The 57,671-nt window shown below is 35.7% G+C and carries 44 protein-coding genes (1 of these 44 running past the window's edge); 22 read left to right on the top strand and 22 right to left on the bottom strand.

Annotated elements, in window-relative coordinates:
• Both K8089_RS10120 and K8089_RS10115 read right to left on the bottom strand, forming a co-directional pair.
• Window positions 1–136, bottom strand: partial view of a hypothetical protein gene (locus K8089_RS10120; protein ID WP_237603169.1) — the beginning only. The gene continues 338 nt to the left of window position 1, outside the view; 136 of the gene's 474 nt are visible here — the first part of the coding sequence; it begins with the start codon at window positions 134–136; its stop codon lies beyond the left edge, outside the window.
• A 258-nt stretch (window positions 137–394) separates the two neighbouring features.
• Entirely contained in the window at window positions 395–733 is a 339-nt protein-coding gene (locus tag K8089_RS10115) for a hypothetical protein (RefSeq protein ID WP_237603168.1), read from the bottom strand.
• Window positions 734–1,074: 341 nt separating this feature from the next.
• On the opposite strand from K8089_RS10115, the gene K8089_RS10110 reads away from it, so the two are divergent.
• From K8089_RS10110 to K8089_RS10065, 10 genes are all read left to right on the top strand, one after another.
• Complete coding sequence (locus K8089_RS10110) at window positions 1,075–2,319, top strand: Shedu immune nuclease family protein (protein WP_237603167.1); 1,245 nt, start codon at window positions 1,075–1,077, stop codon at window positions 2,317–2,319.
• A gap of 253 nt (window positions 2,320–2,572) precedes the next feature.
• Entirely contained in the window at window positions 2,573–3,457 is an 885-nt protein-coding gene (locus K8089_RS10105; RefSeq protein ID WP_237603166.1) for a DUF488 domain-containing protein, read from the top strand.
• Between the two features lie 3 nt (window positions 3,458–3,460).
• The gene (locus K8089_RS10100; protein ID WP_237603165.1) at window positions 3,461–4,282 is read left to right on the top strand and encodes a hypothetical protein; all 822 of its coding nucleotides are present in this window, start codon (window positions 3,461–3,463) and stop codon (window positions 4,280–4,282) included.
• Between the two features lie 565 nt (window positions 4,283–4,847).
• Window positions 4,848–5,762, top strand: coding sequence for a DUF6263 family protein (locus tag K8089_RS10095; protein ID WP_237603164.1), 915 nt, complete (start codon window positions 4,848–4,850; stop codon window positions 5,760–5,762).
• A gap of 189 nt (window positions 5,763–5,951) precedes the next feature.
• A complete protein-coding gene (locus K8089_RS10090) occupies window positions 5,952–6,452 on the top strand; it encodes a hypothetical protein (RefSeq protein ID WP_237603163.1) in 501 nt (166 codons plus the stop codon).
• A 182-nt stretch (window positions 6,453–6,634) separates the two neighbouring features.
• Window positions 6,635–7,690 (top strand): hypothetical protein, encoded by a 1,056-nt coding sequence (locus K8089_RS10085; RefSeq protein WP_237603162.1) that lies wholly within the window; start codon window positions 6,635–6,637, stop codon window positions 7,688–7,690.
• Between the two features lie 166 nt (window positions 7,691–7,856).
• On the top strand, window positions 7,857–8,324 hold the full coding sequence (locus tag K8089_RS10080; RefSeq protein ID WP_237603161.1) for a DinB family protein: 468 nt from the start codon (window positions 7,857–7,859) through the stop codon (window positions 8,322–8,324).
• A gap of 518 nt (window positions 8,325–8,842) precedes the next feature.
• On the top strand, window positions 8,843–9,355 hold the full coding sequence (locus K8089_RS10075; protein WP_237603160.1) for a hypothetical protein: 513 nt from the start codon (window positions 8,843–8,845) through the stop codon (window positions 9,353–9,355).
• A gap of 78 nt (window positions 9,356–9,433) precedes the next feature.
• Window positions 9,434–10,012 (top strand): hypothetical protein, encoded by a 579-nt coding sequence (locus K8089_RS10070; RefSeq protein WP_237603159.1) that lies wholly within the window; start codon window positions 9,434–9,436, stop codon window positions 10,010–10,012.
• Between the two features lie 263 nt (window positions 10,013–10,275).
• The gene (locus K8089_RS10065) at window positions 10,276–11,256 is read left to right on the top strand and encodes a hypothetical protein (protein ID WP_237603158.1); all 981 of its coding nucleotides are present in this window, start codon (window positions 10,276–10,278) and stop codon (window positions 11,254–11,256) included.
• 493 nt (window positions 11,257–11,749) lie between these two features.
• Here the strand turns inward: K8089_RS10065 and K8089_RS10060 are convergent, their stop codons facing one another.
• Both K8089_RS10060 and K8089_RS10055 read right to left on the bottom strand, forming a co-directional pair.
• Window positions 11,750–12,760, bottom strand: a complete 1,011-nt coding sequence (locus K8089_RS10060) for a type II toxin-antitoxin system antitoxin SocA domain-containing protein (protein ID WP_237603157.1) — start codon at window positions 12,758–12,760, stop codon at window positions 11,750–11,752.
• Between the two features lie 166 nt (window positions 12,761–12,926).
• Window positions 12,927–13,130: a hypothetical protein gene (locus K8089_RS10055; RefSeq protein ID WP_237603156.1), complete on the bottom strand. Its 204-nt coding sequence runs from the start codon at window positions 13,128–13,130 to the stop codon at window positions 12,927–12,929.
• 593 nt (window positions 13,131–13,723) lie between these two features.
• Between K8089_RS10055 and K8089_RS10050 the strand changes: the two genes are divergently transcribed.
• Window positions 13,724–14,116 (top strand): hypothetical protein, encoded by a 393-nt coding sequence (locus tag K8089_RS10050; protein WP_237603155.1) that lies wholly within the window; start codon window positions 13,724–13,726, stop codon window positions 14,114–14,116.
• 124 nt (window positions 14,117–14,240) lie between these two features.
• On the opposite strand, the gene K8089_RS10045 is transcribed toward K8089_RS10050, so the two are convergent.
• The 12 genes from K8089_RS10045 to K8089_RS09990 all read right to left on the bottom strand — a co-directional run bounded on the left by K8089_RS10045 (window position 14,241) and on the right by K8089_RS09990 (window position 31,951).
• Window positions 14,241–15,533 carry a DNA-processing protein DprA gene (locus K8089_RS10045; RefSeq protein WP_237603154.1) on the bottom strand — a complete coding sequence of 431 codons (1,293 nt, stop codon included), beginning with the start codon at window positions 15,531–15,533 and terminating at the stop codon, window positions 14,241–14,243.
• 1 nt (window position 15,534) lies between these two features.
• The gene (locus tag K8089_RS10040; protein ID WP_237603153.1) at window positions 15,535–17,631 is read right to left on the bottom strand and encodes a RecQ family ATP-dependent DNA helicase; all 2,097 of its coding nucleotides are present in this window, start codon (window positions 17,629–17,631) and stop codon (window positions 15,535–15,537) included.
• Between the two features lie 107 nt (window positions 17,632–17,738).
• Entirely contained in the window at window positions 17,739–18,227 is a 489-nt protein-coding gene (locus K8089_RS10035; RefSeq protein ID WP_237603152.1) for a hypothetical protein, read from the bottom strand.
• Window positions 18,228–18,237: 10 nt separating this feature from the next.
• On the bottom strand, window positions 18,238–21,450 hold the full coding sequence (locus tag K8089_RS10030; RefSeq protein ID WP_237603151.1) for a type I restriction endonuclease subunit R: 3,213 nt from the start codon (window positions 21,448–21,450) through the stop codon (window positions 18,238–18,240).
• A gap of 4 nt (window positions 21,451–21,454) precedes the next feature.
• Window positions 21,455–22,204 carry an abortive infection family protein gene (locus K8089_RS10025; RefSeq protein ID WP_237603150.1) on the bottom strand — a complete coding sequence of 250 codons (750 nt, stop codon included), beginning with the start codon at window positions 22,202–22,204 and terminating at the stop codon, window positions 21,455–21,457.
• Window positions 22,205–22,269: 65 nt separating this feature from the next.
• The gene (locus K8089_RS10020) at window positions 22,270–22,785 is read right to left on the bottom strand and encodes a hypothetical protein (RefSeq protein WP_237603149.1); all 516 of its coding nucleotides are present in this window, start codon (window positions 22,783–22,785) and stop codon (window positions 22,270–22,272) included.
• An 81-nt stretch (window positions 22,786–22,866) separates the two neighbouring features.
• A complete protein-coding gene (locus K8089_RS10015) occupies window positions 22,867–24,897 on the bottom strand; it encodes an ATP-binding protein (protein ID WP_237603148.1) in 2,031 nt (676 codons plus the stop codon).
• Complete coding sequence (locus K8089_RS10010; RefSeq protein ID WP_237603147.1) at window positions 24,890–26,164, bottom strand: SIR2 family protein; 1,275 nt, start codon at window positions 26,162–26,164, stop codon at window positions 24,890–24,892. Before K8089_RS10010 ends, K8089_RS10015 begins: the two co-directional genes overlap by 8 nt.
• 1 nt (window position 26,165) lies before the next feature.
• The gene (locus tag K8089_RS10005) at window positions 26,166–27,458 is read right to left on the bottom strand and encodes a restriction endonuclease subunit S (protein ID WP_237603146.1); all 1,293 of its coding nucleotides are present in this window, start codon (window positions 27,456–27,458) and stop codon (window positions 26,166–26,168) included.
• Window positions 27,442–29,010: a type I restriction-modification system subunit M gene (locus K8089_RS10000; protein ID WP_237603145.1), complete on the bottom strand. Its 1,569-nt coding sequence runs from the start codon at window positions 29,008–29,010 to the stop codon at window positions 27,442–27,444. The genes K8089_RS10005 and K8089_RS10000 overlap by 17 nt, the downstream gene beginning before the upstream one ends.
• Window positions 29,011–29,274: 264 nt before the next feature.
• The gene (locus tag K8089_RS09995; protein WP_237603144.1) at window positions 29,275–30,618 is read right to left on the bottom strand and encodes a sensor histidine kinase; all 1,344 of its coding nucleotides are present in this window, start codon (window positions 30,616–30,618) and stop codon (window positions 29,275–29,277) included.
• Window positions 30,608–31,951: a sigma-54-dependent transcriptional regulator gene (locus tag K8089_RS09990; RefSeq protein ID WP_237603143.1), complete on the bottom strand. Its 1,344-nt coding sequence runs from the start codon at window positions 31,949–31,951 to the stop codon at window positions 30,608–30,610. The genes K8089_RS09995 and K8089_RS09990 overlap by 11 nt, the downstream gene beginning before the upstream one ends.
• Window positions 31,952–32,157: 206 nt before the next feature.
• Between K8089_RS09990 and K8089_RS09985 the strand changes: the two genes are divergently transcribed.
• The 7 genes from K8089_RS09985 (at window position 32,158) to K8089_RS09955 (ending at window position 43,750) form a co-directional block, all read left to right on the top strand.
• Window positions 32,158–33,408, top strand: a complete 1,251-nt coding sequence (locus K8089_RS09985; RefSeq protein WP_237603142.1) for an efflux RND transporter periplasmic adaptor subunit — start codon at window positions 32,158–32,160, stop codon at window positions 33,406–33,408.
• 123 nt (window positions 33,409–33,531) lie between these two features.
• Window positions 33,532–34,224: an ABC transporter ATP-binding protein gene (locus tag K8089_RS09980; protein WP_237603141.1), complete on the top strand. Its 693-nt coding sequence runs from the start codon at window positions 33,532–33,534 to the stop codon at window positions 34,222–34,224.
• 16 nt (window positions 34,225–34,240) lie between these two features.
• Window positions 34,241–36,688 (top strand): ABC transporter permease, encoded by a 2,448-nt coding sequence (locus K8089_RS09975; protein WP_237603140.1) that lies wholly within the window; start codon window positions 34,241–34,243, stop codon window positions 36,686–36,688.
• Window positions 36,689–36,742: 54 nt separating this feature from the next.
• Complete coding sequence (locus K8089_RS09970; protein WP_237603139.1) at window positions 36,743–39,142, top strand: ABC transporter permease; 2,400 nt, start codon at window positions 36,743–36,745, stop codon at window positions 39,140–39,142.
• A gap of 38 nt (window positions 39,143–39,180) precedes the next feature.
• On the top strand, window positions 39,181–41,601 hold the full coding sequence (locus tag K8089_RS09965) for an ABC transporter permease (protein ID WP_237603138.1): 2,421 nt from the start codon (window positions 39,181–39,183) through the stop codon (window positions 41,599–41,601).
• A 43-nt stretch (window positions 41,602–41,644) separates the two neighbouring features.
• Window positions 41,645–42,313, top strand: coding sequence for an ABC transporter ATP-binding protein (locus K8089_RS09960; RefSeq protein WP_237603137.1), 669 nt, complete (start codon window positions 41,645–41,647; stop codon window positions 42,311–42,313).
• Between the two features lie 21 nt (window positions 42,314–42,334).
• Window positions 42,335–43,750, top strand: a complete 1,416-nt coding sequence (locus K8089_RS09955; RefSeq protein ID WP_237603136.1) for a TolC family protein — start codon at window positions 42,335–42,337, stop codon at window positions 43,748–43,750.
• A gap of 841 nt (window positions 43,751–44,591) precedes the next feature.
• Here K8089_RS09955 and K8089_RS09950 read toward each other — a convergent pair.
• The 5 genes from K8089_RS09950 to K8089_RS09930 form a co-directional block, all read right to left on the bottom strand.
• Window positions 44,592–45,155 carry a PIN domain-containing protein gene (locus tag K8089_RS09950; protein ID WP_237603135.1) on the bottom strand — a complete coding sequence of 188 codons (564 nt, stop codon included), beginning with the start codon at window positions 45,153–45,155 and terminating at the stop codon, window positions 44,592–44,594.
• Window positions 45,145–45,600 carry an excisionase family DNA-binding protein gene (locus K8089_RS09945; RefSeq protein WP_237603134.1) on the bottom strand — a complete coding sequence of 152 codons (456 nt, stop codon included), beginning with the start codon at window positions 45,598–45,600 and terminating at the stop codon, window positions 45,145–45,147. The genes K8089_RS09950 and K8089_RS09945 overlap by 11 nt, the downstream gene beginning before the upstream one ends.
• 600 nt (window positions 45,601–46,200) lie before the next feature.
• Window positions 46,201–48,201, bottom strand: coding sequence for a T9SS type A sorting domain-containing protein (locus K8089_RS09940; RefSeq protein WP_237603133.1), 2,001 nt, complete (start codon window positions 48,199–48,201; stop codon window positions 46,201–46,203).
• A gap of 85 nt (window positions 48,202–48,286) precedes the next feature.
• On the bottom strand, window positions 48,287–49,048 hold the full coding sequence (locus K8089_RS09935) for a LytR/AlgR family response regulator transcription factor (RefSeq protein ID WP_237603132.1): 762 nt from the start codon (window positions 49,046–49,048) through the stop codon (window positions 48,287–48,289).
• Window positions 49,049–49,071: 23 nt separating this feature from the next.
• Window positions 49,072–51,033: a tetratricopeptide repeat-containing sensor histidine kinase gene (locus K8089_RS09930; RefSeq protein WP_237603131.1), complete on the bottom strand. Its 1,962-nt coding sequence runs from the start codon at window positions 51,031–51,033 to the stop codon at window positions 49,072–49,074.
• A 278-nt stretch (window positions 51,034–51,311) separates the two neighbouring features.
• On the opposite strand from K8089_RS09930, the gene K8089_RS09925 reads away from it, so the two are divergent.
• Both K8089_RS09925 and K8089_RS09920 read left to right on the top strand, forming a co-directional pair.
• Complete coding sequence (locus K8089_RS09925; RefSeq protein WP_237603130.1) at window positions 51,312–52,292, top strand: hypothetical protein; 981 nt, start codon at window positions 51,312–51,314, stop codon at window positions 52,290–52,292.
• 97 nt (window positions 52,293–52,389) lie between these two features.
• Window positions 52,390–52,905 carry a hypothetical protein gene (locus K8089_RS09920; RefSeq protein WP_237603129.1) on the top strand — a complete coding sequence of 172 codons (516 nt, stop codon included), beginning with the start codon at window positions 52,390–52,392 and terminating at the stop codon, window positions 52,903–52,905.
• A gap of 51 nt (window positions 52,906–52,956) precedes the next feature.
• On the opposite strand, the gene K8089_RS09915 is transcribed toward K8089_RS09920, so the two are convergent.
• Complete coding sequence (locus tag K8089_RS09915) at window positions 52,957–53,271, bottom strand: DUF6804 family protein (RefSeq protein WP_237603128.1); 315 nt, start codon at window positions 53,269–53,271, stop codon at window positions 52,957–52,959.
• A gap of 500 nt (window positions 53,272–53,771) precedes the next feature.
• Here K8089_RS09915 and K8089_RS09910 point away from each other — a divergent pair, with 500 nt between their 5' ends.
• Window positions 53,772–54,545, top strand: a complete 774-nt coding sequence (locus K8089_RS09910; protein ID WP_237603127.1) for a DUF805 domain-containing protein — start codon at window positions 53,772–53,774, stop codon at window positions 54,543–54,545.
• Window positions 54,535–57,186 carry a hypothetical protein gene (locus K8089_RS09905; protein ID WP_237603126.1) on the top strand — a complete coding sequence of 884 codons (2,652 nt, stop codon included), beginning with the start codon at window positions 54,535–54,537 and terminating at the stop codon, window positions 57,184–57,186. Before K8089_RS09910 ends, K8089_RS09905 begins: the two co-directional genes overlap by 11 nt.
• The last annotated feature ends 485 nt before the right edge of the window (window positions 57,187–57,671 follow it).

The following is a 57,671-nucleotide window of genomic DNA, read 5'->3' as shown; positions in this document are numbered from 1 at the left end:
AAATTGGTTGGCGACGCAGTATTTCGAGTTTTTCAATTTCTTTTTTATGCTGATTATCGGAAACAACTTTTAACTCTTGATTTCGCATTAAGAGAAATACTAAAAATAGTGCAACAGCACATAATAATATAGCCATAGAAAGTATTTTAATATCACAGAGATATATTAAAAACCAAACATATCAAAATAAATATTAACTCAATTACGGGAAACCGTATAACACTAAAATATAATGATGGTTAAACAATAAAAAAACTATTAAAAAGACCTTGGAGAGGAATTTAACGAGGTACTATTAATAATATTAGGGAGGGACAACAAAGGTGAAATTGCTTGGGCTACATTTATGAATAAAGACAAAAGGTTCGTTGGTCTTCAAGACGAAAATACTTTTTTAATGGTTAGTTGATTTTATAGACTCAATAATCATTTTAGCTTCGTCTGTATCAAGAACTGATTTAAAATACATTTTCTCAATACCAATCCATTCTTTTTTATCAGATTTATAAAAATCTTGAATATCTTTAAAATAACCAATATTGGTAAATCTATTATAGAAATTACCCGCTAAATTCTTATTTCCATAAGAAGCCATACAAATCAAATTTGAACCTTTTAGAAATTGTATTGCACTAATTGGGTTAACTGAGTAAAAAGTGTAATCTGCTTTTTTAGTAGGAACAGTAAAATCATAATCGTTTTCAGTTATCTCTTTATCTTTGAATTTTAGCATTGCGGAATTTTTAGCCAAAATAGGGAAATAAAACCAAAACGCTAACAGGGTGCAGAAAAGCCAATAGCATAACAAGGTATAAATCCTCTGGCACTCTTTTGGAAAGCGTATCTGTTTAAGGGTGAATGGGTAATGTTCTTCACAGCTTTATGAATTCGATAAAATTATTATATTTGGTATTCTCCCCGGTTAAATAGTACCTCTTTACGGTTTTCCGTAATTGAGTTGTCTGGCATGGACTTATATTTGAAATAATAAATAAATAAAACTGTACAAGTGGGAGATATACGGAATATGAGATTGTTATATACAAACTTGTTGAGTGCAATTAACCAAACTGAATGAAAGGAATCAAATTAATAGAAGAAACGTTAAGTACAAAAAAAAAGTACTATGTGGAATTTGAGGAGAGGCAGACCAAATTTTTGGCCAAAGAAATCTTCAATAACGGAACTAAAAAATACTATCCGTTCAAAGAAAAAGATGGATTAATAGAACAGAAATATAATGGAATAACTAAAATTACAATTGAACCTGAAATTGTTGTTAATTCAGGCATTTCTTTTACAGAAAGTAGAGGCTTTGGATTTACAAGTCCTAAAGGAGTCCAAAATCTATTTTATTTTTTCCAAAACAAATTCCCTAAAATTCAAGAAGTCATTATCTCAATAAATAAAGAAACAAAGTTAACACGAACAAAGTTGACTTTAAACATTAATGACTTTGAAAAACTAGAAGAATCTACAGGCACATTTGTCGAAAACAAAAAGAATGAGGGAAATACTCTATATCAGTTAATTCTAAATAAATTATTGCCAGCTCACATTGATGAACCTGAAAAACCAGAATATGTATCTGGTTCGTTGAATCTATATTTAGACAAGCATTCTAAGGTTAGTTTTTCGGATGATGAGACTGAAAGACTAATGGAAATCTTAATTAATTCAGGACTACCTCAAGAAATATTGATTTCCACGAAAGCAAATGTTGACATAGTATACATTGAAGATATTTTGACAGAATACAAAAAAAATCTTGAACAAGTTACAGACACAAGTACATTGGAGGAAAAATGGCATCAGTTTTTTAAAAAACACGCTTGGATTTTTTCTCAAATATTTTCCTTTCCAGCTATATTTCTTGATGACAAAGTCAATGTCGGTGGCCATAATATTGGAGGAAGTAAAGATAAAATTGTAGATTTTTTATACAGAAATAAAATCAACAGCAACATTGCGTTTATTGAAATAAAAACTCATTTAACGCAATTGGTACTCAATTCAGAATATCGTAATGACCTTTATCCAATAAGTAATCAATTAACAGGAGCAATTGTACAAGTTTTAGATCAAAAGAATAATCTTCTAAAAAATTATCACTCAATTGTTGGAAAATCAGCGGAATCATTAAATTCAGTTTGTGTTGTAATTGCCGGAAATACCGAAAAGTTTTCTAAAAAAGGACAAGGCGTATCTTTTGAATTGTTCAGGTGGAGCAACAAAGATGTAGTAATTATTCCTTATAATGAACTGCTTGATAAAATTGAAAACATATTAAAATTATTTAAAAAGAAATCAATAGAATAACTGCACACAATGGTAACCGTTGCCCAACCCTCCAAATGCATAAAAGTTGAACCCATTTAAGCCATTTTAAGCGGCTTTGTTTTTTATATTGCAAAACTCCTAGGACTTGTTGGTATTTAGCATAACTTCGTTTCGAGCCACGAAATGTACTGAAGCCTCGCGAGCGTGGAGGCTGTGTTTATCTCTGAGAGGGTATAGAAAAGATAATAGGACAAAAGTTCATATGTGGGCGTTTAATTTATAGTTTTGCAATATGTTTTATAGAAGAAAATTGGTGTTTGCGTTATTAGAGAATTTGGAGAAGAGTCTTGAAAAGACACGTCTTCAGAAACTGGTTTTTTTATTAACGACGAAACAGAAACATCCTGTTTATGAATTTGTACCTTATCATTTTGGTTGTTACTCTTATTCTTTAAAGGCAGATTTGCAAGCCATGATAAAAAGGGATTGGGTTTCAATTTCTGATGCGGGTTACCAATTAAAGACCGAAAAAAAGTATTATAACGAGTTACGTTTAGAGGATAAGAAAATAGTTGACGAAACTATTTCTTTATATGGAAAAATGAATACTGAACAGATAACTAAACACACTTATTTGAACTTTCCATACCACGCTATTAATAGTACTATCGCGAAAAGTATTTTGCCTATTAAATACTACGAACGTGTTCAAGAAGCTAAGCCTAAGATTGATGATACTATATTATTCACAATTGGATATGAGGGGATTACTCTGGAGGAATATCTCAATAGATTAATAAGACATGATGTAAAGGTTTTGGTTGATGTAAGGAGAAATCCATTAAGTCAAAAATTTGGTTTTAGTAAGAAACTATTGAGTGGATTTTGCAACAATTTAGGTATCGATTATCTACATATTCCGGAAGTAGGAATTGACTCCAGTAAAAGGCAAGAGTTAAATAACCAGGAGGACTACGATGCCTTATTTAATGATTATAATAAAACGATACTGGAAGAAACCATAGAGAATCAAGAGTTTATATTGTACCTCTTGAAATCTCGTAAGCGCATCGCACTCACTTGTTTTGAGGCTGATACCTGTCAATGCCATAGAACGCATCTTGCGGAAAGAATAAAAAAAATGCCTACATTTAAATATAAATTACAGCATATTTAATGAATGGCCATTACCAAGGTACTTATAACGGTGAAAACTTATCCTTCTCTTTCTGCTAAATATGGAGAGCTGGTTTGTACTGCAGGATTTCTTGAAAATGGATCCTGGATACGACTTTACCCAATTCCATTTAGAAAACTGAAATATGAAGAAAAGTATAAGAAGTACCAATGGATCGAATTAGATATTGTAAAAAACAATAAGGATTTTAGGCCAGAAAGTTTTAGGCCAGCCACAATAGATACCCCTATAACTCTTTTAAACACTCTTGACACTAAAGGAAACTGGTATAAGCGTAAGCAAATAGCCCTTAGGAATGTCCATACGGATATAAAGGCGCTTATTTCTGATGCACATAACAAAGATATTTGCACTTCTTTAGCAGTCTTTAGACCAGCAAAAGTATTGGATTTCAAAATTGAAAAAGTATCCTCCGAGTGGGATAAAAAGAAGATTGACCAATTGAAAGCGCTTAATGACCAAGGTAATCTGTTTGAAATGGAAGAATTACCTTTTGAAGTTGTAGAAAAACTTCCTTACAAGTTTTCATACGTAATTGAAGATGAAAATGGAGTTTCAAGTACAATGATGATAGAAGACTGGGAAATAGGTCAGTTGTATAGGAACACTTTGGCTGCTGCTGAAGGCAATGAAGCTATTGCTGTTCAGAAGGTTAAAGAGAAATATTTTGATTTCTTTGCACTAAAGAGGGATTTACATTTGTATTTAGGTACTACAAAGGCGTTTCATTATCGGTCTAAAAACCCTTTTATGATTATAGGTACGTTTACGCCAGATAAAGAAATACAAACTTCTTTGTTTTAAATATGATTTGTGTTTTCTGTAAGGAAGACTCTAGAAATTTCAAAAGGGTTGAACATATTATTCCGGAACCATAGCCCAAGGTTTCCAGACTTTGAGTCTTAAGGCCAAATTCTATTTCAATTAAAACGATTTTGACATCTCGCAAGGCCAGAATGAATCAAGGAATATCCGTTAGATTCCTCCCACCTATGACAAAAATGGATATAAACCCTATGCCAGAAGCGGAATAAATCTTTCTACAGCACGTTTTGATGTCTTTAATGCTCGATTTTTGGTTTTATTTGGATAATTCAGTACGATTCTTGCCAGGCATTTCGGTTCAAACTGTGCCATTTTACTTGAGGACAGAAAGCCATTTCTCAATACTAGGTCTTGAAACCGAGGAAATTATTATATTTGGTATTCTCCCAGTTTAAAATGCACGTTGTTACGGTTTTCCGTAATAGTGGTATTTAAGCTTTATTTATATTTGAAATTATAAAAAAACCCTTGTGTACCTGTTCGATATATACGCAATAGGTTATGTTGTATATATACATGTTATGGCCAATTAAAGAATATACATTTGAAGAAACTTATACTTTTATTAGCTTTTTTACTATTTACAATAAGCTTTTCCTTCTCACAGGTTTTAGAGTTAAATTTAACCGTAGGAGAATCATATTATCACGATACTGAATCCCAGGTTACTATGTCTCAGGAACTCCACGGTGAATCATTTATTTCGGATATATCTTATGGGGGTAAAATAAGTTTCTTGGTTAAAGAAAAAATAGATTCCGTTTATCATTTAGAAGTAAGATTTCAGACAATGTATTTGAAAGTGAATACTAACGGAAATGAAATCTCAGCAAACTCTCAAAAAGTTGATTCTACAGATATTCTTAGTATGCTTCTAAACGAATTGACGAAATCACCCTTTTATATTTCTATTATGAAATATGGAATCGTTAAAGAAGTCAAAATGGAGAAAATCTTTGATAACCTATTTAGTTTCAATCCTGATATACCTAAGCTTGAAAAAGCAAGAATGATATATATGTTAAAACAATCTTTCGGAGAAAAAGCAATGAAAGGATCAATGGAAATGCTAACAGCAATCTATCCAAAAGCACCTGTTAAAGAAGGAGATAGGTGGAAAAATAAAATAAGACTTGAAACTGTGTCTGGCGTAACAATGGAAAATGAATTTGTTTTAAAGGAACTAAACAAAGACTTTGCTATCATTAATAGCCAATCCAAAACAATCTCAGATGACAATAACTCATTTATAAAAATAAAAGGTGAATTATTAAGATTTAACTCAATCGGAAATATGACTTCGACTTTCAAGATTGACAAAAATACTGGTTGGATTAAAGAATCCGAGATTAAACAAAGTATCTCAGGAATGAACGAAAAAAAATGGCGAGAAGAATCTGAAATTATTTTAAAAATTCCATTTGAATATGTCGGTTCAATAATAGTGAAGAATGAATAACTGGTCACAACACGAGTATAAACACAATAGCGGATTAGTGCTTAATCCAATAGTAATTTTATAAATTTAAAGTCAGTTATAAACCGAAGTTTAATACGTAAAACCCGCTACTGCGTTTATACCAAACGTTAGTCAGAATATAAAAATCATAACCAAAATTAATAAATTGCAAATCAAATTATTTGATTAATGAAAACTATTGCCATCATTTTAGGATTGATTATCCTTTACGTTCCACTTAAATTCATTGGAACTATCATAATGAATATAACAGGACTTCCTGGAGCTATAATTGCTTATAAAACAACTAATGAAAAACAAACGAAACACATAATTGGAGTAATTATTTGTCTAATATTTCATTTATATACTTATTTTTCAATTATGATATACGTTATGAACTGGACAAGACATTTAACTGATTCAAATAGTATTTCAAGATATTTCATTTGGTTTTTTTGTTTAGTTCTACTGACTGGTACAATCGAAGGAATTTACAGGAACGCCAAAAATGAATTCCTTGAAAATAAATCTGAAGGTTTTGATAAAACGAACTATCTAAATCCTCAAATAAAGTCATTAGATATTTTAAGAGTTTTTGTGTTTATTGGATTTTGGATTGCTTTATTTCTTCCTGAATACACAAATCCACTTTGGAGCTGGGTAAACAACATTGGATTTCTTATATAATGATGAACTTTTATAAATAAAATACTACTGGCAAGCGGTATATAAGCTATGGTTTGGTCTGTCCTTACTTGGAAAATCCTCCGGATTTTCCAAAGCCAGTTTTAATATAGGGAGGTTCCTGCCGAAACACGCCACAACTCAAGATATACATAAACTTTGTAAAACATTAAAAAATCGTCACATTGAACAAAATTAAGAAATCAAAAATCAAAACTTCTTTTCGACTTTATTCTAAAAATAAGTCTGATTTACAATCTAGTGTCTTTGATTTAATAAGTGGAGACAGAGAAACAAAACAAACAAAAGGATTAGCTTATGTTTTTTCATTATATCCAGATTTTCTACTTAAATTTTTAGAAATTAAGAGTGTTCAAAGTCAAATAGAAAAAACAATAGAAAGAGAATACGATAGCAAAGAAATATACAAAATTGAGGTTAGTGCTGAAAAAATGACTAAGTCTAAAAAACGTGCAGATATAGTATTAAAAATACACTTTAAAAAGAAACACTCTTTAGCTATAATAATTGAAGCTAAAAGCATTAAATCTGGAAATATTAATAACATTGGAGAGCAGATTTCTTTCTACATGAAAAATGGAGAAATAGAGGACTTAAAAAATATACCAATAATCGGATTAATCCTAACAAAATACAAGCATAATATTAGCCAAGTGATAAATCTTGAATGGAGTTTTATTATTAATTTCATTCTCTCCTTTTGCAAGAAAAAACCTGAACACAAAATACTAAAAGATTATTTTAATTTTATAACCAATATTGATAATGATATGATATTTTTCGAAAAAGAAGTGTTGTCAATTCCTGCGGGTAGAAGTTTTTCAAAAGTTGAAAAACATGACATCTATGATTGTCCAAACAACAAAAATTACAGCTATAAAAAGCCATTATATGTTACTTTCCGAAAAACCAAAAGCGTAATGGAATTTTTGTATAAAATTGAAGAAATAATAGTTTTAAATCCAACTGATGAAAATGAAATAATCGCTTTAAATAATTCAACGTTATCAACAGGTATCAAGAATCGTATTTTAAACTACATTAACGAACCTAGTTATAACAAACAAGAAGGAATTGAAAAGAGATTCTATGTACTATCAAAAGAAAAAATAGAGTTGTCTCAAAAACCTAAACCTGCTGGACACATTCAGAAACATACATATTTTTCTTTGACTGATATTTTGACAAAAAAAGTGTTAATCCCTGAATCCCAAAAATAATTTTTTACAAGCTGTGTATAATTAATTGCTTGGTTATATTTTACTTACAAAAACCCTCGTGAATTTTCTATACAGTTTATATTTACCAACTTTCGTGCTCAACCACACAACTTATACACAACAACGATGGCTGTAATGTAAAACGACATTCTCGAAAACAAACAAAATGACTCAATCTGAACTCATATTTTTAAATTTCACAGAAATTAGGAGAAGAAGTATAAAACTGTGGAATGGACTACCTGAGAAGTATTACAATTGGAAACCTGATGAAAAAGCAATGAGTGCGTCAGAAATGATAAGACACGTTTTAGAGGCTGATTATGGCTGGAATATCATTATTAATCAAGGAGATATGACAAATTACCAGACACCTTGGAAAAACCGTCCATTCATAAACCTAAAAGATGAACTTGAATTTGCAAAACCTTATAGAAATACCTTTTTAGAAGGCATTCGCCAATTTTCGGATAAGGAATTAAACGAAACCGAAATCGTTCACCCTGGAAATGGAGACAAGAAAATCCTTGCAAAATATTTGTTGCGGATAGGATATCACGAATCAGTTCACGCAGGACAATTCCTGTCGTATTTAAGAGCAATGAAAATTGATAGACCAAACATCTGGGATTGAGAAAACACTTCAGCCAACAATGGTAGCCGTTGCACAACCTCTTAATTTTAAAAATCGAACTTATATAAGCCACCGGAAGCTTCGGGATAAGCGGCTTTGTTTTTTTAGTATCTTCTAAAAATGAAATAGATTGCGGTTCTATTTAGCAAAAAATTTTATTTTTGGTATTCTCCCTGATTGAATAAAGATAGAGCTTATACAATGTTGGGAATGGAAACAACATCAATGCCTGAAGATGATAAATATGTAATGAACGAGTGGAAAACATCATCTAAATGTCATACGAGGAATTAAAAGATAAGCCAATTTTAAATCACAATAAACGGAAATAAACCGTGAAAAAACGTGTGGAAACGGATATCAACTATGGCTTGGTCAGTATACACCTGGAAAACCCGAGGGATTCTCCAAAGCCGGCTTTTATCAGTATAGGTTTGTGCCGAGACACGCCACAGCTCAAGATATAAATAAACGTTAGCTGTAATGCTTTGGACACAAACTAATTCGATTCACAGTATATGATTTGGAAAGAAATTTTACTTGTACTTGGCACAATAGGAACTATTGTGGGCGCCTACTTTGCCTATAAACAGTTTGATTTTCAAAAGAATTCAAAAAAAGACGCTAATAACCAGAATGAACTAAATATTGTAAAAAACAACCCTAAAAGAACTATTAAAACCGCAGGTCATTATCAAGAGAATCTAAATCACACATCACCTCCCATAAATCCAATAGTATCAATAATTATTGCATCAATAAAGACTACAACAAGTAGCATCACAAAAGTTGAAATTCTTAAATCACTAATAGACAATCAAAAATATAATAGCATAAAAGCCGAAGATGTTTCATTAATTTTAGATTGCATTCAATCAAATAGAAGTAAAACTAGTGCAGTAAATGTTCTATCAAAATTCATTCATCGTCCAATTTCAGAGATTGGAATGGCTAAAATTTTATCAAGTATCAATTCTAACATCGCAAAAAGAAAGGTAATTTCAATTCTTGCCAAAAACGAACCTCAGTAACCCAATTCGCACTCCAGCTAACAAAGATCTCAGTAAGGATAGAGTTTAAACAATTTATGCGCAACTTAACCTAACATTATGGAAATATATAATTCAGAAAATATTGAATTAACAGAAATCGAATTGTATTTTAAATATGACTATTTAGATACTTATGACTTAAAAGAAATTCTTAACAGGATAGATAGACTATATAAAAATTTTCTACCCTTAACTTATCCTATTTATTTTTCAGAAAAATATGATTTAGCTTTTAGGAATTTTCTCGAAATAGAAAGTATAAATACTGGACAGTCAATTAAAATCAAATTCAAAGAAGGTTGGAAACCTGAATTCCGAATTAAAAAGAAAAATTTAATAGTTGGTATCCCTATAAAATTGGGAATTCCTGCATTAGCTGTATATTTTCTGTTCATTGGTGCACAAAATGTAATGACGATCAGAAATGAATATTTAGATGCTGAATTAAAAAAAATGGAAATACAACTTAAGCAAATGGAAATCTACGATAAGTTAAAAGAGCGAAAAGCTCTCGAAGGCAATAGAGTCGAAAGACATTTTCAAAGACAAGCTAATGATGTAATTAACTTCATCATTCAGAATAAGAATATTAATTATGTAGAAATTAACGGAACAACAATTAAGAACGATGAGTAGAATCCCTCTGGCGCGCTTTTAGAAAGTGTGTCTCTTTTTAAATATTGCAATTTTAAAGCCAAGCACATCTTATTTAAAATGAGAGAATTCGTTATATTTGGTTTTCTCCCTGATTAGGATAAATGCTGTTACGGATTTAAGTAATGGAGAAATTTATTGATTACTTTTATTTGAAAATATAAAAAACTAGTTGCGCACGTGCGATATGTAAGCAATATGGCATGGCGTATATTCTCAGGTAATGTAAAATTTGAACCCATATTGTGGATAACAAACCAATCGAAGAACTTGGAGAAAGTTTTATAAAGTCAAGATTATTAAAATTTGATTTTGATACTCATTCTGAACTATCATATGATAAAGACGGAACTGATTTAATCATCACACAAAAAGTTGATAACACAACTTTAAGCTATATCAAAATACAGTCAAAGGCTAGAAAACTTAATAAATCAACGAGCGTCAGAATTCCAAAATCTTATGTGAATGAAAATTTCGTTCTATTTATTTACATAATTGATCATGAAAAAAAAGAGTATTTATATTGCTTTTTCGAGGATGATTATACGATATTCAAAGAAAAAGAAAATGAGTATGTTCTAAATATTTCATATTCTACTTTTGCTAAAAAATTATCAAATCACACTTTTGATAAAAGTAAAGCAGACAGATTAAAAGCACTTTTCGAAAAATTCAAAAAGAAAAGTTTTACGACCTTAATTATAGATGGGGTTTTTTTGAAAGAATCCATACTCGAAACAAATAAATTTTACTCGGAATATTGGAAACGGAAATTAAAAAAACCAAAGTTACATGAGATAGTAAAAAGTATAATTATCAAGTACAATAGATTTGAACAGAATCAAAATGATATTGCTTGTTACCTTTATATTAGTAATCATAATGACTTAGTGAATGTATTGGATATTGACAATAAACAGAATAGCTTTTTAGTTAATAACAAAATTTCAGTGAAAATATTTGTAAGCTATTCGAACGAATTAGTATGTTTTCAAATTATGGATGATATAAATCGTTTTAAAAAATCTAATAATTTAATTTTAGTTGCCAATGATATTGCTTACGAGAGATTTTTAAAAGATTTAGAGAATGAAGATAAAGAAATTTTAATTATGCGATTGAAAATAAACGAGCGACCAAACGAAATGTTTGTAAATTACAAATGGGGAGATATTAGCTATCCAATAGGATTGAGTATGGGATTAGAGCCATTTGAACTGTGAAAAACTTTTTATAATCGAGTAGATGAATCCGCCCCTAAATAGGAGTAGAGTGCGCCTCTCACACCACCGTACATAAGGGTCTCGTATACGACGGTTCAATTATGAAACTTATCGTTTGTAAAATATGGATAATTCGGTTCGATTTGTGCCATACATTTCGGTTTCACAGCGCCATACATTTCGGTTCAAACTGTGCCACATTATGTCCCCACCCAGAACGGCCCCCACCCAGAACTGCCGGAAAAGGCAGTTCTGACCTCCCGGAGGGGAGGTAGTTGGGAAGTTTAAGGCAGGGTGTTTCTGGAGGTTCTATTTAGGAGTTTGGGAGATGGATAGGCTGGGGTGGTCGTTTAATTGAAGGCTGTAAATTGTGATTATGATGTTGATAAATACCATTTCAACCGAAAGCGAATTAACGAATTCCATAAATATTCAAGCTCAATATCTGTCACAATTATTTACCATATTTGTGACAGATATGATAAACAAGAAGTTAGATATGGATTAAATTAAAGGAATAATTATAATCTATTAATCGTTTTTCCTTTTCATTATCAATCCACGCTTTTTCTTGGTGACTAAATTCTCTAATTTCGGAGGCAGAAAGTTTTTTAAATTTGGAGGCCACTTCTTCTAGGGCTTTTATTTCAGATTCATCAAACAGGTTAGTATTAAAGCTTTTCAACGGAGATTTTTCAAACTTTTCTCCTAGCAGTCCATTGGGATATTGTACGGATATTAGATCTACCAATTTTTCGTCTGCTAAATAATCAAATAGCGTTCTAAATTTCTTTGGAACAGGACCGTGATTGTGCGCAAAATACCTTGTGCCACTAATAGAGTAGCCTGTTGATTTATAGTATAGGAAGTCGGCATAAAATAACAGCTTATTCATTTTTGTGGATGTTGGCGTCATTTTCTCTGTAAAAAATACAGCCATCTCAACAAGTTTATCAAAGTTAGGTTTTTTGTACCCAGAGAAATTATCGGGTAAAAAATTGAAGTCAAACACATAGTCGATTAATGACTGCTTTCTTTCATTATCCTCTTGTTGTTTCTCCACTTTAGTAATATTTCTCAGAAACTTTTCACGTTGGGTTTCTGAAATATCATTATTGCTTTTAATGAGACTCTTTAATGTTCCTGAGCTATTTATTACTGCTTTTAATAAGGCTGAATTAGCTAAGCTTGGCACTTCTCCTTTTTCATAGTTGCTATAGCTATTTGCTCCTAGCCCTAAAACTTTGGTTAAATCTGCATAACTAAAAGAATATCTTTCTCTAAAATCTTTAATTTCATCAGGAAAAGGTATGTTGTGTTTATCCCTATATTGATTGTAAACCTGATTTAAATTAAACTCATCTAATGCTGTCGTGGTGAATGACTCACCACTATCTTCACAATAATAACTTTTGTGGTAATACTCGAATTCTTCTTTTCGAAAAACCAAAATACTTTTTTCAATTCGCAATGTCATTTCCTTACCGGTGATTGGACTTTTCATAATTATTAGTTTTAAGCGTTTAGTTCTGAAGCGGAAATTTCATAGGAAATTCAGCTTTATGAAAAGAAATGCAAATTGGTCGATCTGTATTCTTTGAAATGGTCAGTTTAATATAGATTTGCTGCCCCTTAATAGCTTTACCAAAAACCCACATTTCGGCACCCCCTTATTGCGTTTCTTCTAATGGACCTTCACTGTAATCTTCTATGACTAAGTTGAGAATAATTTCTTCCCGCATTTTTGCGGTTATACTTAAGTCGGCAAGATATTGAATACTGTTTTTGGGACGATTGGAGAAGAAAATGCCCCATACTTTTATAAGTTGTTTCAACTCTTGTAAAAAAAATTTTACAGTAGATTTATCTGCCATCCTTGAGTTTCAAGTTCTGTGCAAAGATAATAATCTCACATCTATTTACACTATAACGTGTGTTAATTTAATATATTATACTGATTATAACACTTTAAAGTTAATCCTGACCCCACTCCTACTTCGACATGCTGCGATTTCTTGCATTGGCTAAAGATTAGTCATTAAGCTAGTTTATTTTATTACATAAATTTTGAAATATGCCTTCATTATTGGCTTTAGCTTGGACATATTGTCCGAGTAGATGGGAATAATGATGATACTTGGATGGAGTTTGGACACTTTCTTTTTGTAGATGGAGGAATATATTATACCTAGAAATTAATTTTTCTAAGTGCTTCTACAGTTCTTTTTATAACTAAGGCCTTCGACTGCCCTTCGGCGGAGCTCAGGACAGGCTGCTTAGGCTGCCAATGGGCATGTCATTTTCAGGCAATCATTTAATTACACTTTTAGCATTTTACCTACCCATTAAATACCCGTTATTGGGTATTGAAAATAGGCTTTAAAATATCAAAATTTGATTAAAAGTGTGAATAAGCCGAAGAACCACTTTAAATAGGAGTAAGTACTAAACATCTAAAAATGACATTATGAAAAAATTAAAACTAGAAGATTTACTAGAGCACATTGAAACCTCTAAATTGGCAATCGATTTTGGTGCTGATTTAGATGAAACTTCTTTAAACTTTAAATCGCTTAATCTATCCAATTCAGACATCGTAAGGATTGAGGAGGATGTTCGCTTTAGCTGGAGCGGCGTTACAGGTTGTAATAGTAATGACAGAGCCCAGTCAGAATACCAACAAACTTTAAAGGCTTGGGTTAAAAATAAACTGTATGAACACCGGAATTGGAGTTGGGTAAGATATGGAGCCACTGAAGCAAATGGAAGGTGTAATAGCTCTAAGGATCCTTGGACAGGTGTTAGGAGATGCGGATGTAGCGGTAAATTAAAATGCTACATTGAGTTCAGGAAATCATAGATTATATTAAAAATCAATACCCATTGAAAAGAAGGTGACTCTACTTATAAAACCCCCATCCATTCAGGGAAAATGGGTGGGGGTTTTTTGTTGGTATCAAGACGGGAGACTCGAGACGAATTTCCTATACTGATGGAACCAATTTTAATTGGATGTCCGGATTTAAAATATAATGTACTGGTTTAGATATTTTAATTATATAACCCTCCTCTACCCCTTTTTTTAACCAAACATCAACTTGTTTTGGTGTTAAATTGAAGGCTTCTATTATTTCCTTTCTGTCAATATTTTTACCACTAAAATTTTGCCAGAGTCTAATGACAAAGAAATCAAATAATGATGCTTCATTATAATTTAATTCAACAACTCTATTTTTAGATTGTTTCGAAGTCTTTAAAATTTCTAATTTTATTTTATTTTCTTTCACAAGATTTGAGTCACTTTCATTTTCAATATATGCGAATAAAGATTCTTGCTTAGGACTAGGCATTGTCTTGCTATCAACTAATTTTTTTATATCAAAACGGAAGTCTTTTGACAACCACTTTCCGCCCAATTTGACAATTTGAGCATTGCCTTTGTTCTTGCCGTCATTAGAAACGGCAACCCAAGTTGGAACCCAACTATTTTTTAGATTTTCATTGGCACCTTCCCAAGTACCCCCCTTAGTATCGGACTTTACGATGACGGTAGCTTGGGAAATTACATAGATTAACTTATTGCGTCCCATGGCATTCCCAACATTAAACCCAGCTTCTGGATTATAAGGAGATATTAAAGTGAGTTTGTTATCAATGATGAATTTGCGGTAAATGTTTGACGACGATTTCTTGATAAGACTATCAGCCAAAACCCCCAATGCATATCCGTTTAATTGAAGTATATGATCCATGGAATGTTCATCGATACCTTTAGCACCTCCTGAAACCACACCATATTTTTGATCCTTTATTTGCTGAACTATTTTCTTTGTAGAATTAATATCCTCTTCATCAATATGTCTTGACCCTACTATCCCTATAAAATCCCTGTTTAAAATACTCCTATCTCCAATGCCATATAAAATTGGCGGTACTTTATCTCTTAATTTATTCTTTATACTCTCTGGATAATCAGAGTCACCCCTATTAATTATCCAAATCCCTGCCTTAGACCATTTCTCAAGTTTTATTGCCAAGGCCATTTTTCGCTCTAGCAGACCAATAATTCTATCTTTAAAAATTGTTTTGTCTGCCCAAAATTTTAAGAGCTTATTCAGGTCGATGGTCAAAAGATCTTCTGGTTTTAAGTCTTTTGATTGCAGCCAACGCACCACCCTATTCCACTCTGAAATAGACAAAGGTTTATTCACTTTATCCAAATCTTTTGAAAAATAGGATGTTAAGAGTAGTATAGCTTTTGTTCGTTCTGAAATCATTTTATTCACTTACTGAGGTTGAGGTTAGCGCCACTGGATAAACCAAGCCCGAACCATTTTTTCTTAATAATGTTGTCGCTATAGTAAATGTCCATCTTGAATCTACAGCATCATCCAATAAAAATACGGGTTTATTTTTAACCTCACCATTAATTTGAAAAACACCATCTAAATTATGACATTGATGAAAACTATTTTCTTGTTCTTTTTGTGGCTCTGTATCTTTTACTTTTACAATAATAGGCAAAAAAGGTATCCCTAATTTTTCAGCCAATCGTTTCGCGAAATTTGGAACCAATTCTGGATGCCTTTTAGATGGAATGCAAGTTATCCATTCTGGAAACGGAACTGGTTCCCACCTATCAACAATCATTTCATACATGGCATCTACCAGCTCATCTCTAAAATGCCCAATGTGTTTATCGTCTGCTACCATTTTTCCCCAACCAGCATCTCCCCATCTCGATAGGGCTTTTCCTGTTTCAGCCTGCAAATCTGCCCTTAAATTACCGTGCCAGTCATATTCTGGTAACGCATTTCTAGCTAATTGTTTTCTTGGAAGAATATCAAATTCAGAATGTTTCAGATAAATAGATGCCTCTATTATATTATCAAGAGAAACAATATTAGGAACAATTACACTCCCGATACAATTTGCACATTTACCACAAGGTGCCATATTAGGATCATCTAACTCTCTCTGCAAGAACGTCATTAAACAGGCTTCAGTATTAATATAATCTTGTACCGTGTTCCATTCTACTATACGCTGATTTGTTAAACGTTCAATTTTTTCAGTGTCCATCGTATAGTCTACAGCAGAGCGTTTCCATTGTGGTCGTTCATAAATAATCGGTGAAGGATCATCTACACTTAAATATTTTAATGTTTGCGTAATCTGTCCATATTTTATATTCAGTACTTCTTGTAATTTAGGTATTGACAATCCATCATGATCCTCTAGAGCTTGTAATATACTTTCGACTGTTTCTTCAGGAGGAAAAGCAGAATCTCTAAAATACTGATGTACCTCGGCATCTTCTTGACCTGATAATAAAATACCATAAGCCGTATTTATGGCACGTCCTGCACGACCTACTTGTTGGTAATAACTAATGATAGAATCTGGAGCTTGAAAATGGATTACAAAGTTAAGGTCTGGTTTGTCATACCCCATTGCTAGGGCTGTGGTTGCAACTAATACTTTAATCTCATTATTGTACAAGGTATCTTCTAAAAACTCCCGATAGGCCGTAGTATCTTCAAAATTTTCATCTGTTACTCCTGAATAATATGCTGCTGCTTCAATATCACAATCATTTAGCCATTGGGTTACTGTTCTCGCATCACGTTTGGTTAGTACGTATATGATACCGCTACCTTTTAAGTTTGGAATATTTTCCTTTAACCACGCTAAACGTGAAGCTTGGTCTTTTAATACTATATTTTGAAGTTTTAGGCTTTCTCTGGTTAATGCACCTCTTAAAACATTAATACCGCCTAATTGCTCCTCGATATCTTCAACCACTCTATCATTAGCTGTAGCAGTTGTACCTAAAACAGGCATCCCTTTTGGCATTACTTTTAAAATACCAACAATGCGTCTATAATCTGGTCTAAAATCATGTCCCCAATCTGAAATACAATGAGCCTCATCTACCACAAACAGACCTATTTTATCTGCAATAGGGAATAAAATTTTATCTATAAAACCTTCATTTGCTAATCTTTCCGGTGATATTAAAAGCGCATCAACATTGTTTTTTAAAACCTCGTTCTGAATAGCTTTCCAATCTTCAAAATTTGTAGAGTTTATTGAAACTGCATTTATACCCAAACGCTCCGCTGCCTCAATTTGATTACGCATTAAAGCTAATAAAGGTGAAATGATAATGGTTGGGCCTTTGCCTTGATCTCTTAAAATTCTAGTGCTAATAAAATAAACAGAGCTTTTTCCCCAACCGGTACGTTGAATGACTAATAGCTTTTCTTTATTAACCGTTAGTTTTTCAATAGCTTCCCATTGTCCTACTCTAAAGGTTGCATCTGGTAAGTTAAGTGCTTTTCTTAAAAGTGCGACTGCTCCTTGCTTATCCATATTTTAAATATTTAATCAGTACTGCCCTTCTAAATTACAAAATAGATCATTTGTAATTAGCGCAGACAAAGGGCTCACCTTAACGTTATCCATTTTTATTACTGTTATTACAAACTTGGTAAATCAATGTTGTTTTCGTTCAAATTATTAACGGCATCTTCAAAATAATGACTGCCGTAGGATCCATTTAGCGGTGGTAATTCACCAAATTGAGAAGCATACTCTTCTAGTAAATAGCTCTCTAAATAACTAGATTGAATATTTTTAGGTAATTGAAATATGCGTATAGAAAGATTTTCTACAGTAATATGTTTACGCATTCGATAGAATTTCTGACTCAAAGCATTATGACCTTTGATAACACATTCTGTTTGATCGTGTGATGCATTACAAATTACCGAATCGCGTAAAGATTTCACTCGTCGTAAAATACTGTCACCTTTACCAATGTATAATATTCCCTTCGGGTCTAAACCTCCAATTCTGGGAACTGGTCCGTTTTCTCGATACAAAATATAACAGCCAGGTGCGGTGCTCCAATTTTCATTATTAAAATGATTGAGAGATTTGTTGAGTTTAACTGTAATTTCTATCATAAAAATATAATTATATCATTCTATTCTTCTTATAATTTTCCGCCTGCTCAAATATATCTTCATAAACCTCATCACGCTCCACAGGTGGGTAGCCGTGTTCATCGAGCAATAAGATTAAGCCCACTTTTAGTGCGGCCTTAATATCATCACGTTTGTTCCAATCTGGATATCGGGCTTTTTCATCAACTAAATCCTTAACTGCCTTTGCTAAATCAATTAATTTCTCTTCAGGATAATTAAAATCATACTTTACACAAAGCTCTTTCAAAATGTCATAAAAGGCTTTTTCTTCAAAATCAATTCCCAATTCATCTCCGGATGAAAATTCTTTGTGTACTTCCCATATCATATTGGTAAGCTGATTCGCCATTTCTTCATAAACTTCGCTGCGCAACACATCATCTTCTTTCCTCTCATTGTATTTATGAACCAAAGATTCCATTTTCTTTGTGAAATCTATACCTTTTGTTTTATTGACCTTTCTCATTTCGCCAATAACCTTGGCGAGTAGCTGTTGCAATAATTTGATCTTTGTATTGGGGAGTTTTATCTTATCTATCTTAGCCAAATAGTCCTCATCAAAAATATCCTGCTCTTTTTGGTTCTCATCTCCCATTTTAAAGATTTCTTCAACTCCATCGCTTTCTAGCGCATCTTTTATCATCTCCCGAACCTTCGCATTCATTTGGGCTGTGTCGGGTGCGTTTCCTCGCGTTAGCTTAAACACAATGGACCGTATTGCGAGGTAGAAATGTGTATAGTCTCTTTCTTTTTGTGTGAGTTCTTCACTACCCACACAAATATCATAAGCGGCTTTTAAACGTTTTACGATATCCATAAACCGGGTTTCCTGCTCCTTTGTAGTTTGTACAAATTCAGCCCCAGTGTTTAGGGTATTAAGTTGTTGCAAAGCTGTCCCACCAAAATATCTCGAACTGTCGAACTTGTGGAACATTCGCGCCAACAAATCCAAGTGATTTTTAACTACGATAAGTGATTCAGCTATATCTTCAAAATTCTCCCGTTCGCCGTCATTATAATGCGCCAAGGCGAGGTTCATTTGTTTTTTTATACCGATATAATCTACGACAAGTCCTTTGTTCTTTCCTGCAAACCTTCGGTTTACTCTAGATATAGTTTGAATTAAATTATGCTGCCTGATAGGTTTATCAATGTAAATAGAATCTAAAAAGGGAACATCAAAACCTGTAAGCCACATATCTACTACTATGGCAATCTTAAAGTTGGATTTTTCGTTTTTAAACTGCCTGTCCAATTCTTTTCGGTAATCTTTTGTGCCCAATAGGTCATACATTTCCTTTGGATCATCTTTCCCGCGGGTCATTATCATTTTTATGCGCTCCATCGGCATAATCTCCTTCCGGTCTTTATCGCTGAGCTCTTCCCCTTCTGCCGCAACCTTTACTTCAGCCCATTCGGGGCGTAACGCAATTACATTTTTATAAAACTCATAAGCTATTTCTCTACTGCTACTTACAAACATTGCCTTACCCTTAACCGTAGCCCCTTCTTCTACCCTTTTTTCATAATGGATTACAAAATCCTTGGCTATAGCCTCAAGGCGGTCAGGGTCGCCTAAAATGGCATTCATACTGGCAGATTGTTTCTTGCTTTCTTCTATTTGGTATTCGTTAGTGCCAGCCTCTGCCGCTTCTTCGTAATATTGTTCTATTTTCTCAAGCTCTTTATTATGCAAGGCTACTTTTGCAGCCCTTCCTTCATAGACTATTCTCACTGTAATTTCATCTCTTACAGATTCGGTCATAGTATAGGCATCTACCACCTTTCCAAATACATCTAAAGTAGCATCAATTGGTGTTCCAGTAAAGCCAACGTAAGTGGCATTGGGCAAGGAGTCGTGTAGATATTTTGCAAAGCCAAAAGTTTTTTGCACTCCTTTTTCTGTAACCTTTATTTTTTGATCCAAATTGGTTTGACTTCTATGAGCCTCATCGGATATACAAACTACATTATTTCGTTTCGTTAGCAGCTCGGTGTCTTCGGTAAATTTATGTATCGTTGTCAAGAAAACACCTCCACTTTGCCTACCCTGGAGTAATTCTCGTAGTTCTGCACGACTTTCCACGCTCATTACGGTATTATCACCTATAAAGGTTTTGGCATTGGTAAACTGCCCTGACAATTGATCGTCTAAATCGGTTCTATCTGTTATCAATACTATGGTTGGACTTTCAAAATAAAGGCTCTTCATTAACAAGCGCGTTAAATAAAGCATGGTATAGCTTTTTCCAGACCCTGTAGCGCCGAAATACGTGCCACCCTTGCCATCTCCCTCAGGTTTTTGTGCTAGTTTTATATTGTCAAATAATGCGCGCGCCGCATAGTATTGGGGATAGCGACACACTATTTTTTCATCTTTTTTAGAGCTATCTGGAATGAAAATAAAATTCCGAATAATATCACGTAATCGAGTTGGGTGAAGCATTCCCTGTATCATTGTAAACATACTGTCTATGCCATCTACCTCCTTTGCAAGACCTGCAATTCTACGCCAAGCATAGTAAAATTCATAAGGTGCAAAGAATGAACCCGCTTTGGTGTTTACCCCATCGCTGAGAACGCAGAATGCATTGTACTTAAACAATTCTGGAATATCTCGTTTATAGCGCGTAGTAAGTTGCTTATACGCATCGTGAACAGTGCAGTTTTCTTTAATAGCCGTTTTAAACTCGAAAACAACAACAGGCAAACCGTTTATATAAAATATGCCATCTGGTATTCGCTTTTCTGTGCCTGTAATTTCAAGTTGATTTACAAAGCGATATATGTTATGGGTTTCTGTATAAACCTCATCTTCTGGTTCGGCAGCAATTACATCTAAGTTGTCTGCAATTTTATGAGCTGAAAGACCACTATAATCAATAAGCTCGATATGGATATCCTTTTGACTTCTATCCTCACGTTTTAAAATAAACCCATCTGCCAGCCACCGCATAATGGTTTTATTGGTTTCGTATAGATCAGAAGCAGGCAGTGTTTTTAATTGTAATAGTATTGTTTTAATTTCAGCATCTGTAATACCTTCCTTGCTGTAACGCTCCTTTAAATAAGTATAAAAGTCTGCTTCAATGAGTACCTCATCCACCGTTCTTTGAATGGTATTGCCAAAGGCATGAGGATAGCCCTCTATCTCTAAGAGTTCAATAAACGTTTTCTCTAATTTGGCTTCGGTGAATTTCATTGTTTTAACCCTTGGTTTCTTTAAATGTTTTGAATAAAAAAATTGTCATTGCACCAGCAAGATTTACGGCTAACTCACTATGCCTTTCTAATGGCTTCACACTATTTTTACTTTTCCCATGCGCGTCGCCAAGTTTATTTCTCAATGCACCGAGTCCACTTACAATGCCGCTCGCTCCCCCAAGTATCTGTTTGAATATTTGTTCCTGGTGTTGTTCTGGCGCCATATTCAAAGACTTTGCAACTTCCTTATATAGGTCAGGTAACTCAGCACCATCATTATATGGTATTTTTTGTTCGTCCAAAATGTGTTTTAACACACTTTCTATTAAGGTTCGTGCTGCTGTAATAGCACCTTCTGGCTCAGATTGCTGTCGCTCAATAGCTTTTTTCCATTGGGAATGAATATGTGATTCATCAAAAACGATACTTTCTTCTAAGGGAGAAGTAAATTTATTTTCTAAATAATTTAAAGAAGGGGCAAATTCATTCCACAAAAACTCTCTACGCTCTTGATAAGTGCTAAATCTACCTTTAATGAAAGTCCAAAACTGGTCAATAGTCCTTTTAGTTTTAACCCAATCTGGTAATAAGTTTTCAATTGGGTTAATACTAAGCAACTTAATTCTTACTATCGTATAAAATTGATTGTCAAAACGATTACCAGTAGCATGAGCCACTACACCATCCTGAAAATATTCAACAAGTTGAAAGTCGTTTAGTTTATCTATATTTTCTAACTCCTCTTGCAGCATTTGTAAAAATATTATCTACTTTATTTATAAAATTATTCTTCTATCACTCCACTTGGCCTGCCCAATCAGATTCTTTTAAAATTAGCCAACTCCCAACGCGCTAATGTTTCTCCTTCCTTTAATTGCTCTTTTGCGCAATCAATAATAGTTTGATATTCATCTAAACTTGTAATCTTCGTCCAGCTCATTCTGTTCTTTACAGGAAGACAAGACTGAATGCGGCTATCTATTGGAAAATGCGGCGGTTCAGGCAACAAGCCTAAACACCAATAATATTTTAATACTAGATTTAATAACTTCTGTGCTGTACCCACACTCAAATTGCCTTCCTCCAATATAGATTCATACTTTGATGAGTCTGTAACAATTTTTTCTATCATCGCACAATGCGCATCGTGCTCCACTCTTTTATCATAAGCAGGAAGGATCTCCTTCTCGAAATAACTTCGTAATTCTTTTCTGAATACTTCTCTTTGTTTTTCACTTACCTTTACTGCATAAACTTTATTGCGCTGAAAGGCGCCTCCAAAAGTCAGCATCCATATTTCATTTTTTAAGAAGTCTTGTTGTGGTTGGGTCATAATATTTGAAATTTAGCTTTACTTAGTTGCCTTATCAAATTTGATGGAACGTTTATGATAAAAGGAACGCCATAATTTTATTCATTTCTTTTCTTGCCAATCATCTGCAATTTCTTTCCAATTCACATTTCTTGACACCTCTTCTCCCAAAATATTCTTTCTAGTCCAAACATCCCAAAAATCAGGATCGTCCGATTGTGGTCTTTGGTGACTAGGCAAATCACGAATCTTAACAAGTATTGGTAGTTCTGAAGCCCATCCTAGCAATATTGCATTTTGTGAAGGTAATGAAGGTAATTCTTTTAACAACCCTCTAAAAGTATCAGGAAGAAGTCTTCCAACTAGCTCTTGATCACGATCATTACTGATTCGATGTAAAATAAAACTGTTACACTGCGAAAGAACTGTTTGAGATAATTCTGATGGTCTTTGTGATGATAGTACTAATCCAAGACCAAATTTCCGTCCTTCTCTCGCTATTTTTTCAAAAACTTTGGTGCAAATTGCGGAAGGATTTCCTTCACCATTATCATTGTATCGGGTTATAAACGAATGTGCTTCTTCCATAACCATAACGGTCGGTAAGCTTTTAGCATTTAGTTTTCGATAACGCTGTAATGCCTCAAAAATAATTCTTGAAATCACCGAAGTAGTAATATGGGTGATTTCCGAAGGAACCAAAGAAAGATCTATTATAGTAATCGAGGCGCTTTGCCCATTTCCAAGATACCTATCTAACCATTTATCAAGCTCTATATTTATTTTATCACCAATTACGGCATCCATACGCGAATCCGAGAGAAGAGTTCGTGTTCTAGCAATAAGAAATTCTAAGTATTGTTCATTATTCGTTTCTTGTGCCAATGCTTCCAAATAACTTAAGAAAACATCCCCTTTAAAAGGAATCGGAATGTCTTCATTCTTAGGATAAAGTTCAATATCGTCTCCACCTAAATTTTTGAAAGTTAATCTAATTAAATTTATGAGGTTTTCAATTTCTTTATTTGTAAACTCAGTATAGTTAACCCAACCATTGTCCTGAACCTTTTTATGATCGGTAATTAGTTTGTTAATCAATACTACAAGTTCTTTAAGTACATCTTGCAAAGTGTCAAAACCTTCTAAAGAAATACCCCAAACAACCAATCTTTCAATAAAGTTTTTATTATGGGGAAAACCATTATAGGGTTCGCCTTTGTTTTCACTTGAAATCGTAGATTGAAGGATAATGCCAACAAATTTCTTCGCTTTCAGCTTTGGGTCACTTTGAAATTCAAGCTCCTCATTTCTCATCGCTCTTAGAGCTCGTTTTAAAAGTGGTAACTGGGCTCCAGGTTTAGCCTGTGTAAAACCTCTCCACTCTTCACTATTCCACATCCATAAGGGCACCTCCAAACTGTTTTCATCCTCCCCATTTACCTTTAAGACCTTTGCCTTATCTCCAAAAACTTTCCCATATTCACCATTAGGATCGAGAATCACAAATCTTGAATTTGTGTTATCTCCCAATTCAGTTGCCTCAAGTGACCATTGAATAAGTCCCGCAACAGTGCAAGACTTTCCGCTTCCTGTATTACCTAATACTGCCAGATGCCTTCCAAATAGTCTATCCGGATCAATCTTAACCTCTGCATTGGCAGCTAAAGGACTATGGCCAATTAAAACCCTTCTGTTTAATCCCGATTCCACTATGGATTTTAGTTGCAAGTCCGTTGGAACTAAAACTGGAGAACCGATACTAGGAAAAGAATGCACTCCTCTGTGAAATATAAAGTCCTCCTTTCTCCCTCTTTTTAATATCCCTAAAGGAGCTAATTTCATTTTCCTAAGAGGAAATGGCAAATCGATTAGTCCATAATCTTGGTAACCCTTTCTTTTGGGAAAGGGAGATCGTTCCACTGCAATCCATTCCACTTGACAAACGATTTGTCCTCCTTCGTTTGGTACTAAAACATAACTATTGATTCTTGGAAATTCTCTTGGCACTCCTGCATTTGCAGCAATCCCATCAGGGGCATCTATGTCTAGTTGTACCCTTATCTCACTGGGTGAGACGAATTCAACTACGCCAATTCTGAGAGAAGCTTGGTTTTCTATGGGCGTTCTACTCATTTTGTTCTTCTTTATGTGAATTAGAAGCTGTAACTCCTCTTACCTTGAGTAAATCTGCCATTTTATAGGTTGTTTTATCAATAGCAGGTTTCGGTAAATAGTTATCAACTAAAATTTTCAAATCACCAAAATGTTTACCTAATAACAAGGTAATCTGTACTGGACGTTTTGCACTTAAATAAAACCTTTTAATTCTATCGCCTACATCATCAAAAGCAATTATTACTATATGGGTTGAAGGTATAGTTAACATATCTCTTAAGACCCTATTAATATGGTCATCTCCGAAACTATAACCGTAAGTTACAATTGTGGAATTAGGTCTAATTATTGAACTTGCAAAATCCCTGAACAGCTCAACATAAGGATATTCTGCTGTTTCACGATCTTTTGATGCATTTGGATAAATCATTAAACTGCCTTCTGGATTGAACGTGCTTATGTTTGGAGCACCATAAGGCAATGAAAATCTTTTAACTACATCATCTTTTGCCACCCAATCCAATGACCCATGAAGTTTGGTGAAATTTATCACACCTTCTAAGTACCTTGGCTCTCCCCTTATCCCAGGAGGATTGTAATGAAGATCAATATTTAGACGGGAAGAGCGAAATATGGGAGAAATGCTTCCAACAAACCTATCTATTAAATGAAGTCCAGCAAGTTCAGCTCCAAATTCTAATACTCTATCATAGTTTGTGGTAAACAAATTAAGCCTTTCCCGTGTAGCTATTCTGCTAGCGAAACTCAGCATAAAATTCATAAGGTATTCTGCAGGCTCATTCTTTTTAGAAGTAACGATATTTTTTTCAGATTCTAAAACACTATTTGCGAATTTCTCTATGCCATTTTCTAGTTCTTCTTCTAGAGTTTTAAGTTTATTATTTAACTCTTCTGTATTTAATATTTGAAGTCCTTTAATTAGCTCATTAATTGTTCGGATTTCATCTTCAATATTCGGTTCACCTCGCCCAGATCTTTCTGCTGATTCCTTAGCCCTAATTTTAATCTCCTCTTTAAATTCGGTCACCGCCATAGATCCCATTCCCGCACCAGCATTCCCAGTAGCTAAGTAATGTACTGCCGAAGAAACACCTGCTCCAGTAAGAAGTGACAAATGCTCACTTTGAAATAAAGCGGTTAACCATGGTTCAATGATATCTCTTAAATATTCTGTATCAAGATCATCAATAATAGTAGGCTCCTTATATTCCCTTAACTTAATCACATGATTTCCATGCCATGCCTTTTCCTCCATATTTTCCATTTTATAATATTTTTACTATTTCTTCCTCACTCCCAACAGTCGCCTTTTTGGAAAGAAGAAGTTTCTGAAGTTGATTTAACTTTTGATTTAAAGCTTCTGAATTACTTCTCTTATCCATAATTACTGTAATCGTCTTTTCAAAATCATTCAATGTATATTGGTTTGGGAAAATAACATTAAAGCTTTCAATTTCAGATTTAGTTATTGCTTGTCTTGTTGACCCAGATTCACTAACGCCTACCAATTCCGTTTTTGAATCGGTCGAACATAGGTTGAACAATAAATAATTATTTAAAGAAAAAGATCTTTTAGGTCTAATGAGCATGACGTGTTGATTAATTCTAGCTGGAAGAATATTTTTTGGGACAATACAACATCTTGCAACTGATGCTCCTGTTATATTAAATAAAATATCATTCTCCTCAATTTTCACATTATTTAATTTAGCGGCCTGTTTTTCATTTATATACGCTAAATCATTTTCCAGAAATTTAAAATCATATACATTCATACTTCTAATTAGAGAAATCCCAGTAGTTTGATAAGCTTGTTTACCTCCTGTCGGCGTTGAACCACTTGAAATCTTTTCACAAATTTCTTTAAGTGGTAGAACCTCCCAACCGTCTGGAATCTCCCCATCCAATTCCTCATTGTAAACCATCACCCCACCAGAAGACTTATAAGGCTTTCCTTTCAAATCGGGCTTGCCCTGAGCGAAGTCGAAGGGAAACTCAAAATCCACAAACCAATGTTTATAAAGAGCCTGTGCCGTTTCTTCCAGCTTTTGGTTTAGCTGTTCGTTTAAATCAATACGTTTTGTGATTGTGTGGTATTCGTTAACTATTTCTTGTTGGGTTTCTAAGGAGGGAACAGGTAGTTCAAAATCCATAAAATCTTCCCATTCTAAGCTACCTCTTACACCACCAACCGCATGAAAAGTTGCTTGTCTGTCAAATTCACTACGGGTAAACCACATCATTAAATATTCAGGCAAAAGCAATGAAGTATCGACCACTTCAAACACAGGGTAGGCTTGTGAGATAATCGCCTCTTCAAAATCTCTTAATAATGCTACTGGCATTTTGCCATCACGGCGCACCTGCATTACACTACACGCAAACTGGTTTTTACGAATGATTTTGTAATTCTTCATATCTGTACCAATTATATTGGCAACAGAGGGAATAAATTGTTTTGAAATACTCAACCCCAAGAGGTTTGTAACTTCCAAATCAACGTTCCGTTCATCTACAAGTGCTATATAATCTCCAATCCGTTTATAACTCGATCTCATACCCCAATTCCTTAAACACTTTTAATAACTCTGCTTTGCTTTCTTCTTCCTGTTTCAACAAATCAGTAATTTCACTTTGCAAGCTTTGCATTTTGGTATCAAAATCAATATTCTCGTCCCGGTTTATAAACTCAATATACTTGCTGGGTACTAGGGAAAAATCCTTCTTTGCAATTTCTTCCGTTGTTGCGCTATAACAGTATTCAGGCATATCTTTATAATCAGATTCACTCTGCTGCCAAATGTGGTAGGTTTCTGCAATATCCTTTATATGCTGCTCCCCAAACTGGATAAACTTTTTCTCGAAGGGTTCTCCAATTTGTCGTAGATCCATAAACAAGACTTCATTCTCACGGTCTCTATAATTCCGCTGCTCATCACCAATACTTTTTGTATGCGCCTTCTTATTCTTGTTCAATATCCAAAGTGTAACACTGATATTGGTGGTGTAAAACATGTTTTGTGGCAAAATAACAATCGCCTCCACCAAATTGTTTTCAATCAACTTGCGGCGTATTTTATACTCATCTCCGCCTCCACTCAAAGCACCATTTGCCAAGATAAAGCCTGCTACGCCATTGTCAGAAAGCTTACTTACCATATTTAATATCCAACCGTAATTGGCGTTGCTTTTTGGCGGCACTTCATAGCCCATCCAGCGTGGGTCGTCCACTAATTCGTTTTCGGCTCGCCAATCTTTTTGGTTAAAAGGTGGGTTTGCCATAATGTAATCGGCTTTTAAATCTGGGTGTTGGTCTAGCGCAAAAGTGTCTGCTGCCCGTTCGCCTAAATTTGCTGCTATCCCACGAATGGCAAGGTTCATCTTAGCCAACTTATAGGTAGTGGTGGTATATTCTTGCCCATAAATACTCACCTCCTGCTTGTTCCCGTGATGACTCTCAATAAACTTAATAGACTGCACAAACATACCGCCAGAACCACAGGCGGGATCATAGATAATCCCTTTATAGGGTTCTATCATTGTTGCAATAAGGTTTACAATACTTTTGGGAGTGTAGAACTCTCCTTTTCCCTTACCTTCGGCAAGGGCAAACTTGGAGAGAAAGTATTCATAAACACGACCAACAATATCCTGTGCCTTATCACTCTGAGTATCTATTTTATTGATAGTATCGAGCAAAGAGGCCAATTTGCTTTTGTCCAATTGCAGTCGGCTAAAATAGTTATCAGGCAAAGCGCCTTTAAGACTGGGGTTGTTTTTTTCTATTTGATGAAGCGCTGTATCAATCTTGAGCGCAATGTCATCCTGTTTGGCGTTTTTTATTATGTAATTCCAACGAGAAGTCTCAGCAAGATAAAACACATTGCTTTGGTTGTAGAATTCTTTCATCTCTACATATTTTTCCTTGCCATCGGCAATAAGTTCCGCCCGTCTGGCTTCAAACTTATCACTGGCAAACTTTAGGAAAATAAGTCCAAGCACTACATGCTTATACTCAGCAGACTCTACCGAACCTCTTAATTTATTTGCAGATTCCCACAGGGTTTCTTCTATTGATTTTTGTTTTTTGGGGGTGTTCTTTTTGGCCATTCAAATATTGGTTGAGTAGTTATTTCTTCAAATATAAAACAATACAAATGCATCCCATTACGGGAAACCGCATTTGGGGTAAATTTTTCTGGATCGCCTTCGCTGAAGCTACGGCGACCAATGGGGAGAGACTCAAATATATCAAATCTTTAAGATACTCCTGCCTAAAAAAATACTTTTCGCGTTAAAAGGATTTTTGAGCGATGAGGGACGAGGGACAACCAACAACATATACACCATTTCACAAAATGATTATAAATAGTTCTAAAACAATAGGCTTATTACAGTGCCTTCACCCTCGCTACTCTTTATTTGGATACGACCTTTGTGAAGTAGCATAATCTGTTTGCTTAAACTCAAGCCCACACCGCTTCCTGTTTTCTTAGTACTGAAAAAAGGTACAAAAACACTGTCCCTGATTTCTTCGGGAATGCCTTTTCCATTATCTAACACTTTAATTATCCCAGTCCCGTTCAGGTTCTTGTGGGCTATCAATCGAATATTTGCATCTTCAATATGCTGGCAGGCATCTATGGCGTTTAGGATTAAATTAATTAAAACCTGTTCTATTAGATAGCTATCTATATTTATTTGAAGATTAGGAGGCTCAATTAAAAAGTCGATCGCTATCCCATTGCTTTCAATAGAAGGCTGCATTAGGGTCTGTATATTTTTGAAAAGTTCTGCTATTTTTACTTCTGCCAGATTTAATTCGGTTACTTTGTTTAGACTGCGAAAGGTTTTAGCAAACTTCAAAAGCCCATCGCTCCGTTTTTTTATGGTTTTAATTCCAGAATTCAGATCCTCAATATTTAATGGATTGCTTTTAGCATCGTCCAAATTATTCTGGATATTAGTCTCCAAGGTCTCTGCCAGGGAAGAAATGGGCGCTATGCTGTTCATAATCTCATGGGTCATCACGCTAAGCAGTTTCTTCCAGGCCTCAGATTCGTTTTGATTTAATGTTTCCTCTATATTTTGCAATACAATGAGCTTAAATGAATTTTCCTCCATTTCAAAAACGGTATCGGAAATAAGGACTTTTAAGCTTTCCTGTTTCATTTCCAGCAGTACCGATGCTGTGGTGGAATGATAGGTTTCAAAGAGTTCATCAAAAATCTGTGGATGTCTCTTTTCCATAAAACTGATATTTTTAAAGGCGGGTAGGTCCAAGGTTTTTAATATGGAATCATTCGCCCAAAGCACTGCGCCACTTTCCACATTGTAGGCAATGATGCCAATATCTACCATTTCCAGAATTTTCTGAAGATATAGAAATTGAGCTTCTCGTTCGCTATCGATACTTTTGATGGTGTGGTTTACTAAGTTAAAGCCCTTGTGAAGTTCACGAATGTCTTGGGCACCATGTGTTTCGGAAAACCAACGGGAAAAATCTCGGTATTTTATCGATTCAAAAAAATCGTCCATCGCCACAAATCGTTTTAATACAAAATGGTACAGCTGATAAATGGAAAAAAGCGAGAGACAAATGCCAGCTATTAAGACATAGGTATTGGGCAAAACAATTCCAAAAGCAAGAACCAACAGCGAAATGAGCAAGCCCAAAACGCGAAGTGCTAGCGCTATTCTGTAACTTTTATAATTCATATTTATTGAGTCTGCGATAGAGTGCGGCACGCGTAATACCCAACTCCTTTGCAGATTTTGAGATGTTTCCCTTGTTTTTTTCTATCACTCTAAGAATGGCACTTTTTTCAATGGCATCCAGATTTGTTTCTTTTTGCAGAACGGTAGGTTGTGGGCTCTCAATAGCCGAAAAAATCAAATCTGCCGCCTTCAATCTTTGGTCTTCTGCCATGATTACCGTTCGCTCCAAAGCGTATTGTAGTTCCCGAACATTCCCTGCAAAACCATGGCTCTTTAGTTTTTGGATAAAATCTAGCTCCAAACTAAAACTCCCTTTGCCGTACTTGTCTGCATAAAAATCTATAAAATAATGGGCGAGCAAAGTTATATCCTTTCCCCTCTCGCGTAGTGGAGGTATGGTTATATCAACTGTGTTTATACGATAGATAAGGTCTTTTCGGAATTTTTCTTCATCGGCTAAATTGTTTATGGACAAGTTGGTGGCGCAAATTAAACGGATATCAATCTCTATGGACTGGTTGGCCCCAATAGGTGTTACCTGCCTATTTTGCAAGACCGTGAGCAGTCGTGCTTGCTGGCGTAGCGAAATATTTCCTATTTCATCCAAAAACAATGTGCCTCCATTGGCGGCTTCAAAACGTCCTTTTCTATCTTCGCGTGCATCGGTAAAGGCCCCCTTTTTATAACCGAAAAGTTCGCTTTCGAAAAGGCTTTCGGTGAGCGCCCCTACATCTACTTTTACGAAGGGCATGTTTTTACGAAGGGAATTCTCGTGAATGGCTTTGGCTATCAAATCTTTTCCCGTGCCGTTTTCACCTAAAATAAGTATGTTGGCATCTGTAGGAGCCACTTTTTTAAGCTTTACAAATACCTCCTGCATGACTTCACTCTCCCCTATTATTTTGGTTTCGGAATTTAGATTGGTTTTTTGGCCTTTTGGACGCTTCTTTTTCTCTACCAACTCCCTAACTGTTTCCAGTATTTTTTCATTTTTCCAGGGTTTTACAATAAAGTCGGAAGCGCCTTGCTTTAAGGATCGTATTGCAAGGTCTATATCGCCGTAGGCAGTTATGAGTATTACATCCACATTTGGATTTTGTTTCTTTATTTTATTGAGCCAGAAAATACCTTCATTACCCGTATTAACAAGTCCGTTAAAATTCATATCCAGGATAACAACATCAAAGTTGTGCTCCTGCATTAAACTTTGGATGGTATTTGGGTTTTTATTGACAACAACTTCCTTGACTTTAGATTTAAGCAAAAGCCGAAGTGCAACGAGCACATCCTCATCGTCGTCTATAACTAGAATGTTGGCATTATGTAAAAGCATGGTTACAATATTAACAAATTCTGAATTTAGAACTTATAAATACGCCTTGATAATTCAGAATTAAAAAAAGTGTATCGGCAGCGAACAGGAGGTGTATCAAAAGCGGACACTATTAAATTTTATATTTCACACAAAATACTGATAAACAGTTGTTTATTTTTTTGGCATCATATTGACGAGAGATAATATGAAAACCAAATAATACTATGGACATACCTATAAAAAAGAAACGATTTACCATCAAAAAAATACTAACTATAGGTGGTATTGCCCTTTTATTGGCTTTGATTGTTTTTGTAATTATTTCATCTTTTGGCGGTTCAAAATTGAATGTAGAAAAAGAGCGCATCAGTATAAACACTGTGGAAAAAGGTGTTTTTCAAGAAAATATACCCGTAAATGGAATTGTGCTACCTATTACCACAATTTATTTGGATGCCCTTGAAGGGGGTCGTGTGGAGGAAAAGTTTGTAGAGGACGGAGCGATACTAAAGAAGGGCGATCCTATTTTAAGACTTAGCAATACAGACCTTGAACTAAGCCTTGTGAATCAAGAGACACAAGTATATAATTTATTGACCCAGATGCAGATTTCACAGAATGCTGCCCGACAAAACACCATCAATAAATTAAACCAATATACTGATGTGGAGAGTAGCTTAATAGAAGCCAAACGCGTATATGACCTCAACAAAAATTTGTACGATAAGGATGCCATAGGGCGACAGGATTTGGTAAAAGCTGAAAACGATTACAACTATCAGAAAGAGCGCATGAAACTGTCTAGGCAAATTCTAAAGCAGGATTCCCTTGCGGTGAAACAGGAACAGGGACAAGTGCAAAGCAGCTATGCCCGTACCCAAAACGCCTTGGAACTTATGCGCAGGAAGGTAGCAGATCTAGTAGTAAAAGCACCTGTTGATGGGCAACTCACCTCTCTAGATGCTGAAATTGGACAATCTAAAAACAAAGGTGAACGCTTGGGACAATTAGATGTATTAAGTGGCTTTAAGGTGCGCGCAGATATTGATGAGCACTATATTTCTAGGATATACAACGGACAAACGGGTAGTTTTAGCTTTAATGGCAAAAGTTACCAACTGTCTATCAAAAAAGTTTATACCCAAGTTGCCAACGGCCGTTTTCAGGTAGCTATGCAATTTGAGGAAACTGTACCCGAAGGAATTCGTCGCGGACAGACCTTACAGATACGATTGGCTTTGAGCGATGAGAAGCAGGCAGTAATGATTCCTAAGGGAGGTTTTTTCCAAGAAACTGGAGGTAATTGGATTTTTAAGGTAAGTGAAGATGGCAATACCGCCTATAAAACCGAGATAACATTAGGCAGTCAGAATACAGAAAACTATGAAGTATTGAGCGGCCTGGAACCTGGTGATAAAGTAATAACTAGCAGTTATGACAACTATGGAGAGGTCCAGGAATTGATTTTAAAATAGAAAACAGCAGGCAGCGGGCAGCGGGCAGCAAGAAAATAATAAAAACCCGATAACTGATAGCTGATAGCCGAAACCTGATAGCTGAAGCTAAAGGCTGAAAGCTGATAACTCAAAACAATAACTATGATAACAATTACCGATTTAGAAAAATACTACGCCACCGAAGAGGTGCGCACCATTGCCTTGAATAAATTATCCTTTAAGGTAAATGAAGGAGAATTTGTAGCGATAATGGGGCCTTCGGGCTGTGGGAAATCCACTTTGCTGAATATTCTTGGATTATTGGACGACCCTGATGGGGGAAGCTTTGTGTTTAACGGAATAGAAGTAGCAGGCTTTAACGAGCGTAAACGCGCCGACCTCCGGAAGCATAATATTGGATTTGTTTTCCAAAGCTTTAATCTAATTGATGAATTAACCGTTTTTGAAAACGTAGAACTGCCTTTAATCTATACAGGGGTAAAACCAGCAGAGCGCAAGGAACGGGTTGATGCAGTATTGGAAAAAATGCAGATTATGCACAGAAGGAAACACTTTCCGCAACAACTATCAGGGGGGCAACAACAGCGTGTGGCAGTAGCCCGAGCTGTGATAAACAATCCAAAACTGATTCTTGCCGATGAGCCTACAGGAAATTTGGACAGCAGCAACGGAAACGAGGTAATGGATCTTTTAACAGAATTGAATGAAACGGGTACCACCATCATTATGGTTACGCACAGTGAGCACGATGCCAAATATAGCCATCGTATTATAAGAATGCTGGATGGGCAGAAGGTTACAGAGAATGTACTGTCAGAGTATATAAGTAAGTAATAAATAATTCAGCACCGTGATTACAAATTATATCAAAATAGCGTTTCGCAACATTCGGAAAAACAAGCTCTTTTCCTTTATAAATGTTATTAGTCTTGCCATTGGCATAAGCGCTTCTTTTGTAATTGGTTTGATGGTTTATTACGATTTTACTTTTGATAAATTTCATAAAGACGGCAGTCTTATTTATCGTATAACTACCCAATATTCTTCGGCCGAAGGGGAATCTTACAATTACGGTGTTTCGGTTCCGCTTATTGCCGAAGTAAAGCAAAGTGTTACTGGCATTCAACTTGCCACCTCGTTTTTTACGATAGAACCTTCTAAGGTAATGAATGCTTCCTTTTCAAAACCTTTCAACAATCCTGAAAAAGTAATTTATGCCGACACCAATTTCTTTAAGTTTCTAGACTATGATTTTTTGGCGGGTAATGCCATAACTGCTATCGATGCGCCAAACAAAGTGGTTTTAACTGAAAGTCGCGCCAAAAAATATTTCCCCAATAAAAGTTACAATGCTATTATTGGTGAAACGCTTGTTTATGATGATTCGGTTTCTACAAAAGTTACTGCGATTGTTGCCAATTTTAAGGAACGGACAGATTTTACTTTTGAAGAAATTATTTCGGTAGAAACAGGAAAGCAGTCTTATATGAAAGACCAAATCCTTGATGAAAACTGGAACAGCACAAGCTCTAGCACCCAACTATTTATAAAATTGAATTCTGAAAAATCGGTTTCAGCGGTGAAGACACAGTTAAACGAATTGGCGAAAAAAAATGCGAGTGAATATTCAATAAAATATAATGAACACAGAACATTTAAACTTCAGCCGTTAAATGAACTTCATTTTGGCGGCAACTACGGTGTTTTTGACTTTTCAGAATATAAGGCAGATAGAGCCATATTATATAGCCTGTTGTGTATAGCAGCTTTTCTATTGCTCTTAGGGTGCATTAATTTTATAAACCTCAACACAGCGCAAGCCACTCAACGCGCCAAGGAAATTGGCATCCGTAAAACCTTGGGAAGCTCAAAAAAACAATTGGTTTTTCAATTTTTATGGGAAACCTTTTTACTTAACGTGTTTGCGGGAATGCTCTCAATCGGTTTGGCTGCTTTGCTATTGAAAGTTTTCGCTGGATTTATTCCAGAAGGATTACATTTTAGTCTATTTGCAAATCCTCTAATTATTGGTTTTGCAGTTCTTTTAATAATAATCATCACATTTTTATCAGGCTTTTATCCAGCACTTGTTCTTTCATCTTTTAAGCCTGTTTCAGTTTTAAAAAATAGCGTTTTTTCAACTAATAGTCATATTTCTCTTCGGAAGGGACTAATTGTTTTTCAATTTATTATAGCACAAGTTTTCATTATTGCAACTATTGCGGTTGGCAAGCAAATTCATTTTTTAATGGAAAAAGATATGGGATTTAAAACCAATGCCATCACTTATATCCGCACTCCTTGGATGGATTCATCAATCGAAAAAAGGCAATTATTACTTGAAAAACTTAAAACTATCCCACAAATTGAAAAAGTAAGTTTGGGTGGTTCGCCACCAGCTTCTTTTAATACGCATGCCACCAATGTACTTTACTTGGACGGAAAAAAAGAAATACGCAGTAATATAGAATTGCTTTATGGGGATGAAAATTATTTAAAATTATACAACATCAAATTATTAGCAGGAAGAGCGTTGCTGAACGATACAATCCACGAATACATTATAAACGACACCTACCGAAAAACATTAGGTTTTAAAACGCCTCAAGAAGCAATAAACAAAATGGTTGGTGAAGGCAAAAATGCTGTACCCATCGTTGGTGTTATGGCAGATTTTAATCAACGCTCGTTAAAATTGAATATTGAACCAATGGCTTTTATTGGCGATTGGAATAGAAAAGGATATTCGCAATTAAATACAATCCATTTGCAATTAAATGAGACCGATTCAAGAAACTGGTCAACAGTAATTGACAAAGTTGAAGATGCTTGGAAAACCATTTATCCAGAATCTGAATTCAAAATGGATTTTGTAGATAATACCGTTGCAAAGTTTTACGAAAAAGAAAGTAGTATGACCAAACTCTTAAATTGGGCAACGGTACTTTCAGTACTTATTAGCTGCTTAGGACTTTTAGGATTGGTTATTTACACAACCGAGCGCCGTGTAAAAGAAATTGGAATCCGTAAGATTTTGGGAGCCTCATTGTTGCAACTTAACCTATTGCTTTGTAAAGATTTTTTAATACTTATAGGCATTGCATTTTTAATTGCCACTCCAATTGCTTGGTATGGCGTTCACAATTGGCTACAAGGTTACGCAAACAGAACTTCCCTAAGCTGGTGGATCTTTGTTATTTGCGGATTGGGGATAGTTTTATTGGCTTTAGTAATTATGAGTATTAAGACGCTTTCTACTGCTAGCGAAAACCCAGCGAAAAGTTTGAGAAACGAATAAAATAATTAGACTCAACGGTTTCAGAAACCTTTAGAGTTTTTAAAAATATACAAAATGATTAGGAACTATTTTAAAATCGCTTGGCGGAATCTTGGCGCCAATAAGTTGTTTACAACACTAAATGTGGCTGGACTGGCAATTGGTATATGCGTGTGTATAATTTTGTTTACATATGTTTCCAATGAGCTGGGCTTTGATAGGATGTATAAAAATTCAGCTAACATCTATCGCGTTAATATGGAAACCTCTTCCCATTACGATTTTGAAACCTGGGCAACTTTACCCAATGCCGTAGGCCCAGCAATAGTGGAAGATATTCCACAAGTAAAGTCAATGAGCAGACTAATAAAAGATGATTTTGGCGCAACAGCTTCTTTAAAAGTTGAAGATAAAAACTTTACAGAAAAAAGACTGTATTTGGCCGATTCCGCAATATTTAAACTATTTGATTTTAATTTTATAGAAGGAAATAGCCATACTGCATTCAGCAAACCAAAATCTATTGTGGTTTCGCAATCAGCAAAAGAACGGTTATTTAATAATGAATCGGCTTTAGGAAAAACAATCATCGTAAACAACCGAGATACCCTTCAAGTAACAGGTGTTTATAAAGACCTTCCCCATAATAGCGTGATAGACTGTAATATGATCTATAACATTATGGACTCTTGGATGGGAACAAATGTGTATTGGAGCAACGCCAGTTATGAAACCTATTGTTTATTAGAAGCTAATGCAGATGTAGCAGCAATACAAAAACAGGCCACAGCATTAATTGATAAAAATGTTGAAAAGTCGGGGCAATATTTTACAAAATTTCTTTTCCAACCCTTAACAAAAATACACCTATACTCTTCTCATCTTCGAGAATCATACACCTCAAGGCAGGGAAATATTAGTACCGTTAAAAGTTTGCTGTTTCTATCCTTATTGGTTTTGCTTATTGCGTGCATCAATTATATGAACTTGGCCACAGCCAATTCCAGAAAACGTACCAAAAGCATTGGAATGAATAAGGTGCTGGGAGCTAATAAGAGGCAGATGCTTTTCCTTTTTTATATGGAAACCGCTATACTCACATGCATAGCAATTGTAATAGGTTATGCCGCTGCATTTTTGGGTATTCCTTTATTTGAGCGTATTACGGGAAATGAATTGCATTATTCCAATTTGTATTCTACCCCTATTCTAATAAGTCTTTTAGCCATCTGGGCAACAGTAACTCTTATTGCCGGAAGTTATCCCGCAATTTCAATGTCTAATATTTCCCCCTTGGCATTGATGAATAAATCTCAAAAGAAACATCGCGGTGCAGAGTTTGTTCGAAAGGGATTGGTTGTTTTTCAATTTGCTGCTTCCATTATCTTGATTATTGCGGTTGTGATAATTCTTCAGCAAATGGACTTTATCAAAACGAAAGATTTGGGCTATAAACCGGAAGGGGTTGTGGCGCTTTCAGTAAAGTCTGCACAAAATCAACAACAAATTCAAAATCTGATAAACGCTTTGGAAAGAAAGTCGACCGTTAAAAGCGTATCGGCCGTACAGACCATTCCCGGCGATGTGGAAAGTGGCAGATCAGTACGCAAATTAGCTACAGACACTGAAGGACTTCCTGTAAACACCTGCCGTACTTATGGCGATATTATTGAAACCATGCAGTTAAAACTCTTGGCAGGAAATGAACTGCCTACAACTATTGCGAAGGGGGATTCAACTTGTTATACTTTAATAAACGAAGCCATAATTAGCTATTTGGGTTATAAAACACCAGAAGAAGCGGTTGGGAAAAGCATAAATACAGAATTTGGTGATAATGCTATTATTTCTGGTGTGATAAAGGACTTTAATTACAAGTCCGTAAAAGATAAAATTGGGGGATATATGTATTATAAAATGACTGATGGCCCCGAATCGGTTAGGACTTTGCTCGTTCGATACAACACTAAAAACCTTTCTGGGTTTTTGCAAGACGTACAGAAATCTTTTAATGAGAATTTGCCAAATACCGCGTTCGCTTATCAATTTTTAGACAAGTACGTAGAAAACTTATACCTCTCGGAACAGCGAACTGCAAACACAGCTACTGTATTTTCATTATTGGCCATTTTTATTGCGTGCTTAGGACTATTTGGCCTAGCAGCTTTTACAGCCGAGGAACGCACCAAAGAGATTGGGATCCGTAAAGTTTTAGGGGCTACTGTTACAGGAGTCACAAAATTATTGACAAAGGATTTTTTGAAGTTGGTATTAATAGCTTTTGCAATAGCTGTACCCGTAGCTTGGTGGTTGACACACAAATGGCTGATGGAATTTGCCTATCGCACTCAGATAAATTGGTGGGTCTTTGTTATAGCTGGGATAATTGCCATGTGTATTGCTTTGATTACAATCAGTTTTCAAGCTATAAAAACTGCCATTGCCAATCCGGTGGATAGCTTAAGGAACGAGTAGGCTGCTGATAACGGATAAAAAACATAAAATTATACAAGATGATACTGAATTATTTTAAAATCGCATTACGGAATTTATGGAAGGATAGAACTTTTACCTTTCTTAATGTTATTGGGCTTTCCACGGCTTTTTGCGCGGCATTTTTGTTAGGTATGTTCGCCATCTTTGGACTTTCCTTTGATCAGTTTCACGAAAATATTGGTTCTATTTATGAAGTTTACACAAACTCCCAAACCGCTAAAGGCACCGAAATTAGTAATGCAAATCCAATTCCATTTGCAGAGGCCTTAAAGGAAGAGGTCCCTGGTGTTAAAAAAATAACCCGCGTTGCTAATGGGGGACCCTTGGTTACATTTGGAGAAAAAACATTGAAGCTTGATGTTTTATGGGCAGACAGAGACTTCTTCGATATTTTTTCCTTTCCGGTGGTAGGTGGTTCAAAAATCAACCCCCTTCAAAATAAATCATCTATAGCAATTACACGCACGACCGCACAAAAAATATTTGGAGAAATGAATGCCGTTGGACAAACGGTTACTATGCGTCGCGACAATGAAGATGTACCCTTTGTAGTGAGTGCAGTTATTGAGGACATACCTGAGGCTAGTAGCTTTCAGTTTGATGCGATTTTAAATTTTACAGACTTACCAGCTTCCTTTTATGCAGCAAATAAAGACAGGTGGGACGCCCATAACCACCCTGTTTATTTACAGTTGGATGCAGAAACTTCAGCAGCAAAGTTTGAGAAAGCTACCGCTGCCTTTTCAAACCTGCATTTTGCAGATGACATAGCAACCGCAAAAAGGGACGGCGCAAAACCAAATTCAGATGGTGAATATAGACAAATACATCTTTTACCATTTGAGGACATCAGCTTTACCGACTTTAACAGCAATTCGTCAAAAGTGAATAAAACACTCCCCTATTTAATTCTTGGTATCGCATTTCTCATTCTTTTTATAGCCAGTGTAAATTTTATTAATATGGGTATTGCCAAAGGGTCTCAACGCCTTCGGGAAATAGGCATGCGCAAAACTTTGGGGGCTAGCAAAGGGCAACTATTTCTACAATTCTGGGGGGAAAGTATTTTTGTTTTTTCTTTATCAGTTTTTTTTGGAGGTCTGCTGGCCTTACTGCTACTCGATAAATTCCAGACTTTATTCGAGACGAAAGCCTCATTCGCTTTAATTGCAAGCCCGGGAATTGTTCTGGGGCTTCTTTTAAGTTTACTGCTTATTACTTTAATAGCCGGAGGATATCCAGCACTTTTAATGAGCAAGTTGGATACCTTGCTAGCATTAAAGGGCAAACTACAGCATACAGGCAAAAATAAGGTTCGCGATGTTTTGATGGCTGTTCAATTTTGTATTGCAATTTTACTTATTAGTGGAACCCTTGTACTTTGGAGTCAATTGGATTTTATGCGGACAAAGGATCTGGGGTTTAATAAAGAGCAAGTAATTACGCTGCCATTAAACACCAAAAAAGATAGAGCTCAATTATTACAATTACTTCGAAATGCTCTTGAGGGAAAGCCGGGTATTATAAGCGTGACTGCTGCAGACAACATACTAGGACTGGGTAAAGATGGAAGATCATCAACTATCGTAATGGGCTTTGATTATAAGGGAAGGGAAGTTAAAACCAATTTGCTTAATGTAGATTACGACTACCCAAAAACCTTGGATATAGAATTGATTCAAGGGCGAGCCTTTAATAAACAATATGCTTCCGATAGTCTTTCAATTGTTATAAATGAAGCGATGGCCAAGGAGTTTGGTGAGAAAGACCCCTTAAGTGTACGTTTTTTATTGAACGATTCAATTCAATATTCGGTGATTGGTGTTGTAAAGGATTACAATTTTCAAGGTCTAAATAAAACTATTGAGCCCATTAGCTATTTTATGAATCCTAGTTCACCAAAATACTATGCTTTTATAAAAGTAGCTCCCAATAATCTTTCCCAGTCTTACGATAGGGTTAAGGAAGTTTGGAACACTTTGGAGCCCGATACAGAGTTTTTAGGTTCATTTTTGGATGAAAACATAGATCGCACATTAAAAGAAGAGCGCAAAATGACTACAATGATTAGTGCCGGTTCCATACTTGCCATAATTTTAAGTTGTATAGGTCTCTTTGCCATTTCATTGTTAGTGGTAAATCAAAAACGAAAGGAAATTGGAATTCGCAAAGTGGTTGGAGCCAGTACTTCAACTATTACAGTTTTATTATCCAAACAATTTTTAAAACTCGTGGTTTTTGCCTTTTTAATAGCCACGCCTTTAAGTTGGTACCTCACTACACAATGGTTACAGAATTATGCCTACCATATAAATTTAAGTGTATGGATTTTCCTTGCCGCTGGTGGTATTGCTTTTGTTATTGCACTGGCTACCATAAGCGTAAGGACCATTCAGGCGGCTCTACAAAATCCTGTAGATAGTTTGAAAACTGAATAGTGGGTCCTTGTATAAAAATTATGACGAATACTAAATACAAAATATGCTACTGGAATTAAATCACATTTTTAAATGGGTTTCCCAGGGAGGAAGCCGAGTTTTTCTTTTAAAAGACATCAATCTACTAGTGGAAGAAGGCGAATTTATTTCAATTATGGGACCATCAGGTTCAGGAAAATCTACTTTGCTAAATGTTATTGGTATGTTAGACGGCTTTCAGGAAGGTGAATATAATTTTCTTGATCAATCAGTTCATTCCCTGAAAGAAAAAAAACGCTCCCAGCTCTATAAGGAGTATATTGGATTTGTCTTTCAAGCCTATCATTTAATAGACGAATTGACAGTCTATGAAAATATAGAAACGCCTTTGCTATACAAAAATGTTAAAGCATCGGAACGCAAAGCTTTGGTTGCCGATATGCTAGACAGATTCAATATTGTTGGCAAAAAAGACCTTTTCCCTAGTCAGTTGAGTGGCGGTCAACAACAATTGGTGGGTATTGCTCGTGCCTTGATTGCCAAACCAAAACTAATTTTGGCTGATGAGCCCACAGGCAACCTTAACTCCAAACAAAGCGAGGAGATTATGGAGCTTTTTAAGGAATTGAACCAAGAGGGGGTTACTATTATTCAGGCCACACATTCTGAATTGAACGCAGCATACGGCTCAAGAACGATACATCTTTTAGATGGTGGCCGCGATAACATTTAATTCTATTTATTATTCAAAATCATGAAAATCAAAATCATTTATCTCTTATTACTAAGCTTTCCAGTTGTTGTTTTCGCACAAAATAACAACCGTACCATTCGAACCCTAGAGGAATGTATTGATTTGGCTCTTAAAAACAATTTGGATTTAAAGCAAGCACAGTTTAAGGAAAACACAAGCGACATAAATTTTAGACAAAATAAAAACGCCCTGCTTCCAACGCTAAATGGCACTTATAATTTAGGTATTTCTAATGGAAGAAGTATAGATCCATATACAAATACATTTGTTAATGAACAGCTAAGCTTCTCGAATGCTACACTAGGACTGGATGCCACTATATTTAATGGCTTTAGGCTCATCAACAGTTGGAAACAAGCAAAACTGAACCTACAGGCCAGTGAGATGGAAACAGAAGCTGCAAAACAAGCCTTGATTTTGAATGTTACTTTAACTTATCTGCAGGTATTGAACGCACAGGATTTGATTAAACTTGCCAAAGCAAGGGTAACTACCACCCAGGAGCAATTAGATAGACTTAGAAGTTTGTATGAGGAGGAAACAGGAAATCCTGCAGAATATCGGGACCTTCAAGGACAAATTGCTGCAGACGCTTCCTATTTGGTTGAAAGTGAAAAAACGCTAGAAAACGAACTCATTAACTTGAATACCTTAGTAAATGCAGAAGCGGAAATTACAGTAGCGGGCTTAGATTTACAGTTGAAAATTAAAAAATATACATACTCCCCATCTGATGTCTATATGCAAGCTTTGGAAGTTTTTCCTTCCGTTAAGGCTAGTGATTTAGCGCTGGAGGCTGCAAGCAAGGGAGTTGCTATTGCACGGTCTCAATACAGCCCAGAAATAAGTCTTTTTGCAAACTTAAATACTAATTATTCAAGTGCAGCTCGTCTTTTTAATGAAACGGGAAGCAGCATCGTTGAAAATGGCGATTTTGTTACCATAAACAATGAAAATTATGCAGTATTGAGTGAAGAAACAAATTTTAGAAGTGAGGAAATCCCCTATAACGACCAATTTGACAACAACTTAAACTCTTCCTTTGGTGTTGCTGTTACTGTCCCTATTTTTAATGGCTTCCGAGCCAAAAATAATGTTGCACTGGAAAAAATAAAGAAAGAAGAGGCAGAAACAGCTTTAGAGAAAACCAAACTCAATCTTCAGCAGTCAGTTAAACAGTCATACAATTCAATGCAAACTGCCTATGAGCGCTATAAAATTCTACAAAACCAAGTTGAGGCTTACCAGGAATCTTTCCGTATAAACGAAATTCGTTTTAACAATGGAGTCTCAAATAGCGTGGATTATATTGTAAGTAAAAATAATTTGGACAATGCCCAGATCAATTTAGCAAATGTTGGTTATGAATATTTGTTACGTGTTAAAGTCTTAGAGTATTATAGGACTGGTCTTTAGTGCTATATTAAATGCAAATCAGACACTGTCATTGTTTTCCCTTTTTAAAATGAACAGCCCTTCACAAGTTTTTTAAAGCACCCACTTCATTTACTCAATGAGGCTATTACTTTTGTTCCAATAAAAAAAACATCCCCTGCGCCCTCCCCCCTCCCATATCAATTCCCAGACTAATAGCTAACCCCGCTGCCGCGCGATTGTATGGCATGTGCTACAATAGTATATTTCATTTTCACTGGCGCCTGTGTTACGCAAAATGAAGCAGAAAGCGTTTCAAATTATTCTGACATTCATATAGCCTTTTACTGATTTTTGAAGCCGAAAAAATGACTATATTTGATATTCTCCCCAGTTAAAAAAGTTCACTCTTCTGGTTTTCTGTAATGGAAAGGAATCTATTTAGGTCTTAAAAAAAGCTATATTGCTATTAAAAAACTTCACTTTTGATAACCAATATACTTAATGTCCATTCCACTTACCAGAGAATCTGTGATACACAATACCGGTATCAATCCAACCCCTCCGCTGCCGCGCTCCCGAGACTTCGGGAGCATCGCGTGTGCAACTAAATTATTTGACGGTGGATTGTGGAATTGTTTAATCGTTTAATTGTTGCACTCTAGCTTAAAGCCTATTGCTTGCTGCCTATAGCAAAAATCAGTATATTTGGTTTTATCCCCCTTTGGCCACCGAAGCTTTATGCGTAGGTGGGGTGTTATAAAGCTCGCTGTTACGGTTTTCCGTAAGGGTTGGGCTTGCTTTTGTTTTATATTTGGAAACAATACTCTATTAGAGATATATGCCGACGAAGTTGAGAGTAAACAAATTGGCAATAATTTGATTACAATTGAGAATGTAGAAAATCGGCAGTATCTTTCAGACCTCTATTTCTTAAAATATCTAAAACTTGAAATTCATCCAAATCTGGATTTCTTCTGTTTAGGACTAATTGTTTAAACGCTTTAACTGCTTGCTCTGGATTTAAATCAATTATGTCGGTTAAAAAGTCATCAGCGGTTTTAGCTGTTAATCCGAAAGATGCTAAATAATAAGATGGGAAGTTCTTAATGTTATTTGTAACAATAATATTTGCATTTGTTTTAATTGCTGCTGCAAGGACGTGTCTATCTTTAGGATCTGGCAATTCCAAACTATTGATCAACCCGGAATAATTGTCAACCAAAGCATCTGGAAATGCTATATTTGCTCTTTCTACTCTTATATTAGCTTCTTCTTCGCTCACCCCTTTTCTCATCATAACACCTTTCCATTCATCAAAAATATGTTCGCTCCATTTTGGAGTATACATATCGAAATGAGCAAACCAAAATAATAAATCCCGTATTTCGATTGGATAAATTACATTGGTATCTAAAACACACTTAAATCTTACACTATGAATCATAAATTCCCAATTCTTCGTCCGACTTCATTATATCAATAATGTTCTGTTTCTGAGTTCTCTTCATTTTCTTTTTGTACATCATTACATCTTCGAATTTAACCCTTCTGTGTTTACCAACTTTAGTGTATTCTATTTGACCTTCTTCAAGTAATTTAACTAAATGGGGTCTTGAACAACCAATGATTTCAGCAGCTTTTTGAGTTGTGACTTCTGTTGCTACTGGTACTAAAGAAAATGGTTTTCCTTGACTCATTGCCTTCAATATTTCCCCTAAAAACTTTAAGGCGCTCAAAGGAACTTTAATCCTCTCTTGAGTTTCTTCTATTTCAATTTCTGGGTTTTCTGACTTTAATTGTTCAATAACAGAAGCTAAAGCATCATATGATTCTATTGCTAATCTTTGCTCATCTTTTGACGGCTTATTAATATTGTTATAAGTTTCCATTGTCTCTGCTTTTAGTTAACTATACAATATTAAACGAAATAAACGAAACAGACTTACAAGCCGATGTTAAATTTTAAAAGCTATTATAAACATCGTAACCTTTGCACACACCTTAATCTTTAAAGCCGAAACAATATGGGCCGCGTTGTTTTTTTTCGGTGTCTGCTAAGAATGAAATAGATAGCGGTTCTATTTAACGAAAAAGTTCATATTTGGTATTCTCCCCCTTAGGCCACCGAAGCTTTATGCGTAGGTGGGGTGTTATAAAGCTCGCTGTTACGGTTTTCCGTAATTGGCAGGTTTGCGTTAGGGTGGCTTTGATATACTTCAACACCTTTCAACAAGCTCAGGACCGGCTGGCTTAGCGCAGGTTGTTTTTATGGTTCTTGCGCTTTATAAAAATCACTTGACCCCCCCATGAATTCACAGATTCACTTATTAAGAGTGATCCATGTTAATTAAGTGTTTACTGCTTTTTTTTGGAATGGGTGAATTATAGAAAGAGGGCAAGAAATTTCTACTAAATTTCTTGCCCTCACTTATGCTTAACTAGTAAATCTTATATCAATTTACTTTTAAAATAAGCCACGCTCTATATTTCTAATTTTTTATAATCTTTTTAAAGCCAGTTCCCTTTTCGGTTTCAATGGAAAGGAAATAGACTCCAGATTTTAAGGCTGAAATATTAAGTTCAGTAATCTGTTTATTAGTAGTGCGTGCGTCAATTAATCTTCCTTGAAGGTCGTAGATGCCAATATTTTTTATAACTGAAGCGGATTGAATGCGTATTAAATCGTTGGCAGGATTTGGAAATATTACAATTTTTAAATTGTTATATTCATCTACTCCTAATACACTGAAGGTAGTAACTGCTTCATTTGTCTCCACTGGGAAGTTATAATCAAAATAAATATTGGCTTTGGCTCCCACATTATCTGTTGAGTTTAAATCGCTCTTGGTCTTCATTTTAAGCAGTATGTTTCCGTGACCTCCCGTATCGAGATTTATGTTTTGAAAATGAAACTCTGCCAAATTATTATAAACTCTTATTTGTACATCGTGGGATATATTAAGTATTTGAAGACTTGTGGGATCAAAATCATCGGGATTGATTTCCATAGTTACTACAACGTTCTCTGCAGGCGCAGTTCCCGTATTTTCAAAATTTATAACATAGTGAAGAAAATCTCCAATATAGTTTGTGGGCACCTCTTCACCCTGTAAACACACAATATTGTTAGGGTCAAAGGATCCAATTACAATTTGATCTAGCGTAAAAAAGTTATCATTTGGCATTTCATCCCCTGCCACGGGGTTAATCTCAGTAAAAAGCACCAATATATCTCCAATATTTACGGGAGGTGTGTCCATGGGGTCATTTACATCAAGAACAATCTCAATAGTTTCGGTTTGATAGGGCTGCAAGTCGGTAAAATTGAATGTCATTGTTCCCGCGCCTTGGGAGTTGGGCGTGGTGCTTGAAGACACAAAATCCATTTGGTCTTCTGGGAAGTTAAACTGAACATCTCCAGAAAGGGTTTGGTTTCCTTTATTTTTATAGACTAACCAATAGGTTGCTTCAAATCCTGGTCTTGCGGGTGTTATTGGTGCTATAACTACTTCAAGGTCTTGATGTATTCCGTTAGCTTCTGCACAAAAGTCTTGCGTCTCTATGCTATTGTCAATTATTGGAAATAATATATCTGCAGACGGTGGATTAATATTGAAATAGTTGGGGTTCTCCAAGTTTGGGAATAAGGAGTATGTACCTGCCTCTGCGGCATAAACATTGTAAACTCCTTGAGCATTGCTGTAGGCTATTGCATTGGTAGGGCTGCCATTAAACTCTATATTAAAACTTGTATAGGGAATAGTACTGTCTCCTGCGTCGCATCCATCGCCTTCATCGTCAAATTTTGTTACTCCGGTAATTGTATTTACCTCACCCCCTGGAGGGAAGGTGCAGAAAGAATTTACTGGATAATCGGTTCCGGCAAATTGCTGTATTTCGGTTGTTTGGAAATTATCTGCACATACATACTGTAAACTGGGATTATTGCTTGGGAACCAATTTTCCATCCAGCTTCCTGACCCCATGTTTGCGCTTTCATCACTACCATTTTTTATGAAGACTGTTTCTAACAGTGGGTTGCCTGCTATATATAATGCAGTTAGGTTTACGTTTGAACTACAGTCTAATGTGGTAATAGACGAGGCTGATATCAAAAAACTTTCAAGAGCAGTACAAGCAGCAATATTTATTGAAGATAAGGATCCAACATTGGGAGGAATGGCAGCTTGAATACTCAATGAAATTAAATTTACATTAGCTGCAAAATCTAATACAGCTACCTGGTTTGGGTCACTTTCAAAATTTTCTAAATTAATGAAGGCCTCTAGGCCGGTTAAACTCATAATATTTGGAGATTGTAAGGACATTGAAGTTATGGCCAAGGCTTCAGATTGCTGTATTTCTCCATCGTTATTGGTATCGACGCCATCATTTATTAATTCAGACTTAAACGATGTGTCTGGAATGTTTATTATTTGCGCACTAGCAAAACCAGTAACAAGTAAAAGAAGAAGTAGTATTTTTTTCATAATTTGAAATTTTCAATAAATGTAGTTAAGTGTTTTTTGTGTTTAAAGGGTGAATGAGCATACGCCAATTTTCATTTAGAATTCGCTACATAGCTTTTAAAATATTTTGCAATCGCTCCCTTTTCCGTTGCGAAATTGGCAAACGGCTACCATCTTCCATTACCACATAACCGCCATCCTTTTTAATGTACGATCTTAAATAATTAAGGTTTATTAAATGCGATTGATGGATGCGTTCAAAATTGTGCTGTGCCAAAAGCTCTTCATATTCCTTTAATGTTTTTGAAATCATTATTGGTTTGTGATCGTTTATAAAAAACTTGGTATAATTATCCTCACTTTCGCAGCGCACTATATCGCTTATATTAAAAAGATGTATTCCATCTTGGGTTGACAGTGCAATGCGTTTAAAATTATCTACATTTTTCCGAATGTTTTCCAATAACAGATCAATATGCGAAAAATCGTTTTTCTTTTCAACAACCGTTTCAATCTTTTCGATTACTTTTTGAAGTTCTTCGGGATCAACTGGTTTCAACAAAAAATCAAGCGCGCTAAACCTGAAAGCTTTAATTGCGTATTGTTCGTGAGCAGTTATAAACACAATGTTTGAAGTAATGGTTTTATTTCTTTCAGCTACTTTTTCCAAAATGTCAAAGCCGGTACCATCGTTCAACTGTATATCCAGAAAAACAACTTGGGGTTGTAATTTATCCATTGCATCGACGCCACTTGCAACGCTATCTGCTTCCCCAATTATCGTTATATTGGGGGCAAATAGGGCGAGTAGTTTTTTCATTCCTTCCCTTAAATTTTTATCGTCGTCTATTAAAATTGCTTTTATCATAAATATTTTCGAAATGCTATAGTCTAATTGCCAATATACTGCAAAGGCAATTGCAGTTTTATTTTTGTACCGATTATTTCTTCATCTTTTTTCATCTCTTCAATTTCAATGTTGGTTTCTTTAGTTGTTGCTTCGGCAATCATTTCCAAACGTTTTTTAATAATACCCAGTGCCATGGATTTATGTGCCAATACCAAATCTTTTTTATTTTTTTGGGATTGGTGTATCCCCACGCCATTATCAACTATAGTACAATGCAGGGATGAATTGGTAACCGAAAAAGCTATTGAAATAGTTCCGTTTTCTTTCTTGGGAATAACACCGTGGATAATGGCATTTTCAATAAATGGCTGAATCAATAAAGGTGGAAGTGCCACATCGTCCTCAATATTTGGGTCTTTTGTAATGCTGAAGCCGAATTTATCATTAAACCGAAGTTGTTCCAATTCCAAATAATTTTGAAGGCTTTCAATTTCTTTATCAATAGGAATGAGGGACTCTTTTGAATACTCTAAAGTCAACCGCATCAATTTTGAAAATTTTGAGAGGTACTTTATAGCAGAATCGGTTCCATTCTGAACAATAAAACTTGATATGGATCCCAAACAATTAAATACAAAATGAGGGTTCATTTGCAGGTGTAGTGCTTTTTGCTCATATTCTGCCAATTCTTTTTGAAGGGTGAGGGTTTTTTTTAGTTGGTGACGATTGTATATTAAGAACCCAATGCCAAAAAGCAATAAGGCAATGAGCGCTCCAAAAAGCAATTTTAAATTATTGCTTTTTGCTTCTTCTTTTATTAGTAATTCCCGTTTTTGATTTGCTTCCTTTTGCAGAAGCTCTCTCTTTTCAAACTCATAGTTCATAGCGGCCTCAATTGCTTTTCGCACATCGTTTTTTTTGTTAAGGCTGTCCTTGGTGGTGCTATATTTTTTAAAATGAATCAGTGCTTGATTGGGGTTTCCCGTTTGATAATAAATATCGCTTAACAATCTTTCTGCCTCCCCCATCTGTTCCATTACGTCAGTTTCCTTTGCTAAATTCAGAGCGTTGTTAGCGGCTTGTAGGGCTTTTGTGTTGTTGTTTTGATGGTTGTAAAATTCAGCTAAAAGAAGGTAGGTATCTGCTAGGCCAAATTTGTCATTTATTTCACTAAAGGCAGCGATTGCATTTTGCCAGTTTTCCAAAGCCATTTCTGGGTATTTGCGAGTGTGATAATAAGCACCAATATTATTATACCACTCGCCCAATGCCCGAGTATTGGGATATTTATCCAAACTATTTTTTGCCGCAGTGTAATATTGAAAGGCTTTATCTAATTGTCCATTTTTAAAGTAAATATTTGCAATATTGGTTTGGGTAATCCCCGCATTTGCGGCTTTTAGTTCTTGCTGAATATGCAAGGCTTTAAGGAAATATTGCAAGGCTTTCTGATTTTGGGATTGTGATTTGTAAACAACCCCGATATTATTATAGATTTTAGCGGCCTGTCCCTTGTTCTCCAACTTTTCATATGCTCTAGCCGCATAGAGATAGTATTGAAGTGCTTTGGCATAATTGCTTTGTTCGGAAAAAACAATGCCCATGCTACCATAAGTTTTGGCAATACCTTGAGCAACCTCGACCGAGGTTTGGGGTGTTTTTGGTAGTTCTTCAAAAATAGATTTTCCCCATACAAAGTGGTCCATTGCTTTTTGATAATCGCCCAAAATAATATGGGCAGTACCCATATTTAAATAGGCATTCCCCATTTGTATCTTTAGTTGCTCTTTTTCGGCTAAATTAAGGGCTTTCAGTGCGAACTGGAGCATTTTATGAGGATCACTGTACTTGTATTGTTGTGAAATGGCATTATACAGTTTAGCCTTTTCTAGATAGTTTTCCGTGCTATCGAGTTTGTTTTGAAGACTATCTATAATTCTATCCTGTGCAATAAGATTATTGACATTTAAAAATAGAATAACTACAATAACCAATAGCCGCATACTCGTGAATTTAATAGTCGAAAGTATACGAAACTAATTAATTCCCTCCAGATGATTTAGAATTTGCCTGTTTTGATTTAGAATTTGATAGCTTATAAAGAGGGACGAGGGACGAGCGACGAGGTGGGAACGACGAGCGACATGCGACGAGGGGGAAGGGACGAGCTATTTAGCACTTAAGATAACGAGAGGGAAAACCCTGTGCAATTTGGGGGTTTTTACCATAACCGTTTCATTTTTAATTATTTACATTTGTTTTACACTTTAAAAACTTAATTATGAAAAACCTATTTGTTCTAAAGATGAAACAGGCCGGGTTTGTAGTACTCATGGGAATGTCATTCATTTCCTGCGAGAAAAATCCAATTACCTTAGTTTTGCACAGTCCTATCTATCCTTCGGAAAGCCAGGCTGTAACCTATACTGCCGAACGTGTAACCGATGGCAGCATCACCACGGCAAAACTATATGAAACAGTAAATACTATAAACAGCAGTAATACCATTACTACGGCTGGCACAGAAACTTTATTACAAACCTGGAACAATCCCAGTGGCGATTTAAGTTTTACTAAGTCCAGCGGACACGGCGATAACAAATTGGTAACCTACCGATGGGTCTTTACCACACCTGACCAAACCAAGTCGTTTAATGTTACCTACGCCACCAACCCGTATCCTGTAACCAATATGCCAGCGCCAGTGTATGCCCAAGGAGATCCAGACGATGTTTTCGATTTGGTGTTTATTCCCGATACCGATATTACAAACATTAATACTTTTTATACGCATTGTAGCGGTGTTATTCGGCAATCGTTCTTTGATGAGTCACACACACAGTTTTGGAGACGGCAACACAACTTTTACATAAACGCCCAAACCGGCCACGCCACCGATTATGATAGAAGAGCTATTGATGGGCCGCATCAGCTGCCTTCCAATAATTCCTTTCTAAGCTTTGCAGAAGGTAAAGCGCTAATGCACCAAAACGACCTGCGTGACTGGGCAAGTGGCGGTGTTTTTTCTACCGAAATGCAAAATAGAGGAACGGTTATGCACGAAGCTGGGCATTCGCTTTACGGGCTAAAAGATGAATATGGTAATGGAACCCATGCGCAACAAGCTGAATTTCCGAACAATTGGTCAACTCTAGCTGGAGCCCAAGCGGCAGCCTCAGATTACGGAAGTTGCAAGGAAGCTTCAGATGCCGTGGAAATGGGCAGTAGTGGTTGGTATCATTTATGTGTGTCTAATTGCTAAATGGTAACCACTGGCCTTAACCATACCCAATATGATTGCCCCTGCAAAAGCAGAATTACCTACGTAGTCTTTGATAACGCTTCAAATTGAAAAAATCATGAAAACACCATATACTATATTTTTTATCACAGCTTGGCTGTTGTTATCAATAGCAGCACAAGCTCAAGAAGAGAACGACGAACAAAAGCGCGCGCTTGTTGAAAAAAACACCACGCCTTTTAATTTGAACTATTTTTCAATCACCGAAAACTCCTTTTATGTTTTGGAAGCAATGGTAGTGAACAATAAAATAGTAATAGACAGTAGCGCCACAATTTCCGTAGTACCCGGAAAACTACCCTACCCAAGTGGTGATTTTAAAGTATCAATTTTAGACAAACAAGGAAATCAGATTCTGGAATATTTTATGCAAGACCCGTTGATTGCCCGTTCCTGTGAAGGAGAAAAAAACCACACAACCCCTCTAGAGAAAGGTCGTGCGTATATTTCTCTTCCGAAAAACAACACTATAAGCACCTTAGTTTTTATTCGAGGCAAAGAGCAAATTGGCACAGTAGATATAGGTAATCTTATAGTAAGAACACAAAATAATCCTACAAAAGAAGGACAGTAATAGTGCGTTGTGAACAGGTGAAACTTATAGTGTAATCCGTTTTATCCCTCCTTATAAATATGTTCTGGGGGGCGTTGATTTCTTTGGAAATAGTGTAATTATAAGTCCGATGGCAACTACTACATCTACAATATTCCAAAGATCGCGTCCAAGAGCAATTTTAAGGAAAGGTTGGAATAGCAAGGCGAGAGCGGCGTAAATAATTACGGCGGTATTGTTATTTTCATGTTTAGCCCGGTAGGCTAAATATCCGAAGCCTATGAATGCCAAAAAGCGTACTAGTTGGTAAAAGCCGTAGGGCATGTCTAGTAGGCAGAGGAGGAATAAGACTGCCAAGACGATTTTTATAAGTTTAGTAACCTTCATGTTCTATAAGTTTAGGACGGCTAATAATTCCCATCAATTTTGCAGAGTCAACCTCCATCACCATCAGCTTTCTCACATAGCATAAAGCATGATGGGTTCTAGTCATTTAATTTGAAATGTTAGTTTTTCAAAAATAGAACAATACAAAATCACCACATTACGGGATTCCTCATTTATAACAAGTTTTCAGAAAAAAGAACTATTTGATGAGGGACGAGGGGGAGCGACGAGGGACGAGGGATGAGAAACGAGGACCGGGGACCGAACAAGACGCAAGAGACTAGTGGCTAGACTAAAATCGGTCAACTCTAATCAGGGAAATTCACTCTTTCTTCTTTCTTCTTTTTTCTTTCTTCTCCCAAAAGCTATCGGGACTATTTTCGAGTTCATTTTTTATTCTCCCATTGTCATCTTAAAACCCCAAACCAAAAAACATTTAAAAAACAAATTTGCAAACTCCGCTACATTTATACTATATTGCCTTCCTGTATTTTTAACAAATGTTTAAGAGCCCCTTTTCATTTAACGGACGTATCCGCAGAACCGAATTTGGCATTAGTTATGCCCTATTTTTGTTCTTTATATATGGGTTTGCATTTATAATTGAGCAATTGAATATTTCAGGACTTCAGCTTCTTCTTCCTTTTGCTGCAGCATATTGGTTTTTAGTAGCTCAAGGAGCAAAACGGTGCCACGACTTGGGCAACAATGGCTTTTATCAACTTATTCCTTTTTATATTTTCGCCATGATTTTTAGTGAAGGGGAAAAGCGGAAAAACAAGTACGGCCAAGATCCCAAACTTCAGGAATTGCTGGACAGGGAAGTTTCAACACCCGCAAAAGCAGCGCAATTTATATCGCCGGAAAAAGGTATTCTAAAAAAACTTGGTAGTGAATTACTCAGCGGCATTTTAATGACAGCTTTGGCAGTTGCTTTGGTAAGTTATTTTCTAAGGGACGACGGCTGGGGGAATTTTATTATTGAATGCATACTTATTATAGCTGGTTATTTTACCGTATTGGCGGTGAGTTTTAATAGAAACAACTTTACTAATTCGTCCACTTTTTTCATTGTTCACAGGGCAGCTTTTAGTATTGGTTGGTATTTAGTTATAGTAATTTACGAAGTTTACAGCAACAATATTACAGAGCTCAACTTCGCGGGTATTAGCGGAGATATAGCGTATTTAATAGGGAGTTTTATACTTACCTATATACCTTATTTTTATTACAAAACACGTAAGAACCAAAATCTCATCTCGCTTGAAGCCTAAACACCATATACTTATTTCGGCGCTATTATTGGGAGGCTTAATATTGCTAGGCTATGCTAAAAGAGCCGAAATAGAAGAATCGATACGCTGGCATGAACGAGTTCTAAATTGGGAGGATTTCCCTGTGATTAATTCCATATCAGGTAATTTTCACGCACAGGTATATTCCGATATTCAGTTTGAAGGCAATCGAGCAGATAAATATTTAAATATTTATGCCCAAATGATTCCCCATAAATCGGGACGTATTAATGAAGCCGACATAGAGTCGGATCAATTGTTAATTCACGAGCAGCATCATTTTAATATTACCGAATATTACGCGCGTCTTTTTAGAAAGGAAGCCATTGGCATTGGAATTGAAAATTTGACCAACAATGAATTACAGCGGTTGGGTAAAAAATATTTAGAAGCCGAAAGATTAATGCAGCTTCAGTATGACGACGAATCTAAGCACAATACCCAATGGCCTGCACAACGATATTGGGAGTTATATATTGATGGGTTGTTACGTGAAACTGCCAACTACTCCAATCAAGACCTATACAGTTATCAAGATTTTTACAAACAAGACTCCCCTTGGTTTAGAAAAGTTTACCAAAGTTTGGAAGGCGAATTACTCACCTCCTATCCCGAAAATACTATTAATAGTATGTATGGTGAAGTTTACAATGTAGTGAGAAAGCCAGACAGCACGGTGATATTATTTTACAAAAATGGAACACTTGTAAATGGAGGCTATTTTGAAGCCGCCCAAACCAGCATCACTTATTCTGACAACGGAAGTAGAGAGGTGAAACGTTTTGATGCGGAAGGGTCGCCATTTTCTAATACAACGGTCGCTCATATTACTCGTACCATTTCAGATGAAAACGGTAATATTACCCGTACCTATTTTGATGAGAACGGCAATCGAGTTGCAAAAAATGGAGTTTATAAATTAAAAGGTATTTGGAATGCTGCCGAAAAAAGTATGTATTCCAGTTACTTTAACAAAGACGGAATGCCTGTAAAAAGATTTAAAGCCTATCACGAACTTCGTGAAATGGGGGCTAACAAGGTTACCAAAATTATTTCTTCTTTTAGTAAGGGTGGCAAGCCTATGCTTGACGAATTTTTTATTTTCAAATACGTATATGAATCTAATGACAACTTTGTAGTAACAAACGCAAAGGAGTTTAATATGGACGGTAAACTGGCTATTGCGGTTGATCGCTACAATTCGACTTATGAGTATAACGCCCAGGGGAATATTATCGCCACTGCTTTTTTTGATGATGCCGGAAACAAAACCACAGACGTAGATGGGGTTCATAAATACACCTATAGTTATGATATATATGGCAATTTAACCGATTTACGAAAATTTAACATCCGCGGTCTGCCCACCAAAGGAATGGATGATTACCATCAACATGTTTCGCTTTACGACAGTTTAGGAAGAATTACCTTCGACGCGAAATATTATCCAGGATACGTTTTAAAATTTTCAGAAAAAAAGGATGGCGCTACGACCTATGAATACCAAGGAGATTCGCTCGTAATTAAGAAAAATGTCGATGCTTTCGGAATAGAGTCTGCTAACGATTTGGGCGTCTCAAAAACGCAACAATTTTTAAATGATAAAAAAGAAATAATAAGCGAAGCATTTTTTAAAGCTGACGGGAACTGGGCAAAAACCGAAGACGGCGTGGCAAAGTACCATTACAAATACGACGAAAGAGGTAACCAGATTGAAATGTCTGCCTTTGACTCTTTGGGAAAACTACACGCTTGGCAGGAAGACGTGGCGATAGTGCGTTGGGAGTACGACAAAAACAACAACAAGACTAAAACCACTTATTTTACGGTGACAGATCAATTGGCGAATGCGGTTGAAAATACTACTTTTAATCGCTATAAATACGATGCCAACAATTATTTGATAGACCGTTCCAATTATGACAAAAACATGAATCCCAGTCTTATAGACGGAGTATTTAGAACAAGCGTTATTGTAAACCGGTTTGGAATGGATTCCATTGCAAAAATGTACGGAACGGACAATAAGTTGCTCGCCCCAGCAGGAATGGTTAAATATACTTATAACCCCCGCGGACTTTTACTTACGGAGAGCTTCTTTAACCAGCGAAATCAACCAGCCCTGAACGCGAATGGGGTTCATAAAATAGTTTATAATCGCGATAAACACGACAGGTTTACGGGCACCGAATACTATGGCACAAAAGGTGAAAAAACAACTAGTTTTGAAGGCTTTAGTACAATGGTAGTAGAACTTAACTACGCTGGCTTTTTACGCCGATATTCCTATTTTGGTGTCAGAGAAAATCCGGTTATAGGTCCGGAGGGGTATCATAAATTAGAAAATTTTTACAATGATAATGATGAAGTTGTTAGATCTTCCATTTATGGCACAGACGATAAACTAATGAACAACGCCGAAGGCATTGCCGATTACGTTTACCAAATAGACAGCAGCGGAAGAACCATTCGCACATCATTTTACGATGCCGACGGCAATCTAACTGAAGACGCACAGGGCATCGCCGAATACATCTACTCCCCCGCTCAAAACGGCCTTTATTACTTAGAAAAACAACTAACGGCTAATGGCACTGAAGTTGCCTTAGACGATTTATAATGTGTAAAATGTTTATGGTGGATTTGGTGATGGTTGATTTGTTGGTTGATTAATCCGTTGATTGGTTAATTTGGGATTCATTTTCGTTTTCATCTTCGTCTTCAAATTACCCGTCAGTATTTGATTTGAATTTTTCTCTTCCAGGGTATTGTTTCTTGTTTCCATTAAGTACTGTTTGCCATCTTCTTTCTTCCTTTTTTCTTTCGTTAATTATCGGGAGAAGTTGAAGATGAACGTGAAGATGACGTATGACGGTAGGACGTAGGACGTAGGACAATTTAGATTTGAGACGTGAGACGTGAGATTTGAGACTGGATTCAGGAAACAGGATTCAGGAGATGGCAAATTTGAACACGAAACTAAGAACTGGAAAGAGTTGAAATTGAAGATCAAAGGCTTTACCCCTTCCGACCGCCAGATTAAAATAACAACTATAATTAAAAATTGTAACCGGCGGCCACCTTCCCCTGAATTAACCTTCTTTC

The organism is Aequorivita vitellina (assembly GCF_022008365.1).
GTDB classification, from domain to species: Bacteria; Bacteroidota; Bacteroidia; order Flavobacteriales; family Flavobacteriaceae; genus Aequorivita; species Aequorivita vitellina.
The sequence above is the reverse complement of the archived record's forward strand: the minus strand, read 5'-3'. Positions and strand labels throughout refer to the sequence as shown.

Coding starts and splice junctions, on each gene's coding strand:
- K8089_RS09955 (WP_237603136.1), top strand. CDS start 42,335: ATGAAAATCAAAATCATTTATCTCTTATTACTAAGCTTTCCAGTTGTT.
- K8089_RS09985 (WP_237603142.1), top strand. CDS start 32,158: ATGGACATACCTATAAAAAAGAAACGATTTACCATCAAAAAAATACTA.
- K8089_RS09925 (WP_237603130.1), top strand. CDS start 51,312: ATGAAAAACCTATTTGTTCTAAAGATGAAACAGGCCGGGTTTGTAGTA.
- K8089_RS10080 (WP_237603161.1), top strand. CDS start 7,857: ATGACTCAATCTGAACTCATATTTTTAAATTTCACAGAAATTAGGAGA.
- K8089_RS10030 (WP_237603151.1), bottom strand. CDS start 21,450: ATGAAATTCACCGAAGCCAAATTAGAGAAAACGTTTATTGAACTCTTA.
- K8089_RS10105 (WP_237603166.1), top strand. CDS start 2,573: ATGTTTTATAGAAGAAAATTGGTGTTTGCGTTATTAGAGAATTTGGAG.
- K8089_RS09965 (WP_237603138.1), top strand. CDS start 39,181: ATGATACTGAATTATTTTAAAATCGCATTACGGAATTTATGGAAGGAT.
- K8089_RS10010 (WP_237603147.1), bottom strand. CDS start 26,164: ATGGAAAATATGGAGGAAAAGGCATGGCATGGAAATCATGTGATTAAG.
- K8089_RS10045 (WP_237603154.1), bottom strand. CDS start 15,533: ATGATTTCAGAACGAACAAAAGCTATACTACTCTTAACATCCTATTTT.
- K8089_RS09950 (WP_237603135.1), bottom strand. CDS start 45,155: ATGATTCATAGTGTAAGATTTAAGTGTGTTTTAGATACCAATGTAATT.
- K8089_RS09930 (WP_237603131.1), bottom strand. CDS start 51,033: ATGCGGCTATTGGTTATTGTAGTTATTCTATTTTTAAATGTCAATAAT.
- K8089_RS09990 (WP_237603143.1), bottom strand. CDS start 31,951: ATGCTTTTACATAATGCCAACATTCTAGTTATAGACGACGATGAGGAT.
- K8089_RS10090 (WP_237603163.1), top strand. CDS start 5,952: ATGAAAACTATTGCCATCATTTTAGGATTGATTATCCTTTACGTTCCA.
- K8089_RS09995 (WP_237603144.1), bottom strand. CDS start 30,618: ATGAATTATAAAAGTTACAGAATAGCGCTAGCACTTCGCGTTTTGGGC.
- K8089_RS10060 (WP_237603157.1), bottom strand. CDS start 12,760: ATGAAAAGTCCAATCACCGGTAAGGAAATGACATTGCGAATTGAAAAA.
- K8089_RS09945 (WP_237603134.1), bottom strand. CDS start 45,600: ATGGAAACTTATAACAATATTAATAAGCCGTCAAAAGATGAGCAAAGA.
- K8089_RS09910 (WP_237603127.1), top strand. CDS start 53,772: ATGTTTAAGAGCCCCTTTTCATTTAACGGACGTATCCGCAGAACCGAA.
- K8089_RS09960 (WP_237603137.1), top strand. CDS start 41,645: ATGCTACTGGAATTAAATCACATTTTTAAATGGGTTTCCCAGGGAGGA.
- K8089_RS09980 (WP_237603141.1), top strand. CDS start 33,532: ATGATAACAATTACCGATTTAGAAAAATACTACGCCACCGAAGAGGTG.
- K8089_RS09940 (WP_237603133.1), bottom strand. CDS start 48,201: ATGAAAAAAATACTACTTCTTCTTTTACTTGTTACTGGTTTTGCTAGT.
- K8089_RS10070 (WP_237603159.1), top strand. CDS start 9,434: ATGGAAATATATAATTCAGAAAATATTGAATTAACAGAAATCGAATTG.
- K8089_RS10055 (WP_237603156.1), bottom strand. CDS start 13,130: ATGGCAGATAAATCTACTGTAAAATTTTTTTTACAAGAGTTGAAACAA.
- K8089_RS10115 (WP_237603168.1), bottom strand. CDS start 733: ATGCTAAAATTCAAAGATAAAGAGATAACTGAAAACGATTATGATTTT.
- K8089_RS10100 (WP_237603165.1), top strand. CDS start 3,461: ATGGCCATTACCAAGGTACTTATAACGGTGAAAACTTATCCTTCTCTT.
- K8089_RS09970 (WP_237603139.1), top strand. CDS start 36,743: ATGATTAGGAACTATTTTAAAATCGCTTGGCGGAATCTTGGCGCCAAT.
- K8089_RS10040 (WP_237603153.1), bottom strand. CDS start 17,631: ATGGATAAGCAAGGAGCAGTCGCACTTTTAAGAAAAGCACTTAACTTA.
- K8089_RS10075 (WP_237603160.1), top strand. CDS start 8,843: ATGATTTGGAAAGAAATTTTACTTGTACTTGGCACAATAGGAACTATT.
- K8089_RS10110 (WP_237603167.1), top strand. CDS start 1,075: ATGAAAGGAATCAAATTAATAGAAGAAACGTTAAGTACAAAAAAAAAG.
- K8089_RS10020 (WP_237603149.1), bottom strand. CDS start 22,785: ATGACCCAACCACAACAAGACTTCTTAAAAAATGAAATATGGATGCTG.
- K8089_RS09920 (WP_237603129.1), top strand. CDS start 52,390: ATGAAAACACCATATACTATATTTTTTATCACAGCTTGGCTGTTGTTA.
- K8089_RS10005 (WP_237603146.1), bottom strand. CDS start 27,458: ATGAGATCGAGTTATAAACGGATTGGAGATTATATAGCACTTGTAGAT.
- K8089_RS10000 (WP_237603145.1), bottom strand. CDS start 29,010: ATGGCCAAAAAGAACACCCCCAAAAAACAAAAATCAATAGAAGAAACC.
- K8089_RS10015 (WP_237603148.1), bottom strand. CDS start 24,897: ATGAGTAGAACGCCCATAGAAAACCAAGCTTCTCTCAGAATTGGCGTA.
- K8089_RS10025 (WP_237603150.1), bottom strand. CDS start 22,204: ATGCTGCAAGAGGAGTTAGAAAATATAGATAAACTAAACGACTTTCAA.
- K8089_RS09935 (WP_237603132.1), bottom strand. CDS start 49,048: ATGATAAAAGCAATTTTAATAGACGACGATAAAAATTTAAGGGAAGGA.
- K8089_RS10050 (WP_237603155.1), top strand. CDS start 13,724: ATGAAAAAATTAAAACTAGAAGATTTACTAGAGCACATTGAAACCTCT.
- K8089_RS10035 (WP_237603152.1), bottom strand. CDS start 18,227: ATGATAGAAATTACAGTTAAACTCAACAAATCTCTCAATCATTTTAAT.
- K8089_RS09915 (WP_237603128.1), bottom strand. CDS start 53,271: ATGAAGGTTACTAAACTTATAAAAATCGTCTTGGCAGTCTTATTCCTC.